This is a genomic window from Stenotrophomonas sp. P2112 (assembly GCF_041897515.1).
Lineage (GTDB): Bacteria > Pseudomonadota > Gammaproteobacteria > Xanthomonadales > Xanthomonadaceae > Stenotrophomonas > Stenotrophomonas sepilia.
This window is the reverse complement of sequence record NZ_CP169216.1, coordinates 3987861-4042511: the sequence shown is the minus strand read 5'-3', so window position 1 is coordinate 4042511 and position 54651 is coordinate 3987861. Positions and strand designations below refer to the sequence as shown.

The 54651-nt window shown below is 67.1% G+C and carries 53 protein-coding genes and 1 pseudogene (1 of these 54 cut by a window edge); 28 read left to right on the top strand and 26 right to left on the bottom strand.

Features of this window, described 5'->3' with window-relative positions; genetic code table 11:
* Positions 1-633: the 5' portion of a polyamine aminopropyltransferase gene (speE, locus tag ACEPA4_RS18610; RefSeq protein ID WP_005419974.1), read on the bottom strand. The gene continues 219 nt to the left of window position 1, outside the view; only the first 633 of its 852 coding nucleotides appear in the window; it begins with the start codon at positions 631-633; its stop codon lies beyond the left edge, outside the window.
* Between the two features lie 191 nt (positions 634-824).
* Here speE and speA point away from each other — a divergent pair, with 191 nt between their 5' ends.
* The gene (speA, locus tag ACEPA4_RS18605; protein WP_061480252.1) at positions 825-2714 is read left to right on the top strand and encodes an arginine decarboxylase; all 1890 of its coding nucleotides are present in this window, start codon (positions 825-827) and stop codon (positions 2712-2714) included.
* Positions 2715-2757: 43 nt separating this feature from the next.
* Complete coding sequence (locus ACEPA4_RS18600) at positions 2758-3078, top strand: DUF6122 family protein (RefSeq protein ID WP_005411369.1); 321 nt, start codon at positions 2758-2760, stop codon at positions 3076-3078.
* Positions 3079-3210: 132 nt separating this feature from the next.
* Here ACEPA4_RS18600 and ACEPA4_RS18595 read toward each other — a convergent pair whose 3' ends face one another.
* From ACEPA4_RS18595 to ACEPA4_RS18585, 3 genes are read right to left on the bottom strand one after another with little or no spacing between them, the layout of a single operon-like run.
* Positions 3211-4530, bottom strand: coding sequence for a sensor histidine kinase (locus ACEPA4_RS18595; RefSeq protein ID WP_262090106.1), 1320 nt, complete (start codon positions 4528-4530; stop codon positions 3211-3213).
* Positions 4527-5186, bottom strand: a complete 660-nt coding sequence (locus tag ACEPA4_RS18590; RefSeq protein WP_262090105.1) for a response regulator transcription factor — start codon at positions 5184-5186, stop codon at positions 4527-4529. Before ACEPA4_RS18590 ends, ACEPA4_RS18595 begins: the two co-directional genes overlap by 4 nt.
* Positions 5186-5476, bottom strand: coding sequence for a PepSY domain-containing protein (locus ACEPA4_RS18585; RefSeq protein ID WP_053497441.1), 291 nt, complete (start codon positions 5474-5476; stop codon positions 5186-5188). The genes ACEPA4_RS18590 and ACEPA4_RS18585 overlap by 1 nt, the downstream gene beginning before the upstream one ends.
* 151 nt (positions 5477-5627) lie before the next feature.
* Between ACEPA4_RS18585 and ACEPA4_RS18580 the strand changes: the two genes are divergently transcribed.
* Positions 5628-6062, top strand: coding sequence for a PepSY domain-containing protein (locus tag ACEPA4_RS18580; RefSeq protein WP_262090104.1), 435 nt, complete (start codon positions 5628-5630; stop codon positions 6060-6062).
* An 83-nt stretch (positions 6063-6145) separates the two neighbouring features.
* On the opposite strand, the gene ACEPA4_RS18575 is transcribed toward ACEPA4_RS18580, so the two are convergent.
* The 3 genes from ACEPA4_RS18575 to ACEPA4_RS18565 all read right to left on the bottom strand — a co-directional run bounded on the left by ACEPA4_RS18575 (position 6146) and on the right by ACEPA4_RS18565 (position 8470).
* Positions 6146-6628, bottom strand: coding sequence for a hypothetical protein (locus ACEPA4_RS18575; protein ID WP_019661543.1), 483 nt, complete (start codon positions 6626-6628; stop codon positions 6146-6148).
* 126 nt (positions 6629-6754) lie between these two features.
* A complete protein-coding gene (locus ACEPA4_RS18570; RefSeq protein ID WP_262090103.1) occupies positions 6755-7963 on the bottom strand; it encodes an FAD-binding oxidoreductase in 1209 nt (402 codons plus the stop codon).
* Positions 7964-7975: 12 nt separating this feature from the next.
* The gene (locus ACEPA4_RS18565) at positions 7976-8470 is read right to left on the bottom strand and encodes a lipocalin family protein (protein ID WP_005419954.1); all 495 of its coding nucleotides are present in this window, start codon (positions 8468-8470) and stop codon (positions 7976-7978) included.
* A 182-nt stretch (positions 8471-8652) separates the two neighbouring features.
* Here ACEPA4_RS18565 and ACEPA4_RS18560 point away from each other — a divergent pair, with 182 nt between their 5' ends.
* Both ACEPA4_RS18560 and ACEPA4_RS18555 read left to right on the top strand, forming a co-directional pair.
* Complete coding sequence (locus ACEPA4_RS18560) at positions 8653-8901, top strand: hypothetical protein (RefSeq protein WP_005419952.1); 249 nt, start codon at positions 8653-8655, stop codon at positions 8899-8901.
* A gap of 89 nt (positions 8902-8990) precedes the next feature.
* Positions 8991-11411 (top strand): DUF3772 domain-containing protein, encoded by a 2421-nt coding sequence (locus ACEPA4_RS18555; protein WP_065186534.1) that lies wholly within the window; start codon positions 8991-8993, stop codon positions 11409-11411.
* A gap of 597 nt (positions 11412-12008) precedes the next feature.
* Here the strand turns inward: ACEPA4_RS18555 and ACEPA4_RS18550 are convergent.
* Both ACEPA4_RS18550 and ACEPA4_RS18545 read right to left on the bottom strand, forming a co-directional pair.
* Positions 12009-14114, bottom strand: coding sequence for a phosphoglycerol transferase I (locus ACEPA4_RS18550; RefSeq protein WP_111129211.1), 2106 nt, complete (start codon positions 14112-14114; stop codon positions 12009-12011).
* 245 nt (positions 14115-14359) lie between these two features.
* Positions 14360-16006: pseudogene (locus ACEPA4_RS18545) on the bottom strand (ABC1 kinase family protein); the annotation flags it as partial.
* 207 nt (positions 16007-16213) lie between these two features.
* Between ACEPA4_RS18545 and ACEPA4_RS18540 the strand changes: the two are divergent.
* Positions 16214-17140: a DUF808 domain-containing protein gene (locus tag ACEPA4_RS18540; RefSeq protein WP_005419938.1), complete on the top strand. Its 927-nt coding sequence runs from the start codon at positions 16214-16216 to the stop codon at positions 17138-17140.
* 65 nt (positions 17141-17205) lie between these two features.
* Here ACEPA4_RS18540 and ACEPA4_RS18535 read toward each other — a convergent pair whose 3' ends face one another.
* Positions 17206-18744: a GGDEF domain-containing protein gene (locus ACEPA4_RS18535; RefSeq protein ID WP_005419936.1), complete on the bottom strand. Its 1539-nt coding sequence runs from the start codon at positions 18742-18744 to the stop codon at positions 17206-17208.
* Positions 18745-18849: 105 nt separating this feature from the next.
* Between ACEPA4_RS18535 and ACEPA4_RS18530 the strand changes: the two genes are divergently transcribed.
* From ACEPA4_RS18530 to ACEPA4_RS18520, 3 genes are all read left to right on the top strand, one after another.
* Positions 18850-19485: an NAD-dependent dehydratase gene (locus ACEPA4_RS18530; protein WP_065186555.1), complete on the top strand. Its 636-nt coding sequence runs from the start codon at positions 18850-18852 to the stop codon at positions 19483-19485.
* Positions 19485-20192: a YafY family protein gene (locus ACEPA4_RS18525; RefSeq protein ID WP_065186530.1), complete on the top strand. Its 708-nt coding sequence runs from the start codon at positions 19485-19487 to the stop codon at positions 20190-20192. Before ACEPA4_RS18530 ends, ACEPA4_RS18525 begins: the two co-directional genes overlap by 1 nt.
* 188 nt (positions 20193-20380) lie before the next feature.
* Entirely contained in the window at positions 20381-20767 is a 387-nt protein-coding gene (locus ACEPA4_RS18520) for a VOC family protein (RefSeq protein WP_088497360.1), read from the top strand.
* Positions 20768-20959: 192 nt separating this feature from the next.
* Here the strand turns inward: ACEPA4_RS18520 and ACEPA4_RS18515 are convergent, their stop codons facing one another.
* The 4 genes from ACEPA4_RS18515 to pdhA are packed head-to-tail and all read right to left on the bottom strand — an operon-like array spanning position 20960 to position 24848.
* The gene (locus ACEPA4_RS18515) at positions 20960-22354 is read right to left on the bottom strand and encodes a dihydrolipoamide acetyltransferase family protein (protein WP_164093398.1); all 1395 of its coding nucleotides are present in this window, start codon (positions 22352-22354) and stop codon (positions 20960-20962) included.
* Positions 22351-22704: an SH3 domain-containing protein gene (locus tag ACEPA4_RS18510; RefSeq protein ID WP_005411349.1), complete on the bottom strand. Its 354-nt coding sequence runs from the start codon at positions 22702-22704 to the stop codon at positions 22351-22353. The genes ACEPA4_RS18515 and ACEPA4_RS18510 overlap by 4 nt, the downstream gene beginning before the upstream one ends.
* Position 22705: 1 nt before the next feature.
* Positions 22706-23773, bottom strand: a complete 1068-nt coding sequence (locus tag ACEPA4_RS18505) for an alpha-ketoacid dehydrogenase subunit beta (RefSeq protein WP_005419896.1) — start codon at positions 23771-23773, stop codon at positions 22706-22708.
* Positions 23766-24848 (bottom strand): pyruvate dehydrogenase (acetyl-transferring) E1 component subunit alpha, encoded by a 1083-nt coding sequence (gene pdhA, locus ACEPA4_RS18500; RefSeq protein ID WP_065186527.1) that lies wholly within the window; start codon positions 24846-24848, stop codon positions 23766-23768. The genes ACEPA4_RS18505 and pdhA overlap by 8 nt, the downstream gene beginning before the upstream one ends.
* Positions 24849-25183: 335 nt before the next feature.
* Here pdhA and ACEPA4_RS18495 point away from each other — a divergent pair, with 335 nt between their 5' ends.
* The 4 genes from ACEPA4_RS18495 (at position 25184) to ACEPA4_RS18480 (ending at position 29737) form a co-directional block, all read left to right on the top strand.
* On the top strand, positions 25184-26059 hold the full coding sequence (locus tag ACEPA4_RS18495; RefSeq protein ID WP_005419892.1) for a tryptophan 2,3-dioxygenase: 876 nt from the start codon (positions 25184-25186) through the stop codon (positions 26057-26059).
* A gap of 181 nt (positions 26060-26240) precedes the next feature.
* Positions 26241-27740 carry a peptide MFS transporter gene (locus tag ACEPA4_RS18490; RefSeq protein WP_065178867.1) on the top strand — a complete coding sequence of 500 codons (1500 nt, stop codon included), beginning with the start codon at positions 26241-26243 and terminating at the stop codon, positions 27738-27740.
* Positions 27741-27759: 19 nt separating this feature from the next.
* Entirely contained in the window at positions 27760-28365 is a 606-nt protein-coding gene (locus tag ACEPA4_RS18485; protein WP_069138720.1) for a thioredoxin family protein, read from the top strand.
* Positions 28366-28597: 232 nt separating this feature from the next.
* Positions 28598-29737: a hypothetical protein gene (locus ACEPA4_RS18480; RefSeq protein WP_164093396.1), complete on the top strand. Its 1140-nt coding sequence runs from the start codon at positions 28598-28600 to the stop codon at positions 29735-29737.
* An 81-nt stretch (positions 29738-29818) separates the two neighbouring features.
* Here the strand turns inward: ACEPA4_RS18480 and ACEPA4_RS18475 are convergent, their stop codons facing one another.
* Positions 29819-30310, bottom strand: coding sequence for a MarR family winged helix-turn-helix transcriptional regulator (locus ACEPA4_RS18475; protein ID WP_005419884.1), 492 nt, complete (start codon positions 30308-30310; stop codon positions 29819-29821).
* Positions 30311-30439: 129 nt separating this feature from the next.
* Here ACEPA4_RS18475 and hppD point away from each other — a divergent pair, with 129 nt between their 5' ends.
* Positions 30440-31552 (top strand): 4-hydroxyphenylpyruvate dioxygenase, encoded by a 1113-nt coding sequence (hppD, locus tag ACEPA4_RS18470; RefSeq protein WP_196768686.1) that lies wholly within the window; start codon positions 30440-30442, stop codon positions 31550-31552.
* 85 nt (positions 31553-31637) lie between these two features.
* Complete coding sequence (gene hmgA / locus ACEPA4_RS18465; protein WP_065186524.1) at positions 31638-32936, top strand: homogentisate 1,2-dioxygenase; 1299 nt, start codon at positions 31638-31640, stop codon at positions 32934-32936.
* An 84-nt stretch (positions 32937-33020) separates the two neighbouring features.
* On the opposite strand, the gene ACEPA4_RS18460 is transcribed toward hmgA, so the two are convergent.
* Positions 33021-33554: a hypothetical protein gene (locus ACEPA4_RS18460; protein ID WP_069138716.1), complete on the bottom strand. Its 534-nt coding sequence runs from the start codon at positions 33552-33554 to the stop codon at positions 33021-33023.
* A 125-nt stretch (positions 33555-33679) separates the two neighbouring features.
* On the opposite strand from ACEPA4_RS18460, the gene ACEPA4_RS18455 reads away from it, so the two are divergent.
* Together ACEPA4_RS18455 and ACEPA4_RS18450 are read left to right on the top strand one after the other, a co-directional pair.
* Positions 33680-34336: a hypothetical protein gene (locus tag ACEPA4_RS18455; protein ID WP_005419872.1), complete on the top strand. Its 657-nt coding sequence runs from the start codon at positions 33680-33682 to the stop codon at positions 34334-34336.
* A 72-nt stretch (positions 34337-34408) separates the two neighbouring features.
* Positions 34409-35374 carry a sodium:calcium antiporter gene (locus tag ACEPA4_RS18450; protein ID WP_065186523.1) on the top strand — a complete coding sequence of 322 codons (966 nt, stop codon included), beginning with the start codon at positions 34409-34411 and terminating at the stop codon, positions 35372-35374.
* 87 nt (positions 35375-35461) lie between these two features.
* On the opposite strand, the gene ACEPA4_RS18445 is transcribed toward ACEPA4_RS18450, so the two are convergent.
* The 8 genes from ACEPA4_RS18445 to ACEPA4_RS18410 form a co-directional block, all read right to left on the bottom strand.
* A complete protein-coding gene (locus ACEPA4_RS18445; protein WP_005419868.1) occupies positions 35462-35851 on the bottom strand; it encodes a Na+/H+ antiporter subunit G in 390 nt (129 codons plus the stop codon).
* Entirely contained in the window at positions 35848-36132 is a 285-nt protein-coding gene (locus tag ACEPA4_RS18440) for a K+/H+ antiporter subunit F (protein ID WP_005411334.1), read from the bottom strand. The genes ACEPA4_RS18445 and ACEPA4_RS18440 overlap by 4 nt, the downstream gene beginning before the upstream one ends.
* On the bottom strand, positions 36129-36635 hold the full coding sequence (locus tag ACEPA4_RS18435) for a Na+/H+ antiporter subunit E (RefSeq protein ID WP_005419867.1): 507 nt from the start codon (positions 36633-36635) through the stop codon (positions 36129-36131). Before ACEPA4_RS18435 ends, ACEPA4_RS18440 begins: the two co-directional genes overlap by 4 nt.
* Positions 36632-38167 carry a monovalent cation/H+ antiporter subunit D gene (locus tag ACEPA4_RS18430; RefSeq protein WP_065178873.1) on the bottom strand — a complete coding sequence of 512 codons (1536 nt, stop codon included), beginning with the start codon at positions 38165-38167 and terminating at the stop codon, positions 36632-36634. The genes ACEPA4_RS18435 and ACEPA4_RS18430 overlap by 4 nt, the downstream gene beginning before the upstream one ends.
* Positions 38164-38556: a Na+/H+ antiporter subunit C gene (locus ACEPA4_RS18425; protein ID WP_111188333.1), complete on the bottom strand. Its 393-nt coding sequence runs from the start codon at positions 38554-38556 to the stop codon at positions 38164-38166. The genes ACEPA4_RS18430 and ACEPA4_RS18425 overlap by 4 nt, the downstream gene beginning before the upstream one ends.
* Entirely contained in the window at positions 38556-41384 is a 2829-nt protein-coding gene (locus ACEPA4_RS18420) for a monovalent cation/H+ antiporter subunit A (RefSeq protein WP_005419861.1), read from the bottom strand. The genes ACEPA4_RS18425 and ACEPA4_RS18420 overlap by 1 nt, the downstream gene beginning before the upstream one ends.
* A gap of 332 nt (positions 41385-41716) precedes the next feature.
* Positions 41717-42202, bottom strand: a complete 486-nt coding sequence (locus ACEPA4_RS18415) for a DUF962 domain-containing protein (protein ID WP_069138712.1) — start codon at positions 42200-42202, stop codon at positions 41717-41719.
* 135 nt (positions 42203-42337) lie between these two features.
* Positions 42338-43264, bottom strand: coding sequence for a phosphoribosylaminoimidazolesuccinocarboxamide synthase (locus ACEPA4_RS18410; RefSeq protein ID WP_032954595.1), 927 nt, complete (start codon positions 43262-43264; stop codon positions 42338-42340).
* 141 nt (positions 43265-43405) lie between these two features.
* On the opposite strand from ACEPA4_RS18410, the gene ACEPA4_RS18405 reads away from it, so the two are divergent.
* From ACEPA4_RS18405 to ACEPA4_RS18360, 10 genes are all read left to right on the top strand, one after another.
* Positions 43406-43735, top strand: a complete 330-nt coding sequence (locus tag ACEPA4_RS18405; RefSeq protein ID WP_005419845.1) for a DnaJ family molecular chaperone — start codon at positions 43406-43408, stop codon at positions 43733-43735.
* 30 nt (positions 43736-43765) lie between these two features.
* Positions 43766-44443 carry a ribulose-phosphate 3-epimerase gene (gene rpe / locus ACEPA4_RS18400; RefSeq protein WP_005419843.1) on the top strand — a complete coding sequence of 226 codons (678 nt, stop codon included), beginning with the start codon at positions 43766-43768 and terminating at the stop codon, positions 44441-44443.
* A 12-nt stretch (positions 44444-44455) separates the two neighbouring features.
* Positions 44456-44938, top strand: a complete 483-nt coding sequence (locus tag ACEPA4_RS18395) for a GNAT family N-acetyltransferase (protein WP_065178874.1) — start codon at positions 44456-44458, stop codon at positions 44936-44938.
* Positions 44939-45190: 252 nt separating this feature from the next.
* Positions 45191-46126 (top strand): lipid kinase YegS, encoded by a 936-nt coding sequence (yegS, locus tag ACEPA4_RS18390; RefSeq protein WP_164093394.1) that lies wholly within the window; start codon positions 45191-45193, stop codon positions 46124-46126.
* Between the two features lie 200 nt (positions 46127-46326).
* Positions 46327-47802, top strand: coding sequence for an anthranilate synthase component I (trpE, locus tag ACEPA4_RS18385; RefSeq protein WP_065178876.1), 1476 nt, complete (start codon positions 46327-46329; stop codon positions 47800-47802).
* Positions 47803-47869: 67 nt separating this feature from the next.
* Complete coding sequence (locus ACEPA4_RS18380; protein WP_065197061.1) at positions 47870-48649, top strand: SIMPL domain-containing protein; 780 nt, start codon at positions 47870-47872, stop codon at positions 48647-48649.
* A gap of 2 nt (positions 48650-48651) precedes the next feature.
* Entirely contained in the window at positions 48652-49239 is a 588-nt protein-coding gene (locus tag ACEPA4_RS18375; RefSeq protein ID WP_139727843.1) for an aminodeoxychorismate/anthranilate synthase component II, read from the top strand.
* A 16-nt stretch (positions 49240-49255) separates the two neighbouring features.
* Positions 49256-50287 carry an anthranilate phosphoribosyltransferase gene (gene trpD, locus ACEPA4_RS18370; RefSeq protein ID WP_049443905.1) on the top strand — a complete coding sequence of 344 codons (1032 nt, stop codon included), beginning with the start codon at positions 49256-49258 and terminating at the stop codon, positions 50285-50287.
* 74 nt (positions 50288-50361) lie between these two features.
* Positions 50362-51156 carry an indole-3-glycerol phosphate synthase TrpC gene (gene trpC, locus ACEPA4_RS18365; RefSeq protein WP_005419828.1) on the top strand — a complete coding sequence of 265 codons (795 nt, stop codon included), beginning with the start codon at positions 50362-50364 and terminating at the stop codon, positions 51154-51156.
* Positions 51153-51869 (top strand): haloacid dehalogenase-like hydrolase, encoded by a 717-nt coding sequence (locus ACEPA4_RS18360; protein ID WP_139727839.1) that lies wholly within the window; start codon positions 51153-51155, stop codon positions 51867-51869. Before trpC ends, ACEPA4_RS18360 begins: the two co-directional genes overlap by 4 nt.
* Before the next feature lie 141 nt (positions 51870-52010).
* Here the strand turns inward: ACEPA4_RS18360 and ACEPA4_RS18355 are convergent, their stop codons facing one another.
* Together ACEPA4_RS18355 and crp are read right to left on the bottom strand one after the other, a co-directional pair.
* Positions 52011-52772 (bottom strand): sulfite exporter TauE/SafE family protein, encoded by a 762-nt coding sequence (locus ACEPA4_RS18355; RefSeq protein ID WP_065178879.1) that lies wholly within the window; start codon positions 52770-52772, stop codon positions 52011-52013.
* 134 nt (positions 52773-52906) lie between these two features.
* Positions 52907-53596, bottom strand: coding sequence for a cAMP-activated global transcriptional regulator CRP (gene crp, locus ACEPA4_RS18350; protein ID WP_010482649.1), 690 nt, complete (start codon positions 53594-53596; stop codon positions 52907-52909).
* A 149-nt stretch (positions 53597-53745) separates the two neighbouring features.
* On the opposite strand from crp, the gene speD reads away from it, so the two are divergent.
* Positions 53746-54540 (top strand): adenosylmethionine decarboxylase, encoded by a 795-nt coding sequence (gene speD / locus ACEPA4_RS18345; protein ID WP_005411315.1) that lies wholly within the window; start codon positions 53746-53748, stop codon positions 54538-54540.
* Positions 54541-54651: the final 111 nt, after the last annotated feature.

Genomic DNA, 54651 nt, shown 5'->3' with positions numbered 1-54651 from the left:
CATCTCGGTGCGCATTTCGTTGATCAGCTCCAGCTGCATCAGCGGCGACTCGGACTGCTGCACCAGGATGCCGTCGTCCTTCAGGGCCTTGAAGCAGCTCTCGTAGAAGGCCTTGTTGAACAGGCCTTCACCCGGGCCGACCGGGTCGGTCGAGTCCACGATCACCACGTCCACGCTGCCGGCCGGGCAGTTGGCCATGTAGGCCACGCCGTCGTCGAACAGCAGCTCGGCGCGGGCGTCGTCGTTGGAGTCGCACAGTTCCGGGAAGTGCTTGCGCGCCATCACGGTGACCTGCTCGTCGATATCGCACTGGGTCACGCTCTCAACGCTGGTGTGCTTGAGCACTTCGCGCAGGGTGCCGCAGTCGCCGCCACCGATGATCACCACGCGCTTGGGCGCGGCGTGGGTGAACAGCACCGGGTGGCTGATCATCTCGTGGTAGAAGAAGTTGTCCTTGCTGGTCAGCATGATGGCCCCGTCGATGGTCATCAGGTTGCCCCAGTCGGTGGTCTGGAAGATCTCGATCTTCTGGAACGGCGACTGCACCTCGTCCAGCTTGCCGGTGATGCGGTAGCCGATGGCCGAGCCGGTGCGCTCGAAGTGTTCGATGTACCAGTTGTTGCTGTCAGTCATTGGAAAACAGTCCTGTTCGGAGGGGTGGAGCCGGGCTGGCGGGCGGGGCCGCGTGGCACAGATGCCACATCCGGACGGATCGGCCCGTTCAGGTTGGAACCTGTCACGGGCGCGGGCGCGCATGATAACGAACCTGTGGGCACATAGGCGTTATCATGCCCCCCCTTTTATTGCCAACAAGGCCGACTGAAATGACCGATTGGTCCCTCGACCAAGCCCGCAAGACCTACTCGATCCCGCATTGGGCGGACGGTTACTTCGACGTGGATCAGGCCGGGCACATGGTGGTGAGACCGACCGGGGCGGACGGCCCGGTGGTGTCGCTGCCCAAGGTGGTCGATGCGGCGCGCGCGGCGGGCGCCAAGCTGCCGCTGCTGGTGCGCTTCCCGGACATCCTCGGCCAGCGCCTGGGCAAGCTGCAGGCGGCCTTCGCCCAGGCCCAGCAGGACTGGGAGTACAGCGGCGGCTACACCGCCGTGTACCCGATCAAGGTCAATCAGACCCGCGGCGTGGCCGGCACCCTGGCCAGCCACCACGGCGAGGGCTTCGGCCTGGAAGCGGGCAGCAAGCCCGAGCTGATGGCCGTGCTGGCGCTGTCGCGCCCGGGCGGGCTGATCGTCTGCAACGGCTACAAGGACCGCGAGTACATCCGCCTGGCCCTGATCGGCCGCAAGCTGGGCCTGCAGACCTTCATCGTCATCGAGAAGCCGTCCGAGCTGAAGCTGGTGCTGGAAGAGTCCAAGGCGCTGGACGTGAAGCCGGGCCTGGGTGTGCGCATGCGCCTGGCCTCGCTGGGCGCCGGCAAGTGGCAGAACAGCGGTGGCGACAAGGCCAAGTTCGGCCTGTCGCCGCGCCAGCTGCTGGACCTGTGGAAGTCGCTGCGTGACACCGAGTATGCCGACTGCCTGAACCTGCTGCACTTCCACATGGGCTCGCAGATCTCCAACGTGCGCGACATCGCCAACGGCATGCGCGAAGCCACCCGCTACTTCGTGGAGCTGTCGCGCCTGGGCGCGAAGATCACCCACGTCGACGTGGGCGGTGGCCTGGGCGTGGATTATGAAGGCACCCGTTCGCGCAGCTTCTGCTCGATCAACTACGGCCTGCATTCCTACGCCAGCAACATCGTGCAGCCGCTGGCCAATGCCTGCGAAGAATTCGGCCTGACCCCGCCGCGCATCGTCACCGAGTGCGGCCGCGCGATGACCGCACACCACGCGGTGCTGATCGCCAATGTGTCGGAAGTGGAAGAGGCGCAGGAAGGCCGCGTGCCGGACCAGCACGACGACGAGCCGGCGGCGATCCGCCACCTGCGCGAGATCCATGACGAGCTGGACGTGCGCCCGGCGGTGGAACTGTTCCAGGAAGCCCAGCATTTCCATGCCGAAGGCCTGGCCAGCTACGCGCTGGGCCAGATCGACCTGCCGCAGCGTGCGCGCATCGACGATCTGTTCTACGCCATCGCCCACGGCGTGCGTGCGCGCCTGAGCTATGACGAGAAGAGCCACCGCCCGGTGCTGGACGAACTGAACGAGCGCCTGGTCGACAAGTACTTCGTCAACTTCAGCGTGTTCGAATCGATCCCGGACGTGTGGGCGATCGACCAGGTGTTCCCGATCGTGCCGATCGAGCGCCTGGACGAGACCCCGGACCGCCGCGGCATCATCGCTGACATGACCTGCGACTCGGACGGCATGGTGGAAACCTATGTCGAGAACGAGAGCCTGGACAGCTCGCTGCCGCTGCACAAGATGAAGCCGGGCGAGAGCTACCGCATCGGCTTCTTCATGGTCGGCGCGTACCAGGAAATCCTGGGCGACATCCATAACCTGTTCGGCGATACCGACGCGGTGGAAGTGCTGGCCGATGCCGATGGCTATGCCATTACCCAGCAGCGCCGCGGCGACACCACCGACGTGATGCTGGATTACGTGGGTTACCGCCTGGACGAACTGCGGGCGACCTATGCGCAGCGCGTGGCTGCAGCGCAGCTGTCGCCGGAACGCGCGCAGGAACTGTCGGACGCGCTGGAAGCCGGCCTGACCGGTTATACCTACCTCTCCGACGAGCCGTTGGTCTGAGGTAAACGGGAACGCCGGGCATGGCCCGGCGCTACCGGTCACCATGAGCGCGCGCGCGATCTTCCACCTGTTCCTGCATGCCGCCGTGCCAGCGTTGCTGGCATGGTTGTTCTGGCGCAAGCGCTTCGCCTCGGCGTGGCTGCTGATGCTGCTGGGCTGGATCATCGACCTGGACCATCTGCTGGCCGACCCGATCTATGCACCGAACCGCTGCAGCATTGGTTTCCATCCGCTGCACACCGCACCGGCCATTGCGGTCTATGCCGGGCTGTGCGTGCCGAAGAAAACGCGGTTGTTCGGCATCGGTCTGATCATCCACATCGTGCTGGACGCAATTGATTGCTGGTGGATGCACCACCGTTGATGCTTGATGCACGGCGACCGGTCGGATTGGCGCTTGGTAGAGCCGGCCGCTGGCCGGCTTCCGCAGGGTGTTCCTGGTGACCACGTGGTTGCCGGCCAGCGGCCGGCACTACCCACCGTCAGGTTGGTCGCTTCACGCCACCGGCAACCACAACGTTGCGCGCAGGCCGGGCTGCGCATTTTCCAGCACCACGCGCCCGCCGTAGCTGGCGGCGATATCGCCCACGATCGCCAACCCCAATCCACTGCTGCCCACGCGCTCATCCAGCCGCACGCCACGCTGGGTGACCCGTTCCAGCGCGTCTGCAGCCAGGCCGGGGCCGTCGTCGCGGACCCCAATGCGCAACTGGCCGTCGTCGGCCTCCGCGCTGACCTGGACCTGCCGTTGTGCCCAGCGCCCGGCATTGTCCAGCAGGTTGCCCAGCATCTCCTCCAGATCCGCGCTGGCACCGGCGAACTGCAGCGTCGGGTCGATGCCCGCCGCCGTGAACGCGATGCCACGTTCGCCATGCACGCGTGCCATCAGCCGGCACATCGCCTGTGCGACGGCCGCCACGTCGGTGCGCTGGCGATGGTCGGCGGCCAGTCCTGCAGCCAGGTAACGGTCGACACTGGCCTGCATGCGCGCACTCTGCTCGCGCACGGTGGCCCGCCAGTCCGCGCCATCGCCGTCAGCTTCGGTGGCCAGCACGCTCAGCGGGGTTTTCATCGCATGCGCCAGATCCTGTGCACTGGTGCGCGCACGCGCGACCATGCGTTGCTGGTGGTCCAGCAGTGCATTGAGTTCTTCCCCCAGCGGTGCGACCTCCGCGCCCAGTTCCTGCGTGTCGATGCGCAGCACATCACCGCGGCGTACCCGTTCCAGCTGCGCACCGAGGCGATGCAGTGGGCGCAGGCCGAAGTGCACCTGGCTGGACAGCACCGCCAGCCACGCCGCAACCAGTACGCCCAGGGCGATGGCGGTGCGGTTGCGGAACGCGGCAACATCCGCATCCAGTGTGCTGCGATCGGTGGCGACCACGGCTACGAACGGTTCGCTGGCGCGTGGCAGGCGCACCTGCTGCACGCGTGCGCGCAGGGATTGCTGCAGCGGCCCGGCCAGGTTGCGGGTGGCCGGCCCGGCAACCGGCGCCGGCAGGGTTTCATCCCACAGCGAGCGCGACTGCAGCAACACGCGGCCATCGGCCCCGGCGATCTGCCAGTAGGCACCGGAGAACACGCGCTGGAAGCGTGCGTCATTGGGTTCCTGGCGCAGGCGCAGCTGTCCGTCCGCATCCACTTCGGCCTGCGCCAGCAGGGTCAGCATGTCCTGCTGCAGTTCGTGGTCGAGGCGGTCACGCGCACTGCGCTTGAACAGCTCGCCCAGCAGCGCGCTGGCCAGCAGCGAGACCAGCAGCAGGCCGACGCCGCCGGCCAGCAGCAGGCGCCGTCGCAGCGATGGTTGCCGGCTCACGGCGCGGCCAGCCGCCAGCCCTGGCCGCGCACGGTCTGGATCAGGTCGATGCCGAGCTTGCGGCGCACGCGTCCGAGCAGCACGTCCAGTGCGTTGGAGTCTGGGTCGTGGCCACCGTCGAACACCTGTTCGCCGAGGCGATCACGGCCGATCACCTGGCCGCTGTGATGGATGAAGTAGCTGAGCAGCCGGAACTCCTGCGGACTGAGCGGCAACGGCTTGCCGTCCAGCTCGAAACGACCGACGTTGACGTCCAGCTGCAGCGGGCCGCAGTGCAGGCGGGGGCTTGCGTGGCCGTGGCTGCGGCGGATCAAGGCGCGCAGCCGCAGCACCAGTTCGTCGGCCTGGAACGGTTTGGTCAGGTAGTCGTCGGCACCGGCATCGAAGCCAGCCAGCTTGTCGTGCCAGCGCCCGCGCGCGGTCAGCACCAGCACCGGAAAGCTGCGGCCATTGCCGCGCCAGCGCTCGATCACGCTCAGTCCATCCAGTCCGGGCAGGCCGAGGTCGACGATGGCGGCCTGCAGGTCCTCGATCTGGCCGATCTCCTCGGCCTGGCGACCGTCGGCGACCACCGCCACCACATAGCCGGCCTGTTCCAGCAGGGGCACCAGGCGCTGTGCCAGTGCGGCATCGTCTTCGGCCAACAGGATGCGCATCAGTCGTCGAGCTCCGTCTTCAGCAGCTTTCCGCTGCGCGCATCATAGTCCAGCTCCACCACCACGCCGTCGCCGCGCAGGATCTCCACTTCGTAGACGCCGTCGTCCAGCTCCACTTCCAGCAGTTGGCCGGGGTAGCGCTTGAGTGCATCACGCACCACGCTTTCCAATGGCACGTAGCGGCCCTGCTGCACGGCGCGGCGCGCGACCTGCTGCGCCGGGTCCTGTACGTGCGCGGCGGCGATCGGGGCGTTGGCCAGGGCCAGCAGCAGGGGCAGGGTGGCGAGCATGCGGGTGCAGAAAGAATGAGGGGTTCAGGCGCGAGTGTGCCGGGGATGACTAACAGCCGGCTAACAGCCACGGCTAAGGCGCTGTTAGCCGAGGCATGCATCGTGGCGTTGCCGGGATGGTCCGGCTACGAACACGAACAGGAGACCCCCCATGTTGAAGTCGCTCACCCTCGCCACTGTTGCCCTGCTGGCCATCGCACCGGCCGCACAGGCCGCACCGCTGGGTATGGCCCATGTCGAACAGACCCTGCGCAAGGCCGGTTATACCCAGATCCACGAAATCGAACGCGATGATGGCCTGTGGGAGGCCGACGTGAGCCGCGCCGATGGCCGCTTCAGCGAGGTCTACGTGGACCCGAAGACCGGCGAGATCTTCGACGAGCACAACGGGCGCGCGCTGTTGACCACCGAGCAGGTGCTGGCACGGGCGCAGTCGCATGGCCTGCGCGAGATCCATTCGCTGGAACGCGATGGTGCGACCTGGTCGCTGGAAGCCCGCAATGCCCGCAACCAGAAGGTGGAGGCGCGCCTGAGCGGTTACGACGGCCGTATCCTGCACAGCGAGCGCGATGGCTGGCTGGATTGACGTTGGCCCATGTAGAGCCGAGCCCATGCTCGGCTTTGCGGCCAACCGTAGCCGAGCATGGGCTCGGCTCTACAGGAGCTGGCTTACCAGCCGTACGGCGGCGGGTAGTCCCAATAGCCCGGGCCGCGGCCGTAATAGCCGCCATACGGACCGAAGAAGCCCGGTCCCTTGCCTTCGCTCACGTGGATGTTGACGTTGACCCCGTGGGTCTTGCCCTCATCGGTGGTGTAGTTCTTGCTCAGGTTCAGCGTGGCCGCGTTGTAGTGGCTGTTGCCACCGTTCTTGGAATAGCCGATGCCGGTGGTGAAGCTGCCCGACACCTTGACCTTGTCGTCGGTGACGTCGGCGATCTTCGCGTCGTCGTGCACGCGCGGGCCGCTCTTGTCACCGTAATAGGTGCCGGGCGGGTCCTGCTGCAGGGCCGGGTCGTTGAGATAGCGCATCGGCGCCTGCGGCAGCGTCAGGTCCAGGCCGGCAGCCTGCGGCGCGGTGGCGCCGGCGGCGGACTGGGCCAGCACGGTTCCCGGCAGGGCCAGGCACAGCAGCAGGGTCAGGGGGCGGATCATGACGGCGCTCCAGCGGACAGGTGGCCACGCAACACGCGGCGGTACAGGCCGACGCTAGCAGGGGTTGCTTGAATGATGCCTGTCGGCGCCCGCTTGCGGTAGAGCCAGGCCATGCCTGGCTGCACGCTACAACCGTTCGAACCCGAACAGCCCTTCCAGCGCATGCTTGCGCCGCTCGATCCGGGCGCGCAGCAGTTGGGCGCCGATCATTGAATAAGTGATGCCGTTGCCGCCGTAGGCCATGGCGAAATGGACCCGCGGCCCCCACTGCGCGTGCGGGCCGAAGAAGGGCAGGCCGTCGGCGGTTTCGGCGAAGGTGCCGGCCCAGGAAAAAGCGGGCACCGGGTCCAGCTGCGGGAACCAGTGCAGCAGCTGACCCATCAGCTTTTCGGCCTTGCGCTGCACGCGCCGGTCGCGCCGCGCCGGGATATCGATGGCGTCGTCCAGCCCACCCACCAGCAGGCGGCGGTCGCCGGTGGCGCGCAGGTACAGGTACGGGCGTGCGCTCTCCCACACCATCGTGCGCTGCAGCCGGCCCAGCGTGTCCGCATCGATCGGGTCGGTGATGAAGGCGTAGCTGCTGCGGTTGCGCGCGACCCGCTGTTCAAGCCAACGCTGGTTGGCGTAGCCCATGGCCAGGACCACGTGGCGGGCACGGACCGTGGCGCCGGCCTCGGTCATCGCGGTTACGCCCTGCGCGCCAGGCCTGAGCGTGTGCAGCACGGTGCGGTCGTGCACATGGCCGCCGCGACGGCGCACTCGTTTGAGCAGGCCGTAGGTGAGGCAGTAGGGATCGATCCGCGCCGCCTGGCGGGTCAACAGGGCGCCGCCGGCATCCACGTCGAAGCGTTCGCGCAGGGCTTCGCGGTCCAGCCAACGCGCGTCCAGTCCAATATCACGGCGTGCAGCTCCTTCGGCCATCAGGCGCGGCACGTCGCGCCGCCGGCTGGCCAGGTACAGGCTGTCCATCTGCCGGAAGTCCACCTCCTTCAGCCCGCGTGCCACTTCAGCCAGTGTCGGGATCGCGTCGGCACAGGCAAGGTAGGCCAGGGCGGCGGCATCCTTGCCATAGCGCTCGGCCAGTTCCAGCAGATGGGTATCGATCTCATACTGCAACAGCGCGGTGCTGGCCGCCGTGCTGCCCCAGCCGATGTCGCGCTGCTCGATCACCGCCACCTCATGGCCGTGGGCGGACAGTTCGTCGGCGATCAGCGCACCGGTGATGCCGCCACCGACCACCAGCACGTCGCAGCGCAGATCCTGCTCCAGCGGGGGAAAGGCCTGCAGCAGTCCGTTGCGCACTGCCCACCAGGGGTAGCCACTTTTCAGGTCCATGCGTGGTCGTGCTCAGGCGGTGGGGTGGCCGGTATGCGGGGTCTGGATCAGTTCGGACAGATCGAAGCCCTGCAGGCGGGCCGCGGCCAGATAATGGTCCTGCACGGTCGCGTCCAGGCGTGGCTCGCGCGCCAGCAGCCACAGGTACTTGCGATCCGGGCTGCCGACCAGCGAGACGCTGTAGTCCGGGGCGACCTGGATCACCCAATAGTCGCCCTTGGCGAACGGCAGCCAGCGCAGGCCCTTGGGCAGGAAACTGACTTCCAGGCGCGCGCTGTCGTTGTCGACGGCGCAGGCCTCGCCGGTGGCTTCTTCGATCTCGCCGTCCATGCGGCAGCGGTTGGTGACGCCGACATTGCCGTTGTCGAGCAGGGTGTAGTGCGCCGACACATCGGTGCAGCCTTCCGGCTCGTGGCGCATCGGTAGGCGCGCGATCTCGTACCAGGTGCCCAGGTAGCGCGGCAGCTTGAGGTCGGCGACGGTCTTCAGCGGCGGGTGCTCGGTCATCGGTCATCGTGGCAGGGGCGGGCCTCCACGATGCCGATGGGCTCGCCATGGGCGGGTGAAGCCGGGGCGATGGCCGTGTCCAGAACGATCCGTCGCCGCTGCGACGTGCCTGTTGTCACCGGCATGGCGGTATCCTGCCGCCAGCGCCGTGTTTTCCTGATCCAACCAAGGTGGAGGTGCCGATGTACCAGGTGATCCTGTTGAAGAGTGAATCCGCGTTCGCACGCGAACAGTGGCCGCAGGTCGATGATCTGGTCGACTACGAGGGCGTCAGCTACAGCCTGCGAGCCGGCCCGCGCCAGCCACTGCCGACCGACCACGAGTGGCACCCGGTGGCGGTATATGCGCCCGATGAGATCACCGAGGAAGAGTTCCAGGACTGGTACGCGCTGCAGCAGCCGACCGTGGAAGAGCTGCGCCTCAAGTACTGATACTGCTGCGCGTCCCCCATCCGTCCTTTACCGCCTCTGCCGTATAGTCGCGCCCAGGCGCGGTGGTCCGCGCGAACCGGTGTGGCTGCGTGTCTTCTTTCCTGCGATCGATCCGTGCACGAGGGCCCTGGTGGGCCCTGCTGCTGTGCACTGCCTTCCTGCTGTCCGCGCCGGTGCTGGCGCAGGAGGAGGACCCCACGCCCAAGCAACAGCTGGCGGACATCGATTCGCGGTTGAAGGATGTCGAGCGCAAGCGTGGCGATGCGGAAGCCACCGAGACGCTGGCGATGCTGTCCGAGAATGCCTCGCAGGCACGGCGTGACGCCGAGGCACTGGAAAAGGCACTGCAGCCCCAGCTGGATCGCATCAACGAGCAGCTGGCGCAGCTGGGGACGCCTGCCGAGGGCACCACGGAGCCGCCGGAGCTGGCAGCGCAGCGACGGGCCATAACCAGGCAGCGCGACGCCCTGGCCGCGTCGGTAGCGCAGGCCAAGGCCAGTGCCGTGCGTGCACAGCAGCTGGCGGCGGACATCGAGCAGCAGCGCACCGCACAACGTACGGAAGAACTGGGCCAGAAGGTCGCCTCGCCGCTGTCGCCTGCGTTGTGGAGCAAGGTGGCCGAGCGCCTGCCGATCGATATCGCGCGCGTTGCGCCGTTGGCCGAGCAGGGGCGTGACGCGCTGGTGGCCGGCATCCGCACCCATGGCTGGGGCACGCCGTTGCTGGGCCTGCTGGCCGCGCTGGTGATGATGTTCCCGCTGCGGTTGTGGCTGCGCAGGCTGGGGCGGCAGTTCGCCGCGTCCGAGCGCGCACCTGATGGACGACTGCGCCGGTCTGGCCTGGCGATGTGGCTGCTGCTGGTGGGCACGCTGCTGCCCGGTTATGCCGTGGTGGTACTGATGGCGGCGCTGGATGCGATCGATGCCATCGCGCCGCGCTTGCAGGTCGTGGCCGACGGCCTGGAGACCGCCACCTTCCGTGCGGCCTTCATTGCCGCGCTCAGCGCCTGCCTGCTGGTGCCCAAGCGCCCGTCATGGCGGCTGTTGAACCTGGACGACACCGCCGCGCTGAAGCTGCGCAAATATGCCTGGGGCGCGGCGGCGCTGGCCTGGCTGAGCACGGTGCTGGTGGCCCTCGACCAGGCTACGCGCACCAGCGACGTCACCACGGTGGCGTTGGACGGCCTGATTGCCCTGACCTACCTCGGCCTGATCATGGCCATGCTGGTGACCCTGGCGCGCCTGCATCGCCGGCAGACCGCCGAGGCCGAGGCCAAGCTGGAAGCACAGGCCGATGGCGTGGGGGCAACCACGCCCGTGCGCCGCAGCAGCTGGCTGGTACTGGCCCGGGTAGCGGGCAATATCGCGGTGGTGGCGGCCATCGTTGCCACGTTGCTGGGCTACCTGAATTTCGCCAAGTTCGTGAACCAGCAGCTGATCGGCGGCAGCATCGTCGTGCTGGCCGCAACCCTGCTGTTCAAGTTCGTCGATGACCTGAGCACCTGGATGCTCAACGCCGACAGCAAGGTCGGCCAGACCATCCTGCTCAGCACCGGCCTGAGCGTATCGCGGCTGGAACAGGCGGGCGTGCTGCTGTCGGCGGCGTTGCGCACCATCGTCGTACTGATCGCGCTGCTGGCGCTGGTGGCACCGTTCGGCAACATCGGCGCGGTGGTGGAGCGCTTCTCCTCGCTGTTCACCTCTGGATTCGACATTGGCGGAACCAAGCTGGAGCCGGTGCGCATCGTGCTGGCGGTGCTGGTGCTGCTGGCTGGCCTGGCCGTTACCCAGCTGGTACAGCGCTGGCTGACCGACACCTACCTGCCCAAGACCGAGCTGGATCTGGGCGCGCGCAATTCGGTGAGTACCGTTGCCCGCTATGTGGGCATCATCATCGCGGTGATCTGGGCGCTGTCGGCGATGGGCCTGCAGCTGAGCAAGCTGGCATTGCTGGTCAGCGCGCTGTCGGTGGGTATCGGTTTCGGCCTGCAGGTGATCACCCAGAACTTTGTTTCCGGCCTGATCCTGCTGGCCGAGCGGCCGGTGAAGATCGGCGACTGGGTGAAGCTGGGCGACCAGGAGGGCGACATCCGCCGCATCAGCCTGCGATCGACCGAGATCCAGGTGGGCGACAAGTCGACGTTGATCGTGCCCAACTCCGAGCTGGTCACCAAGACCGTGCGCAACATGACGATGGGCAACAACCAGGGCCGCATCCAGATCCAGTTCGCGGTGCCGCCCAGCACGGATGTCGGCAATCTGCGGCAGGCGCTGCTGGATGCGTACACCGCGCACACCAACGTGCTGAAACAGCCGGCACCGACGGTCTACATCGACAGCATTGCCGGTGGCCAGATCACCATCAACAGCTTCGCTTACGTGGCCAGCCCGCGGCAGGTGTACGCCACCCGCAGCGACCTGTACTTCAGCCTGTTGCAGATCCTGGCCGAGCGGAACATTCCGCTGTCGACCCCGACCGACATCCACATCATCCGCGATCCGCAGGAGTAGGGGTTTCTTTGCAGGGCTGCGCCCTGCACCCGCTACAAGCCGGAGCTACGGCAACGGCAACGACAAAAGCTGGTTTCCTGTGGGATGGCGGGGTGGGTCCGGTTGCGGGGGCCGCTGCAGGTACCCCTCCGGGGCCCGGCCCAGCCGCTGGCGGCTGCGCGTTCGGGCGGTTGCGAAGCAGTGCTTCGCAAGCGAAGCGCCCTCACCCATGTAAGCTCGGTCGCCGCATCCATGCGGCTCACGCCCCCGCAACCGGACCCACCCCGCCTTCGACAGTTTTCCGCGATCTTTTGGAATTGCTTTTGGGGTCAGATCCGTTTTCCTCCGGAAAACGGATCTGACCCCAGATTGATTTCGATATCTCACAAAAGTGTCGACCAAGGTCTGCACCTACCGACAGCCGCAGGACTCTGTCAGAGGTGGGGCGGTGTCGGAGTGCGGGGTGTCAGCCGCATGGATGCGGCTGCCAACCTCCAGGGACGGATTTACGGCGTCCCCGCACTCCGACACCGCCCCGCCCAACCACGGAATGCACGCTGTTGCTGTTGCCGTTGCTCCGGTTTGTAGCGGGTGCAGGGCGCAGCCCTGCAAATAGCCCTACCCCCGCGGTCGGCTGCGCGAGGGCACCAGTGCGAACGTATCCACCGCCAGCTTCTCGGCGTGGTTCAACCACGCGCGGATCTCCAGATCGTCCACTTCGTGATCCAACCCGAACGACACGTTGATCTTGCCGTTGGCATCGGGCTGTACCCACTGCTGGGCCAGTACCACCTTGCGCTGCGAGGACACCGCTTCGATCCAGAAACCGCGGTCCGGGCGCGTGCTCGCCACCAGTTGCAGCATGTACTGGCCGGCACGCGTACGGCGTCCCTTCTGGGTGATCATGTGTGCCTGGCGCACGCTCGGGCGCGGGCCCTGGAGCGTATCCAGCGGTGCATCCACCGCGATGCCACCGCGCAGGTCGTTGTCGCGGTACAGCTTGAAGCCGTTGTCGCGGTTGACGAGCAGGGCGCACCAGTCACCATCGGCCGAGCCGTCCTCGAACGCGGTGCAACGGTCGACGTAGGCCAGGGTGTTGTCCGGGTTGGCATCATCGAACTGGCGCGAGGTGTTTTCCAGGTACACCGACTTCAAGCCCCACTCCTTGTCGTACTCCAGCAGCACCGGCGGCTGCACGTGCTGCAGGCCAACGACCACCTGGTCATCGCCATCGATCTTCAGTTCGCGGGTCGGCTGGCCCAGCCACAGCGAACGGGCGAAGGCCAGGTACTGCGGGTAGTCGCGGCCATCATCGCGCCGCGCGGCCACGCTGGCACTGGGCGCGCGCTGCGGGTCGATCAGCGAGCGGCCAAAGCCCATCGTCTTCAGGTTCGGGTCCAGCAGGCTGAGCAGGGTCGCACCGGAATCCAGGGTGGTGCCAGCGTCGGCACTGAGCTGCTGCGGGGCAATGCCGTCGCCGAGGAACAGCAGCAGGTTCTCGCGCTTCTGCTTGGCCAGCACGTGGCTGAGGTCGTTGGGCATCGCCAGGTGGTCGGAGGCGATCACGATCAGCGTGTCCTTCCCATACGGGCTGGCCTGGATACGCTCGACCAGCTGTGAGATCAGGCGGTCGGTGCACTTGAGTGCATTGAGCAGGCCGATGTTGCCGTACCCGCTCCGGTAGCGCTCGCCCTTGCACGACACCGGCAGGTGGCCCGCCGGGTGGTGGGTGTCCATGGTCAGCGTGGTCAGCATGAACGGTGAACCGGCGCGTGAGAGCTGCTCGAAGCGCTGGTAGGCGGTGTCCAGCAGCACGTCGTCGTGCACGCCCCAGGCCGAGTAGTGGATGCGGCCGATCTTCTTCTGCTGCTTGAACCATGCCAGGTCATGCACTTCGTCAAAGCCATGGCTGGCCAGGAACTGGCCCTTGCCGGCGAACTGGCCGTTGGCGCCGCCCAGGTAATGGTTGGTGTAGCCCTGCTGCTTCAGGTAGTCGCCCAGGCACACCGCCTTGGGCAGGAAACTGCCCATGCGGTCCATGCTGTTCTCGTCGCCCTGCGAGGTGGTCAGCGGCACGCCACACATTGACGACACCAGGCCGGCGATGGTCCAACCGCTGCCTTCGGCCGAGGCCAGGCCACGTACGTCCAGCGACTCGGATGCCAGGCGGTTGAGGTTGGGCATCAGGCCGGGAAACACGGCCTCGTCCAGATAGGTGCGTTCCAGGCTCTCGCCGTAGATCCATACGATGTTGCGCGGGCGCTGCAACGGCTGCGTCGGCACTTGGTACTCGGGGGCGATGCGGGCGAAATCGACCGGGCGCAGCTGCTGGTAGAGGCGTTGGCCGTCACGGGCCAGCGGACTGATCAGGATCGTGGCCACCCACACGGTCGCGAAACCGGCGAACAGCGCACCACCGTGGCCGGGCCGGCGCCAGCGCTTCACCCGCGTGGCAAACAGCGGCAGCAGCGAGACCAGCGCCAGCACGATGAAGCCGGCGATGTAGCCCTTGAAGTCGGAGACACCAGCGCCTTCCATGTCGGCGCCGAGGTGATAAAGCGTGGCGGCGTTGAGCCCATCCCCGGACAGCTTGTCGATCAGCCACCACGCGCTGAGCATCAGCAGTAGCAGCGAGAATGCACCGGCCTTCCACCACACCCACTTGTCGGACGCGAGGAACAGCCAGCACAGCAGCAACAACGACAGCAGCAGTATCCAGAGCATAGGCAGCTTCGGCAGTGACGGGGTGGTGGTGATGGACGTCGTACCGACGCGTGTCCATCCGACCGGCGCTGCTGCAAGCACATCCACATGACAGGCCGATGACCCGATAGTGCATGCACGAACCTGACTGAAATGTTTGTTGGAATGACGCGCGCGCGATCACGCCGCGAAGGTAAAACGAGCGTGAAAGGCTTCGTTGGATTGCATTAAAAACCGCATGAATACGCGGCTTTTTCGCCAATGCATCAGCGGTGCCCGCGTTCCTCGCGTGCCCGCGCGCGGCGATCGAACAGCAATGCACTGGTGACGATGCCCAGTCCCAGCACCACGCCGATCAGCAGCAGTATCAGTGCGATCAGGGGATAGCCGAACAGGTGCCAGCCGGTGTCGATCTTCATCATCATTGCCGCAGCCATGATCAACGCGGCGCTGATGATGCCGGCCGCCACGCGGTTGGCGATCTTCTGCAGGTTCTCCATCAACCGCGATTCTTCCAGCCCGGTCACCTTCATCTGCAGGCGGTTCTCGGCCAGCAGCGCCATGATGTCCGACAGCTTGCGCGGCCCATCGCGCAGCAGCTGCTGCAGCTCCATCGCCTCGCTGGCGATGTTGGCCGCCGACAGGGATTTCTTCAGGCGCGCGCGCATCACGTGCTGCAGCTGGCGCTCGACGATGCGGCGCGTGTCCAGCTCCGGTGCCAGCAGCCGGCACACGGTTTCCAGGTTGAGCAGGGCCTTGCCCAGCAGGCTCAGTTCCGGCGGCGTGCGCAGGCCGCAGGCGGTGGCGATGCGCACCATGTCCAGCACCACGCGGCCTTCCGAGAAGCTGCCACTGGCGGCGTAGCGCGCGATCAGCTGGCCGGTCTCACGCAGGTAGCGCTCTTCGTCGAAGGCCTCCAGCCGCGTGCTGATGCTGATCAGATCGTCGGCCACCTCTTCGCCGCGGCCATCGACGGCGGCGAACAGGATCTTCAGCAGCCGCTCGCGCAGGCGCGGCGGCATGTGCGCGACCATGCCCAGGTCGAAGATCGCCAGCCGGCCATCGGGCATCACCCGCAGGTTGCCCGGGTGCGGGTCGGCATGGATCTCGCCATGCACGAAGATCTGGTCCAGATAGCCGCGGATGAGCGCCGCTGCCAGCGGATCCATGTCCTGCTCGGTGCGGCGCACGCCAGAGATCGCATCCACGCGCACGCCGGTGGCGAGCTCCATGGTCAGCACGCGCTGGCTGCTGTAGTCCCAGATCGGCTGCGGCACCCACAGGCGGCGGAAGGGCCGCAGATGCCGTCCGAAGCGGGCCAGATTCTCGGCCTCGGCGTGGTAGTCCAGCTCCTGCATCAGGGTCTTGGCGAACTCGTTGAGCCAATCGCGCAGGCGCACGCGGCGGCCCACCTGGGTCAGGTGATCGGCGGCCAGCGCAAAGCTGCGCAGCGCTTCCAGGTCCGAGCGCAGCTGCGCGGCCACCTCAGGCTTCTGCACTTTCACCGCCACGTGGCGGCCATCATGCAGCACCGCGCGATGCACCTGCGCGATCGACGCACAGCCCAACGGCTCGGGATCGAACGAGGCAAACAGCTTGCTAACCCCCACGCCCAGCTCCTGCTCGATGATGGCGTGGATGCGCTCGACCGGGATCGGCGCCACCTTTTCCTGCATGCGTTCCAGGGCGGTGGCGAACTCCACCGGTACCATGTCCGGGCGGGTGGACAGCATCTGGCCCAGCTTGACGAAGGTCGGCCCCAAGGCCTCCAGGTCACTGACGAACTGCTCCGGGTTGCCATCGGCGGGCACGTCGGCCTGGTTGCTGGCGACGTCCAGGTTCATGCCCGAGAAAACGCCCGAATGGCGGTAGCGCATCAGCAGGCGCAGGATCTGGCTGCGCCGGTTCATGCCTTTGACCAGCGGGGGATTGCCATTGGCGGTGGGCGGATTGCTCAAGCGTAACTCCCATGCGGCAAGGACGGTAGTGCCGGGCGCTGGCCGGCAATGTCCGGATTCGGCAGTGTCGCCGGGGGAAGGTGGGCATGCGGTGAACCCCGCGGCTATCGCAGAGACCGGCGGATCGGTCAGAATCGGCGCATTCCCTCTCTTGGACGCCCCATGGCCGGTGCCAGCCTGTTCGCCCTGCTCGACGATATCGCCTCCCTGCTCGACGATGTCTCGGTGCTGACCAAGGTCGCCGCGAAGAAGACCGCCGGTGTGCTGGGCGACGATCTGGCGCTGAACGCGCAGCAGGTGACCGGGGTCAACGCCAACCGCGAGCTGCCAGTGGTGTGGGCGGTGGCCAAGGGCTCGCTGGTCAACAAGGTGATCCTGGTGCCGGCGGCCCTGGCGATCAGTGCGTTGGAAGCCTGGCTGCGCAGCCGCGGCTGGAACGTGCCGCTGATCGTGCCGCTGATGATGATCGGCGGTGCCTTCCTGTGCTTCGAAGGCGTGGAGAAGCTGGCGCACCGCTTCCTGCATTCCTCCGACGACGATGCCGAACGCCAGGCCGAACGCCGCAAGGCGCTGGCTGACGCGCAGGTGGACATGGTCGCGTGGGAGAAGGACAAGGTGAAGGGCGCGATCCGCACCGACTTCATCCTTTCGGCCGAGATCATCGTGCTCACCCTGGGCGTGGTCGCCACTGCGTCGTTCACCAACCAGATCCTCACGCTGAGCGTGGTCGCACTGGCGATGACCGTGTTCGTCTACGGACTGGTGGCAGGCATCGTCAAGCTCGATGACGTTGGGCTGTACCTGTCGCGCAAGGGCGGTGCCATTGCCGCCTTCGGTCGCGGGCTGGTGGCGTCGGCGCCGTGGCTGATGAAGTTCCTGTCGGTGGCCGGCACCATCGCCATGTTCCTGGTCGGCGGCGGCATCCTGGTGCACAACGTGCCGGCCCTGCACCACGCGGTGCAGGCGCTGGGCGGCGAAGGGCAGTGGGGCTGGCTGGTGAGCGCGGTGGGCAACATGGTGGTCGGCATCATCGCCGGCGCCATCGTGCTGGCAGCGGTGACCGGGTTGCAGAAGCTGCGCGGTAAATAAGCCCGTAGACCCTCGGGGTCAGATCCCTTTTCCCGTTGGAAAAGGGATCTGACCCCATTCCACGATCACCCCGCCTGCACGCGGTTCTTGCCCTGCCGCTTGGCCGCATACAGCGCGTCATCGGCGCGCCGCAGCAGGGTCTCGGTATCGTCGCCGGGCTGCCATTGCGCCAGCCCGGCGCTGAAATGCACCGGCACGCGCTGGTCCTGCACGGTCAGCACGCGATGGGCCAGCGAGCGCTGCAGGCGCTGCACGGTGGCCATGCTGTCGGCGCCCTGGGTTTCCGGCAGCACCAGCACGAACTCGTCGCCGCCCAGCCGTGCGATGCCGTCGGTGGCGCGCAGCAGCAGCTTGCACACGGCCACCAGGTGCTGCAGCAACGCATCGCCACCGGCATGCCCATGCGCGTCGTTGGTCTGGTGGAAATCATCCAGGTCGATCACCGCTACGCCCAGCGGTGAGTTGTTGCGTGCGGCGCGGGCCAGCTCGCGCTCCAGCAGTTCGTCCAGGCCACGGCGGTTCAGCGCCTGGGTCAGTGGATCGATGCGTGCCAGGTCACCAGCGGCGCGCAGTTCCTGCTCCAGCTCGGCAATGCGCTGCTCTGCGCGCTCCACTTCCTGCCGCGCATTGGCCAGGTGATCGCGGGCCTGTGCGGCCTGCTGCTGCACTTTGCCTGTATCGCGCATCACCTCCTGCAGCAGCTGGTTGAGGTCGGCGATGCTGCGCGCCTCGCGCAGCTGCAACGCGTAGCTGCCGATGCGGTCGTGGTATTCGCCGGTGCTGGTGGCCATGCCATCCATGCGCTCGATGAACTCGCCCATCAACCCGCGCATCGCCGCCTTCGAATCGTCGATGCCCTGGCGCAGCAGCCCCTGCTTGTAGATCACTTCGCGCAGTTCGGCCCGGGTGCGCTCGACCGCTTCCGCTTCCAACGGACCGTCCAGCAACTGGCGTACCGCCGCGATCTGGCCCTGCAGCCAGCTGCGGTCATCCAGCAGTTCGCTGACGTTCTCCAGCAGCAGCGCGAACAGCTCCAGCAGCAGCGCCTGCTGCTCCTGCCAGCTTTCGGCACGCACGCCGACCTGGTGGCCAAGTTCGCGCACGCCCTGTTCGATGGGTTCCAGGGCCGTGCCCGGCTGCCATTGGCGCAGGCGCAGGGCCAGCGCCTGCGCTTGCTCGCGCAGGTCCGGGTCGTGCTGCAGCAGGGCCACCACCGCACCGCCCAGCAGCAGCCGCAGCTGCTCGGACAGGCGCAGGCTTTCCGGCTGCCCGTCCGGCGAATGCTGCTCGATGGTGCGGATGTACTTGTCGATCAGCTGCCGCATCGCGCGCCCATAGCGCGGCCAATCGGCGCTGGCCTGTGCGGACTGCAGGCGGTCGCCCATGTCGCCCAGTTCGCCGGGCAGGGTGGCCATTCCGTTGGCGAACGCCGCCAGCAGCGGTTCCGGCGCATCGGCGCCTGCGAACAGCTGCTGCAGCGCCACGCCACCGCCGCCCTGCAGCACTACGCGGTCACCCCGCCCATCGTCCACCACCGCGCGCACGCGTGCCGGCGGCCCAAGGGCGGTACCGGGGGCAGGGCGGTGGTCGGGCTGGTCCGTCATGGAGCGAATCCTGGGGCTGGCAGGGACTGGTTCCAGCATATCGGCGCGGCCGCCGAGGGCTTGAACGGCTAGGATGGGCGACAGGATGCCGCAGTGGAGGTGGTGATGCGCGTGATGTTGCTGGGGGCGACCGGCCTGGTCGGTGGGCTGACCCTGCGCAGGCTGCTGGACGACCCGCGCTGCAGCGCCGTGGTTGCCCCGACCCGCCGCCCCCTGGCGTTGACTCACGGGAAGCTGGAGAACCCGGTGCTGGCATTCGACGCGTTGCCCACTTCGCCAGAATGGGCGCGCGTTGACGCGGTCATCTGCGCGCTGGGCAGCACCATCGCCCAGGCCGGCAGCCGCGAGGCCTTCCACCGTATCGACCACGACTATCCGCTGGCGTTCGCCCGCCTGGCGCAGGCGCAGGGTGCGCAGGCCTTTGTGCTGAACTCCGCAGCCGGCGCCAATCCACAGTCGTCGATCTTCTACAGCCGGGTGAAGGGCGAGCTGGAGCGTGACCTGCGCGCGCTGGGATTCAACTCGTTGACCCTGGTCCGCCCAGGGCTGATCGGGGGCGAGCGCAACGAGGTGCGTCGCGGCGAACGCCTGGCACTGACGGTGCTGGGTGCTTTGGGACCGGTGTTGCCGCGTGCGTGGCGGATCAATCCGGCCACCGAGATTGCCAGGGCGCTGGTCGAGGCTGCGTTGGCCCCGCAGCCGGGCGAGCACGTGGTGGCGTCGAGCACGCTGGTCGGCTGATGTCGCGAGCGCTGCGCCTGACCCAGCTGCTGCAGCTGCTGCGCCGTCATCGACGGCCGGTGGCCGGGCAGGCGCTGGCCGAAGCGCTGGGCATCAGCCTGCGCACGCTGTACCGCGATATCGAGACCCTGCGCGAGCAGGGCGCCGACCTGCGTGGCGAGGCCGGCGTCGGCTACCAGCTGGCACCCAGCGATACCTTGCCTCCCATGACCCTGCCACCGGCCGAGATCGACGCGCTGGTGCTGGGCCTGCGCTGGGTCGCCGCGCGCACCGAGCCGGCGCTGGCCGAGGCCGCACGTGATGCCCTGGCGCGTATCGCCCATGTGTTGCCTGCGGCACGCCGCGAGGCATTGCGTGACAGTGGCCTGCGCGTTGGCCCTTCGCGCGCGGGGAGCAAGGTTCCCCCCGCGCGTCTGCAGGCCGTGCGCGAAGCCGTGGGATCGCAGCAGCGCCTGAAGTTCGCTTACGAGGATGCGCACGGCCAGCGCAGCGCGCGCGTCGTCTGGCCGTTCGCGCTGGGCTACTTCGATGAGGTGCCGATGCTGGCGGCGTGGTGCGAGCACCGCGAGGATTTCCGCCATTTCCGGCTGGATCGCATCCGCCAGGTGCGTGTGCTGGAGGACTGCTACCGCGTGCCGCGCGCCACCCTGCTGCGGCGCTGGCAGAAGGCCCAGGGCATTGCACCCGACTGGCTGGATCGCTCATAGCCACAGCAACAGCGGGGAGCGGGGGGAGAGTCGACTGTTAGTCGACTATCGCGCGCAGCGCGGGGTTTCAAGCAGGCTGAAGGAAGAGCAGTCGACTAACAGTCGACTCTACCGACAGACAAATCTGCTGACAGAATCTGTCAGCAGGCCCGTACCACCATGAACGCTCCCAACAACGGAGCTTCCCCATGTTCACACCCAGCACCCTGCTGCAGTACGTGCACGACGTCGCCACCAGCGCAACCTTCTACAGTGGCATCCTCGGCAAACCACCGGTTGAACAGTCGCCCGGCTTTGCGCTGTTCCTGCTCGGTGATGGTGCCGCACTCGGCCTGTGGCAGCGCGATGACGTGCAGCCTCCGGTGTCCGCGCAGGCCGGTGCCGCCGAACTGGCGATGGTGGTCGCCAACCCCGACGCCGTGCAGCAGATGCACGATGCGTGGCGCGCGTTGGGCGTGCAGATCCTGCAGGCACCAACAACGCTGGAATTCGGCCACACCTTCGTCGGCGCCGATCCGGATGGCCATCGCCTGCGTGTGTACAGCCGTGCCGAGGGTATGGTCGCGCGCGATTGATCGCAGGCGATCTGTAGCCGAGCCCATGCTCGGCTTGCTTCTTGCCTTCATCCACGCATGACGTGGATACATTGCAAGGCAGCCGAGCAGGGCTCGGCTCTACAATAGAGCGGCACAAAAAAACGCCGGGCAGTGCCCGGCGTTTCTCCAATTCATGTGCCAACTAAGGTTGGCACCCACCGATCAGCTGGATCAGCTGGCCAGCGCCAGGTCGTCCATCATCGCGCGCAGGAAGCGGGCGGCTTCACCACCCGTAGCCGCGCGGTGGTCGAAGGTGACCGACAGCGGGATTACCTTGTGCGCTTCCACGCCGCCCATCACCGGGGTCATCTGGTGGCGGGCACGGCCGGCACCGACGATGGCCACGCACGGCGGCACCACGACCGGGGTCGCGTAGCGGCCGGCGAACATGCCGAAGTTGGACAGCGAGATGGTGTAGCCGCTCAGTTCCGAGGCGGCGATCGAACGCGATTCCACCTGCTCACGCAGGCGGTTGACGCCTTCGCGGATGCCGCGTGCATCGAGCATGTCGGCATTGCGCAGGGCCGGCACGAACAGGCCGTCGTCGGTGTCCACGGCGATGCCGATGTCCACCTGGGCGTGCAGGGTGCGGGTCAGCGCTTCACCGTCGAACCAGGCGTTCATGGCCGGCACCTTCTGTGCGGCAATGACGATGGCGCGAACCAGGCGGGCGGTGACGTCGTTGCCCGGCAGCCAGGCGTGGATGTCGGCGTCGTCGTTCAGCGTGGTCGGCACGACCTTGCTGTGCGCATCGGCCATGACGCGGGCCATGTTGCGGCGCACGCCCTTCAGCGGTTCCGGCTGGCCCTTGGCGACCACGCCCGGCGGCTGGGTGCGCATCGGCTTGCCGGCCGCAGACAGCGGGGTGCGGGCTTCGCTCTGCACCGGGGCAGACACCTGCGCCGGGGTGGGCGCGGCATACGCGGCGGCAACCGGTGCCGGGGCGGCGCCGAGTTTGGCGGTGCCGTTGGCGGCGGCCTGCTTGACGTCGGCCATGGTCACCGCACCATCGGTGCCGGTAGCGGCCACGCGGCTCAGGTCCACGCCCAGCTTGCGCGCCATCGCACGCACGGCCGGCACGGCCTTGACGCCACCGACGGCCAGCGCCTGCTCGGCGTGCACGGCATTGGAGCTCTGCATCGCGCCGACCACGGTACCGGCGTCGTCACGCTCGGCCGCGGCAGGCTTGGCGTCCTCGGCGGCAACCGGAGCGGCCGCAGCCGGCAGCGGCGGCGGGGTCGGTGCGGCAGCCGGCGCCGCCGGTGCGGCGTGACCATGGCTGTGGCCGGTGTCCTGGCCATCGGCGCGCTGCGGCAGGTTCGGGTCCAGTTCGAAGCTGGCCAGCACCGAACCGGTCGGGATGATGTCGCCGGCAGCGCCGGACAGCTTCAGCACCTTGCCGGAGAACGGCGAGGGCACTTCCACCACGGCCTTGGCGGTCTCCATCGACACCAGCGGCTCGTCCAGCTTGATCACATCGCCTTCCTTGACGAACCACTCGACGATGGTCGCGTCCGGCAGGCCTTCGCCCAGGTCGGGCAGGTTGAAGTTCTTGGTCTGGCTCATTTGCAGTTCTCTTCCAGCAGTTCCAGTTCGCGGGCCGGCAGCCAACCCGTCGCGCCATTGGCGCGCTCGGACCACCACCACCCGCCGTGTTCGTGATGAAGCTTCACCATCTCGCCGCTTTCCACATCCAGCTCGCGGGCGTCGTAGTCGCACAGGGCTTCGGCGCGACCCTCGTCCAGCAGCTGCAACCAGGCGATGGGCGCCCATCCAGCGCGCCCATCGTTGGTGCGTACCCAGGCAAACGCCGGCCATTCCTCGTCACGTACACCTACTTCGACGATCTGGCCGGTGTGGAACCGGAGCGGGTTGGGATACTGGCTGCGGTAAGCCCCCAGAAGGCGGGCCCGCATGTCAGCCGGCCGCCACCGCGCGCTTGGCCGCCGCCACGATCCGCTCAACGCTCGGCAGGTACTTCATTTCCAGGCGGAACAGCGGAATGTGGGTGTCGTAGCCAGTGACGCGCTCGACCGGGGCCAGCAGGTCGTAGATCGATTCCTCGGCCAGGCGCGCGGCGATCTCGGCGCCGAAGCCCGCGGTCTTCGGGGCCTCCTGCACGATCACGCAGCGGCCGGTCTTGGCCACCGATTCGGCGATGGTGGCGAAGTCCAGCGGGCGCAGCGTGGCCACGTCGATGACTTCGGCACTGATGCCTTCCCCGGCCAGCTTGTCGGCCGCTTCCAGGGCTTCCTTCACCTGCGCGCCCCAAGTCACCAGGGTCACGTCGGTGCCGTCGCGCAGCACGAAGCAGACGTCCAGCGGCAAGGCTTCGCCGTCGTTGACGACCACTTCCTTGTACTGGCGGTAGATGCGCTTGGGCTCCATGTAGATCACCGGATCCGGCTCGCGGATCGCGGCCAGCAGCAGGCCGTAGGCACGCTGCGGCGACGACGGCAGCACCACGCGCAGGCCCGGCACGTTGGTGAAGATCGCCTCGTTGGCTTCGCTGTGGTGTTCCGGCGCGCGGATGCCACCGCCCCACGGCACGCGCAGCACCATCGGGCAGTGCAGGCGGCCACGCGTGCGGTAACGCAGGCGTGCGGCGTGGCAGACGATATGGTCGACCATCGGGTACATGAAGCCATCGAACTGGGCTTCGGCCACCGGCTTCATGCCTTGTGCGGCCAGGCCGATGGTCAGGCCGGCGATGGTGGTTTCGTCCAGCGGGGTGTCGAGGATGCGGTCCGAGCCGAAGCGCTGCTGCAGGCCGGCAGTGGCGCGGAACACGCCGCCGTTGACGCCCACGTCCTCGCCCAGCACCAGCACCGACGGATCGTGTTCCAGCTCCCAGGCCAGCGCCTGGGTGATGGCTTCGATGAGGGTGATCGGGGTGGTGGTCATGCTGTCATCTCCGCGCGCGACTGCAGCGCTGTCGGCGGCGTTGGTGTGCGCGCCGGGCGCGCCGTTCTTGATCTCATCCATGGCGCTTCTCCAGGGCGATCGCCTGGGCACGCTGGGCCAGCAGGTCCGGCGGCGGATCGGCATACAGGAAGTCGAACATCGCCTCGACCGGCTGCACCGGCGTGTTGAGGTACAGGTTCACTTCCTCGTCCACGCGCGCGCCGCACTCGGCGGTCCAGGCGGCTTCTTCTTCCTCGCTCCACACCCCGGCGTTGATCAGGTACTTGCGCAGGCGCAGCATCGGCTCGCGCTGCCAGGCATCCTTCACTTCGGCATCGTCGCGGTAGCGGCGCGCGTCATCAGCGGTGGTGTGGTCGGACAGGCGGTAGGTCATCAGTTCCAGCACGGTGCCACCGTCGCCGGCCAGCGCACGTTCGCGCGCCTGTTCCATTGCCGCCAGCACCGCGATCAGGTCGTTGCCGTCCACCTGCAGGCAGTGCAGGCCGCCCGCCAGGCCCTTCTGCGCCAGCGTTTCGGCACCGGTCTGGGCCGAACGCGGCACCGAGATGGCCCAGCCGTTGTTGACGATGCACAGGATCAGCGGCAGCTTGTAGGCGCCGGCCGAGTTCAGTGCCGCGTAGAAGTCGGTCTTGGAGCTGCCACCGTCGCCGCACACGGCCACGGCGATCTGCGGTTCCTTGTTGAGCTTGAACTTCAGCGCGGCACCTGCCGCATGCAGGCACTGGGTGGAAATCGGCACGCAGAACGGGAAGTCCCTGGCCGCGTTGCCGCCGTAATCGTTGCCGCGTTCGTCGCCGCCCCAGTACATCAGCACGTCGTGCGGGCGCACGCCACGCATGAACATCGCGCCATACTCGCGGTACGAAGGCGCGAACACGTCGTCCTTCTGCATCGCCGCGCCGATACCCACGTGCGCGGCTTCATGGCCCAGGCAGGCGGCATAGGTGCCGAGCTTGCCGGTGCGCTGCAGCGCGATGGATTTGCTGTCGAACGTGCGTACGAACAGCATCTGCTTGAACAGCGGTACCAGGACCTTGGGGTCGCGCAGCGACACGGGCAGGTCGTCACGGACGAGCGTGCCGTCCGTGTCCAGGTACTGCAGGTATTCGATCTTGAATTCAGCGGCAACCGTCATTGCGTACTGCACCTTCGACAGAGAAGTTACAAATGATATGAATCGCCATGTTAAGGAACGCGTACGGAATAGCCTTCCTGCGCCGCAACACGGAGATTCCCCGTTTTACCCCTGCCGGCGGGTGGGGGGCCAATAACAACAACGTATTCAGTCGTTGCTGCAAAGCATCAGAATACGCCTCTGGCTGACTGCCGGTACAACGGCGCGGACGGTTCCACGCGCAGGCCGGTGGTCGGCCGATGCTCCACGGCCAGCCGCACGCCCCGGTATGGACCGGGCGGCTGCCAGCGCGGCGGCAACGCGCTACCCTTGCCGCCCCCGATCTGGTCCCGCCCATGTCCGTCGACAACAACCAACGCGATCTCGAAGCCGGCATCCACACCGACCTGCAGGGACGCCTGACCTACGGCGGCTACCTGCGGCTGGACCAGCTGCTCAGCGCGCAGCAGCCGCTGTCCAGCCCGCCGCACCATGACGAGATGCTCTTCATCATCCAGCACCAGACCTCGGAGCTGTGGCTGAAGCTGCTGGGCCATGAGCTGCGTGCCGCAATCGGCTTCCTGCAGCGCGATGAAGTCTGGCAGTGCCGCAAGGTGCTGGCGCGCAGCAAGCAGGTGCTGCGCCAGCTGACCGAGCAATGGTCGGTGCTGGAAACGCTGACCCCGTCCGAGTACATGGGCTTCCGCGACGTGCTGGGCCCGTCGTCGGGCTTCCAGTCGCTGCAGTACCGCTACATCGAATTCCTGCTGGGCAACAAGAACGCGCAGATGCTGCAGGTGTTCGAGCATGACCCGGCCGGGCAGGCGCAGCTGCGCACCGTGCTGGAGGCGCCCAGCCTGTACGAGGAATTCCTGAAGTACCTGGCCCGCTTCGGCCATGCCGTGCCGGCGGTCTACGAGGCCCACGACTGGACCCAGCCACACGTGGCCGACGACGCATTGCAGCCGGTCTTCGAGCGCATCTACCAGGACACCGACCGCTACTGGCGCGAGTATGCGCTGTGCGAGGACCTGGTGGACCTGGAGACGGCTTTCCAGCTGTGGCGATTCCGACACATGCGCACCGTGATGCGGGTGATCGGCTTCAAGCGTGGCACCGGCGGTTCGTCCGGCGTGGGCTTCCTGGCCAAGGCGCTGGAACTGACCTTCTTCCCCGAGCTGTTCCAGGTGCGCACCAGCCTGCAGGCCGCGCCCCCGGCAGCGCTGGGCTGATCCCCATTCAGCTTGGTTCCCGGCCCGCGGCTGGATCGTTTCAGATGCAAGTTCAGGGAGCAGGATGCCACCTGCCTCAAACGGCGTGTATTTGACGTGAACGCCAGAAGTCGGTGATCCTCGCGCGTTGCTCCAACTGCACAGCGGACGTGCTCGTCATCCACCGAACCAGGAAATCCGCATGAGCGTAAACGCCACTGCGAACACCCCAGAGCCGGCACTGCCGGACTTCAAGACCACGCTGGGCCACCCGCGCCCGTTGTGGATGCTGTTCATGACCGAGTTCTGGGAACGCTTTGCGTTCTACGGCATCCGCTGGGCGTTGGTGCTCTACATCGTTGCCCAGTTCTACAACGGCAGCGCTGCCGGTGAAGGCGACGCCAGCCGCATCTATGGCGCCTACCTGGCCCTGGTGTACGCCGCGGCCATCTTCGGCGGCTACGTGGCCGACCGGGTACTGGGCTACCAGCGCTCGATCCTGACCGGCGCGATCATCATGGCCGCCGGCCTGTTCATGATCTCGCTTCCGCAGGAGCACATCTTCAAGCTCGGCCTGGCCACGATCATCGTCGGCAACGGTCTGTTCAAGCCCAACATCTCGACCATGGTCGGCAAGCTGTACGGCCTGAAGGACGAGCGCCGCGATTCGGGCTTCACCATCTTCTACATGGGCATCAACATCGGCGCGATGATCGCCCCGGTGCTGACCGAGTACCTGGCCCGCAAGGTGTTCGGTACCGATGCGATGCCGTCCTACAAGGTCGTGTTCATCGCCTCGGGCGTGGGCATGCTGATCTCGCTGGTGTGGTTCTACATCGGTCGTGCCGGCCTGAAGGGCATCGGCGCACCGCCGGCCGGCGCGGAAGGTTTCGGCCGCATCATCATGGTGCTGGCCGGTGCCGTGGTCGCCATCCCGGTCGCGTACTTCCTGCTGGCCACCGGCGCCACCGCGCTGGCCTGGATCCTCGGCGCGATGTTCACCGCGCTGGCCATCCTGCTGCTGGTCGAGGGCATCCGCGAAGGCAAGGTGCAGCGCGACCGCGTGATCGCCATGCTGATCATCTTCGCCTTCAACGTGATGTTCTGGATGTTCTTCGAGCAGGCCGGCAGCTCGTTCACCTTCCTGGCCGAGAACATCGTCAACCGCCAGTTCGGCAGCTGGACCTTCCCGACCGCGTGGTTCCAGTCGGTCAACTCGGTGGCGATCATCACCCTGGCCCCGGTCATCGCCTGGATCTGGGTGGCGATGGGCCGCGCCAATCCGTCCATCCCGCGCAAGTTCGGCCTGGGCCTGCTGTTCAACGGCGCCGCCTTCGCGCTGCTGATGTTCGCCCTGTCGCAGATGGTGGTGGACGGCAAGATCCCGTTCTGGACCCTGTTCATGGTCTACGTCATCCAGTCGGTGGGTGAGCTGTGCCTGTCGCCTATCGGCCTGTCGATGGTGACCAAGCTGGCCCCGGTGCGCTTGGTCGGCTTCGGCATGGGCGGCTGGTTCCTGTCCACCGGCATCGGCAACAACCTGTCGGGCATCTTCGCTGGTGTGGTCAGTGGTGAAGGCGGCATGACGGTCGAGTCGGCCCTGAAGGGGTATACCTTCGGGTTCTGGGCCCTGATCGGCTCCGGCGTGGTGCTGTTCCTGATCGCCCCGCTGATCAACAAGCTGATGCACGGCGTCAAGTAATGAAGCGAGGGTAGAAGGCATGCGCAGCAAGCTCGGTGGTGCAATGGTGGTGGTCTGTGCGGCGCTGATCGGCGCCTGTTCCCAACCGCAACCGCCTGCCACCGCCGAGCCCACGCAGCCCCTGGATACCCGGCCCACCGAGCCGCCGGTCGCTGACCCCAGCGAACCGGTGGCCTCGGGCAACACCCCGGTGGCGGCGGACATTGCCGCCATCGCCGGGCTCGGCGCGCAGTTCGACCCGGCCCGCGACCCCGCCGATGACCTGGCCACCGCCAAGGTGGAAGCCCAGCGCGGCAAGAAGCGCATCCTGCTCGAGATCGGCAACGCCGCCTGCGATCGCTGCCGGGCGCTGGACGAAATGGTCGAGGGCAACGGCGACCTGCGCCGCTTCCGCGACGCCCACTACGTGTGGGTGAAGGTCAACGCCAGCGACGAACAGCCCAACACCGCCTTCTTCGCCCAGTTCCCGGTGATGGAGCGCGACTACCCGCACCTGCTGGTACTGGACGCCGATGGCAGCCTGCTGGTCTCGCAGGCCACCGGCGAACTGCGCAGGGGCGAAGCCTTCCAGCCTGCGCGGGTGAGCGCGTTCCTCAAGCAGTGGGCACCTGATAAACCGGAGTAGGGTAGTGCCGGCCGCTGGCCGGCAGCTGTGGTGGGGGCCGACCGCTGGCCGCCTACCCCGGTGGGTGCCGACCGTTGGTCGGCACTGACGTCGGGTCGCATCCACGCATGGCGTGGCTCTACTGCGCGCGCCGTCACACTCCCTGAATCGGCATCTCAACTTCGCAACGCGCTCGCCGTTACCGGCAAGGACTTCAGTCGACGCCCCGTCGACGCAACCTACCGGAACGCCCATGCACAGCGACCACGCCGAACGATTGCCCGAACCTGCCAGCCACCTGGCCGAGGGTGGGGCAGGCGAAGGCGTGACCCTGCCGGCGCAGGAAACCCTGTTGGACGACGCCGGCACCGGCGAGGACACCGTCGAACTGGCACCACCACGCCACCGCCTGCCGCAGATCGCGCTGCCCGACAACGTGGTGCTGAAGGGCGCGGTGCAGAATCTGGTCGAGCAGAAGGCGCGGCTTGATGCGCTGGCGGCCGAGGGCCAGCTGGCCGGGCTGCTGCCGCCGGAATGGCAGGGCCATGGCGCGCGCGCGATCGAGCTGTCCACCTTCATCCAGGGCGTGCTGCCGTTCCTGCAGACCGGGGAGCGTGGCGAAACTGCGCCTGCCCGCCTGCCGGTGCGGCACGTGCTGGGGGATGACAGCCGATGGGGCCTGGAGGATGTCGCCGAGCCGAAGTCGTTGGCGTGGTACCTGGCCAGTGATGAGCGCGCCACTGCGGGCAGCAAGGACGCGGCGGAGGCGTACCTGGTGGGTGCGCTGGGCCTGGCGTGGATGCAGGAAGGGCGCAGCCGCCCGGGCTTCCTGCGTGCGATGGGCCAGGACAGTCTGGCGGCGCGGGTGACCATGCTGGGTTATCCGCCCGCCAACGAACTGGCGCTGTACAACGTCACCGCGCATGGACAGCCGCAGATCTGGTGCGTGCATGGCCGCCGCCGCATGCGCCCGCTGGTGGCGCCGTGGCTGAGCGTGCCGCTGCTGACCGCTTACGGCGTGCCGGCCCCGGTGGCGTGGCCGTCCAGCTTCCCACCGGTGGAGGCCGTGGCCGAACTGCTGGCGACCGTCCGCCCGGGGCGCGCGCTGCCGGAAGTGGATCTGGGCAAGGTAGTGGCGAAGATCGCCGAGGATGCCGCGTCCGACGCCTGGCAACCGGTCAGCCTGCTGCAGCTCAATACATGGTCACCGCGCTGGCATTTCTTCCTGGGCACCTTCGTCGGCCTGCCGTCGCTGCTGCTGGTGGCTGCGGCGCTGGCGCTGCCCGGGGCCGTCGAAGCCGCCACGGTTGCCGCCTCGCTGGGCTTCGCCGGCGGCGCCATCGCAGCACTGGCCGTGCCGTGGATCCACGCACGGCGCAAGCACCTGAGCTGAAAAAAGGGGACGGAGGGGATTAAGTCGTTTCAGGCACACCTGTGCTCGTTACGACTTAATCCCCTCCGTCCCCTTTTTCTTTCAGACCCCTTCGCCCATCCGCTCCAGGCCTTCGCCGGCCAGGCGCAGGATCAGCTTTTCCAGCACCTGCTCTTCCTCCTCGCTCAGCACCGACATCAGCTTGCGGGTGATCTCGATCACCATCGGCGCGATGGTCTCGTACACCTCGAAACCGGCGGCCGACAGCGCCAGTACCGAGCGGCGGCGGTCGTCGCCATGCGTCTCGCGCTTGATGAAGCCGCGCTCCAGCAGGCGGGCCACGGCGCGGCTGACCGCCACCTTGTCCATCGCCGTGCGGTCGGAGACCTCGCTGGCCGAGGAGCCCGGGTACAGCGCCAGGATGGTGATCACCCGCCACTCGGGGATCGCCAGACCGTAACGATCGCCGTACAGCTTGGCGATGTTGCCGCTGACCCGGTTTGACAGCACGCTCAGCCGATACGGCAGGAACTGTTCCAGGTCGAGCAGGACGTGCGAGGCACGCAGGCGGGTCGAGGCGGGATCGGGGCTCATGTTGCGGTGCACCTTGCTGGTGGTTTCAAGTGTAACTATAAGGGGTAGGTCCAGACCCTGCATTCTCGCCGGGTCCCTACCTGCCCGCACCTGGTTTGTACCGATGCGGTACCGATTCGGAGCCACGCCATGAATACCGCAGTCCCGACCGCCTCGCACCCCAACCCCGGCATGCAGGTCACCACCTTCGAGAACCCGATGGGCATCGACGGTTTCGAGTTCGTCGAATTCGCCGCCCCGGCCGGCCGCGGCCAGGAGCTGCACGAGTACTTCCGGAAGATGGGCTTCAGCGCGGTGCTCAAGCACAAGCAGCGTCCGATTACCGTCTATCGCCAGGGCGACGTCAACTTCCTGGTCAATGAAGATCCCGATTCGTTCGCTTCGGACTTCGCCGAAAAGCACGGTCCGTGCGCCTGCGGCTTCGCCATCCGCTTCAAGAAGCCGGGCCAGGAGGTCTACCAGGCCGCGCTGGGCAACGGCGCCGAAGCCATCGCCTTCAAGCCGGACAGCAAGGCGGTCAGCGCGCCGGTCATCAAGGGCATCGGCGACTGCATGCTGTACCTGGTCGACCGCTACGGCGCGGCCGGCAGCGTCTACGACGGCGACTACGAGCCGATCGCCGGTGCCGACCTGCACCCGGTGGGCTTCGGCCTGACCTTCATCGACCACCTGACCCACAACCTGTACTTCGGCAACATGCAGCAGTGGTCGGACTACTACGAGCGCCTGTTCAACTTCCGCGAGATCCGCTACTTCGACATCAAGGGCCTGAAGACCGGCCTGGTGTCCAAGGCGATGACCGCGCCGGACGGCATCGTGCGCATCCCGCTGAACGAATCGTCCGACCCGAAGAGCCAGATCAACGAGTACCTGGACGCGTACAAGGGCGAGGGCATCCAGCATATCGCCTGCTTCACCGAGAACATCTATGAGACCGTTGAAGCGATGCGCGCGCAGGGCGTGGACTTCCTCGACACGCCGGAAACCTACTTCGACGTGATCGACCAGCGCGTGCCGAACCACGGTGAAGACGTACCGCGCCTGGCCAGGAACAAGATCCTGATCGATGCCGATCCGGAAACCCACCAGCGCAAGCTGCTGCAGATCTTCACCCAGAACTGCATCGGCCCGATCTTCTTCGAGATCATCCAGCGCAAGGGCAACGAGGGCTTCGGCGAAGGCAACTTCACCGCGCTGTTCGAGAGCATCGAGCGCGACCAGATCCGCCGCGGCGTGCTGTAAGGTCTGCAGGCAATGTCGGCTTCCGGTCGACATTGCCTGTCCGAATGGTAGTGCCGGCCGCTGGCCGGCCATCTCTGGAGTTCCCATGTCCCCCGCCATCATCGCCCGCGGCTACCAGTCCGGCTTTGGCAACGAGTTCGCCACCGAGGCCGTCGCCGGCGCGCTGCCGGTCGGGCAGAACTCGCCGCAGAAGGTGGCCCACGGCCTGTACGCCGAACAGTTGACCGGCACCGCCTTCACCGCGCCGCGCGGCAGCAATCGCCGCAGCTGGCTGTACCGGATCCGTCCGGCGGTGACCCATGGCGAGTTCACCCCGTTCGCGCAGTCGCAGCTGCAATGTGATTTCGGCGCACAGCCGGCCTCGCCGAACCAGCTGCGCTGGAGTCCGCTGCCGCTGCCGGAGCTGCCGACCGACTTCGTCGAAGGCCTGTACACGATGGGGGGCAACGGTTCGCCCGATGCGCATGCTGGCGTGGGCATCCACCTCTACGCTGCCAACCGCGACATGGTCGGCCGCTACTTCTACGATGCCGACGGTGAGCTGCTGATCGTGCCGCAGCTGGGCGCGCTGCGCCTGCTGACCGAGCTGGGCGTGATCGAGATCGAGCCGCAGCAGATCGCGGTGATCCCGCGCGGCGTGCGGTTCCGCGTTGAACTGCCCGATGGCCCGAGCCGCGGCTACATCTGCGAGAACTACGGTGCGCTGCTGAAGCTGCCTGACCTTGGCCCGATCGGTTCCAACGGCCTGGCCAATCCGCGCGACTTCGAAACCCCGCACGCGGCGTTCGAGGATGTCGATGGCGATTTCGAGCTGATCGCCAAATTCGAGGGCCGCCTGTGGCGTGCGCCGATCGACCATTCGCCGCTGGACGTGGTGGCCTGGCACGGCAACTACGCGCCGTACCGCTACGACCTGCGCCGCTTCAACACCATTGGCTCGATCAGCTACGACCACCCGGATCCGTCGATCTTCCTGGTGCTGCATTCGCCCAGCGACACGCCGGGAACCAGCAACATGGATTTTGCGATCTTCCCGCCGCGCTGGCTGGTGGCGCAGAACACGTTCCGCCCGCCGTGGTTCCACCGCAACATCGCCAGCGAATTCATGGGCCTGGTGCACGGTGCCTACGATGCCAAGGCCGAAGGCTTCGTGCCGGGCGGCGCATCGCTGCACAACTGCATGAGCGGCCACGGCCCGGACGCGCCGACCTTCGACAAGGCATCCAATGCCGATCTGTCCAAGGCGGACGTGATCAAGGACACGATGGCCTTCATGTTCGAGACCCGCGCGGTGATCCGCCCGACCGCACAGGCCCTGGCCGCCGGCCACCGTCAGGGCGACTACCAGCAGTGCTGGAACGGCCTGCGCAACAACTTCCGCTGACCCGAAAAAGGGGACGGAGGGGATTAAGCCGCAATCAGCACACGTGTGCTTGAAACGACTTAATCCCCTCCGTCCCCTTTTTCTTCAGGCCACCTCGGCGAACGCGTCGCAGTGCTCCAACGGCAGCGCTTCCAGCAGGCGTTGGCGTACACGCTGGCAATAGCCTTCCGAAGTCAGCCCGGGCAGCATTCGCATCGCCGAGTGCAGCACCTGCAGTACTTCACTTTCGGCGCGTGCCTGCTGCAGGTCGCGGAACAGCGCCGCCGCCTGCGGGTGGCGCTGCATTTCCAGGATGCCCAGCACATAGATGCGCGCGGACACCAGCGAGCGGCGGCGTTCGACCGCTGTGGCAGCAGCTGCGGCAGGTGTCGCGGGCTGCGGCTCTACCGTGGCTGCCGGCGGCGGTGGCGGGGCTGCGGCACCGGTGCCGGTGCTCAGGTAGCCGGCCTGCACCAGCTGGATGACCATCGCGGGCGCATCCTGGCCGAGCAGACCGGTCAGGTCGGTGATGCTGCGTTGGCCGTCGCACAGGATCAGCAACCGGCGCTGGCGCATGTCCAGCGGCGCGCGATGGGCCTGCAGCGCGGTTCGGGCGAGTTCGGTCTTGCGCGGTTGCATGGAAGGGACAGCCAGGTCGGTGCATGCCGAGCCTGAACGAGGGCGATGAAACCGCGATGACAATGCAGCCTCTGCACGCGCGCTGCGCTAGCGTGCAGCTACCTTCGTGCCAGGGAACCGCACCGATGAAGCACCTCCCGATTGCTGGTCTGTTGCTCCTTTCGCTCGCCGCATGCAGTGGCGGCCCCGACAAGCAGGGCGCCGCCGGCAGCGGCAGCGATACCCCGGCGGAAACCGCCTCGGCGACCGGTCCGGCCCAGTCGACGGATCCTGATCTGGCGGCCCGCCCGGCGAACGACCTCCGCAAGGACAGTCCGGCCCGCCTGGACGGCTTCGCGGGTGCGAAGCTGGGCACCGGCATCGCCGAAGTCCGCAGTGGTTTTGGCACGCCACTGCAGGGGCTGGGCACCGATGCCGCCGGCAAGCCGCTGTCCGCCGACGACGGCAACGACGGCTGCTACTTCCTTCGCCCGCAGGATGCCGAGGACCCGCGGCTGATGATCGAAGGCCGCAAGCTGGTGCGCTACGACGTGCGCAGCGCCGCCATCACCGCACCGGGCGGCGGCAAGGTCGGCATGACCCTGGGCGAGCTGCAGGTGCTGTATCCCGAGCGCGCAGACGTCGGTCCCGACAAGTACGACGAGAAGGCCCAGCACCTGCGCGTGCGGCCGGCGCAGGAGGGCGGGGCAGTGATCGACTTCGCGCTCGGTGCCGATGGCCGGGTGGGGGCCTGGCGGGTCGGGCAGACCCCGCAGGTCGACTATGCGGAAGGCTGTGGCTGATCCTTGATCCATCGCCCAGCCATGCGCTCGGGCCAAGCGTAGAATCGCGCCACCACTGCTGGGGAGTGCTCGATGATCGCCATTGCCATTGCCTGGTTCCTGCTCGGCCTGCTGCTGCTGGCACTGGGCGGGGACTCCATCGTGAAGGCCGTCTCTGGCCTGGCCCAGCGCTTCGGGGCCAGCCCGTTCACTGCCGGGCTGCTGCTGCTCGGCGTGACCACCTCGTTGCCGGAACTGGCGGTCAACGCACGTGCGCTGGCGGTCGGCCAACCGGAGCTGGCACTGGGCAATGCAGTGGGCAGCAGCATCGTCAATCTGGGCTTGACCCTGGCGGTGGCCGCCGTCGCCGCCCCCCTGCTGCTGCGCGCGCGCCTGCAGGCGGTGCTGTGGTGGTCGCTGCTGGCGGCCGCCGTGCTGCTGATCCTGTTCGGCCTGGATGGTCACCTGGTGCGCTGGGAAGGCGGCGTGCTGGTGGCGGGCTTCATCGTCGTGCAGGTGCTGCTGCTGCGCCGCGGCCGCGTCGAGAGCGCCGAGGTGCAGGTAGCCATCGCCGAATCCGCGCTGAGCCGCACCAGCCTGCCGTTGAACGTGCTGCGCGTGTTGATCGCCGCACTGACCCTGTACTGGGGCGCGCGCCTGGTGGTGGGGGCTGCCGCCGACTTCGGTGCCGCACTGGGCTGGACGCCGTTGCTGGTCGGCCTGCTGCCGGTGGCGATCGGCACCGCACTGCCCGAGGCGGCCACCGCCATTGCCGCCTCGCGTCGCGGGCATGGCGACATGGTGCTCGGCCACGTGCTGGGTTCCAGCGTGGTCAACCTGCTGCTGGTGATCGGCGCGATGGCGATGTTGCAGCCGTTGGCCTTGCCGGCCTCGTTCGTGCGCCTGGAACTGCCTGCGCTGTTGGCGTTCGCGCTGGTGCTGTACCCGATGCTGCGCGGCGACCTGAAGATCAGTCGTGGCGAAGGCGGGATCCTGCTGGTCGCGTTCGTAGGCTGGTTCGTGCTGGAGCTGCTGCTGGTCGGCGCACCGGCGTTGTAGATCCACGCCATGCGTGGATGCAGTCGATTTCGTGCCGACCAACGGTCGGCACCCACGGGGCGTCACCCTGCCGGCCAGCGGCCGGCACTACCGGTTCTGCGTGGTTTCTTCTTCCCGCACCGGTTCCGGCGGCGGCAGCTGCTCCTCGGCGGCCGGCTCGTTGCCCGGCAGGCTGGGGCGGGTTTCCATCAGCAGCGACAACGCCGCCTTGGCCATCATGTGCGCGCTGATCGGTGCGGTGATGAACAGGAACACGGTGATCAGCAGCTCGCGTGGCTGCGGGTCCTGGCCGAGGAAGATGTGGTAGCACACCGAGCACACCAGCACGCAGCCCACGCCCAGCGTGCTGGCCTTGGTCGGTGCGTGCAGGCGCTTGAAGAAGGTGGACAGCTTCACCAGGCCCAGTGCGCCGACCAGGATGAAGAAGCAGCCGAACAGCAGCAGGATCGACAGGACGATCTGGATCGCGGTGATCATTCGACGATGTCCCGGCGCAGCACGAACTTGCTCAGCACCACGGTGCTGCCGAAGCCGAGCATGGCGATGATCAGCGCCGCCTCGAAGTAGATCGGCGAGTTGAGGTACATGCCGAACAGCATCAGCTCAGCGATCGCGGTCACCGACAGCGTGTCCAGCGCGAGGATGCGGTCGGGCACGGTCGGCCCGCGCAACAGCCGCCAGGTGGCCAGCAGCATCGCCAGGCCGACCACGTGCATGCACACCACCAGGGTGGTCTGGATGACTTCAAAACCGGTCATGGGAAGATCTCCATCAACGGCGCCTCGTAACGGCGCTTGATCGTATCGATCAGGTCCTGCGGGTCCTCCAGGTGCAGCACGTGCACCAGCAGGTACTTGCGGTCGTCGCTGAGCGCGGCCGAGACCGTGCCCGGGGTCAGCGTGATCATGCTGGTCAGCGCAGCGATGCCATGGATGTTGGCAATGTCCAGCGGCAGCCAGATGAAACCGGGGTGGATGTTCTTCTCCGGCCCCAGTACCTGCAGGGCGACACGGATGTTGGACATCAGGATGTCCCACAGGGTCACGCACAGCAGTTTCGGCAACGGGCGCAGGGTGCCGATGCGGGCGAACTCGCGGTCCAGGCGTGCGGCGAACAGCGGCACCACCACGCCCAGCAGCAGGCCCAGCACGATCTGGCCAAGGGTGAAGCTGTCGGACATCAGCAGCCAGAACGCCACCACCATGATGCTCAGCATCGGCGACGGAATCAGGCGACGGAACAGGGAGCGCTGGGCGGTCATGGCTGGCGGATCTCCGGTGCAGTCGCACGCAGCTGCTGCACGTACTCGCTGGGGTGCAGCAGCTGCGCGGCGGTGGCGTCGGTGTAGCGCATCAGCGGTGCTGCGGCCAGGGTCATGCCGATGCCGTAGGCCAGCAGGATGCAGGCCGCGTACAGCTCGACCCGGCGCAGCCGCGCCTTGCGCGGTACCGGCGCTTCCGGATCGACCGGTGGCACGCGCCAGAACAGGCGGATGCCCCCCCGGGTCAGGCCCATGATCACCAGCAGGCTGCTGACCAGAACGGCGGTCCAGACCGGGCCGGTGTACTGCGCCGGCATGCCGGCCAGCAGCGCAGCCTTGGCCAGGAAGCCGGACAGCGGCGGCAGGCCGGCCACCGACACCGCGCCGATCAGGAACAGCACGGCGGGCGTCTCCTTGCCTGGCATCGGCGCGACCACTTCCTTGCGGTCGCTGGCGCCACCGCGACGGCGGCGGATCAGGTCGGCAACCAGGAACAGCGCGGCAGCGACGAAGCTGCTGTGTGGCAGGTAGTACAGGCCAGCCGAGAGCACCTGTGGCGTGCCCACCGAGAAGGCGATGAACAGCGTAGCCGCCGACACGATCACCAGGTACGAGATCAGCACGCGCAGGCGGGTCGCGGCCAGCGCGCCGAGGCCGCCCAGCACCAGCGTCGCGACGCCGGCCCACAGCAACCAGTCGCGGCCGTAGCCGGCCATCGCGCCGGCATCGTCGCCGAACCACAGCATCTGGATGCGCAGCACCGAGTACAGGCCGACCTTGGTCATGATCGCGAACAGTGCGGCCACGGCGGCCGGCGCGCGCGAATAGGCTTCCGGCAGCCACAGGTACAGCGGCATCAACGCGGCCTTGGCGCAGAACACCAGCAGCAACAGGCCCATCGTCGCCTTCACCAGGGTCAGCTGTGCCGGCGGTACCTCGGCGATGCGCTGCGACAGCTCGGCCATGTTCAATGAGCCCAGCGAGGCATACAGCAGGCCCAGCGCGACCAGGAACAGGGTCGAGGCGGTGACGTTGAACACCACGTAATGCAGGCCGATGCGCATGCGGAGGCCGCGGCCACCACTGAGCAGCAGGCCGTAGGAGGCGATCAGCATCACTTCGAAGAACACGAACAGGTTGAAGATGTCGCCAGTCAGGAACGCACCGTTGAGGCCGACCAGCTGGAACTGGAACAGCGCATGGAAGTGCGGCGCGCGGCGGTCCCAGCCCGAGCAGGCGTGCAGCAGGCAGGGAATGGCCAGCAGCAGGGTGGTCAGCAGCATCCACGCCGACAGCCGGTCGGCCACCAGCGCGATGCCCAGCCGCGACGGCCAGTCGCCAAGCAGGTAGACGTTGATTTCACCACTGGCCGTGGTGGCAAACAGCAACCCGACCGCCAGTGCCAGCGCCGACTGCGCGGTCCAGGCCACCGCCCGCTGCACCCTGGGGCCATAGCGGCGGTGTTCGACGAACAGCGACAGCGCCGCACCCAGCAGCGGAATCAGGATCGGCAGGATCACCAGGTGGTTCATGCGCGGTCCTCGCCCTGGCGCGGTGGCACGCGCTCGTCCTGCAGGTCGTCATCCGGCTCGTGGGCATCCACGTGGTCGCTGTGGTTGTCGCTGCGGCTGCGCATGGCCAGCACAATGCTCACCGCGGTCATCGCAAAGGCGATCACGATCGCGGTCAGCACCAGCGCCTGTGGCAGCGGGTCGGTGTAGTTGCCCAGGTGGCTGTCCACGCCTTCCTGCAGCACCGGCGCCTTGCCCAGCACCACGCGGCCGCCGGCGAAGATCAGCAGGTTGGTGGCGTAGGACAGGAAGGTCATGCCGAGGATCACATCGAAGCTGCGCGCACGCAGCAGCAGGTAGATGCCGATGGCGGTCAGCATGCCGATCGCGGTAGCCAGGGCCAGTTCCATCAGTGCATCTCCCCGGTGCGTGCCGAGCGGCGTTGCAGGTCGATCTCACCCTTGCGGGCGGTGCGGGTTCGCGACGGCTTGATCGTGCCCATCATCGACAGCATCAGCATGGCGCCGCCGAACACCACCAGATAGACGCCGATGTCGAAGCCGATTGCGCTGGCCAGCGGTACGTCGCCGATCAGCGGCAGGTGCAGGTCGAGATGGCCGCTGGTCAGGAACGGCACGCCGAACAGCATCGAGGCGCTGCCGCTGAGCAGGGCGATCAGCAGGCCCATGCCGATGCAGCGGATGTAGTCGAAGCCGAAGCGCGACTCCACCGATGCAGTGCCCTGGATCACATACTGGATCAGCAGCGGCACTGCCAACACCAGGCCGGCGATGAAGCCGCCACCCGGTGCGTTGTGCCCGCGCAGGAACAGGAAAATCGACACGGTCAGGGTCAGCGGGAACATGATCTGGGCCAGGTCGGCCGGCACCGGCAGCTTGATCGGCGGGCCGGGCATGATCTGCTCCGGTGCCATCCGCGTACGCCGCAGCAGCGCATGCACCACCAGCGCGGCGATGCCGAACACGGTGATCTCGCCGAAGGTATCGAAGCCGCGGAAGTCGACCAGGATCACGTTGACCACGTTCTGGCCGTAGGCCTCGGGCAACGCGCGGGCGAGCAGCTCGCCGGCCATGGTGTTCGGCGGCAGGGTCATCGCCGAATAGGCCAGCGCGCCAAGCCCGGCACCGGCGATGATCGCGATCACCGCGTCGCGGCGCTTGCGCCAGCGCGGCCGCTCAGGCCCGGACTGCGCGGGCAGGTAATTCATGCCCAGCAGCATCAGCACCAGCGTCACCATCTCCACCAGCAGCTGGGTGAGGGCCAGGTCGGGTGCGGACAGGAACACGAAGGTCAGCGCCACCATCAGGCCGACGCCGCCGACCAGCAGCACCGCCAGCAGGCGCTGCTTGTAGATGCGCAGGGTGGCGACCGCGCAGGCCATCATCACCAGCCACAGGGCCCAGCCCAGCAGCGGAATCGGCTGCGGCGCGGTCCAGTTCGGCGAGGCTGGGTTGGCCACGAACGGCGCAGCGGCAACCACGATCGCCACCAGCACCAGGCCCAGCAGCATGCGCTGCAGGCTGCCATTGGCGATGCCATTGGTCAGGCGCATCGCCAGCGCGGACACGGCGTCCAGCTGGGCGTGGAACACATTGCGGCCCGTGCTGACATTGGTCACGGCATGCAGGTTGATCAGCCTGCGCAGGCCGAAGTACAGCGCCACGCCACCGACCACGCCGATCGCGCTCATCGCCAGCGGCAGGTTGAAGCCGTGCCACACCGCCAGGCTGTATTCGGGCATGGCGGTGCCGAGGATCGAGGCCGCAGCGGCGTGCAGCACCGGCGCGACGGTCAGTGCCGGTGCCACGCCCACCGCCACACAGATCACCACCAGCAGCTCCACCGGCACCTTCATCCAGCGCGGCGGCTCGTGGGGCACGCGGTCCAGGTCGTGCGGGCCAGCGCCAAAGAAGGTGTCGTGCACGAAGCGCAGGCTGTACGCCACGCCGAACACGCCTGCCAGCAACGCCGCGATCGACACCGCCGTGCGCATGATGCCCGGGCCGCCGGCCGTAATCGCTTCGGCGAACAGCATTTCCTTGGACAGGAAGCCGTTGAGCAGCGGGATCCCGGCCATCGCCAGCGACGCGATGATCGCCAGCGCGCTGGTGAACGGCATCAGCCTGCGCAGCCCCCCCAGCTTGCGCATGTCGCGGGTGCCGGTTTCGTGATCGATGATGCCGGCGGCCATGAACAGCGAGGCCTTGAAGGTGGCGTGGTTGAGGATGTGGAACACGCCGGCGACCACCGCCATCGGCGTGGACAGGCCGAACAGCAGGGTGATCAGGCCCAGGTGGGAAATGGTCGAGTACGCCAGCAGGCCTTTCAGGTCGTGCTGGAAGATCGCGTTCCAGGCACCGATCAGCAGGGTCAGCGCGCCGATGCCGCTGACCGTATAGAAGAACAGGTCGCTGCCGGCCAGCGCCGGATGCAGCCGCGCCAGCAGGAACACGCCGGCCTTCACCATGGTGGCCGAGTGCAGGTAGGCCGAGACCGGGGTCGGCGCTGCCATCGCGTGCGGCAGCCAGAAGTGGAACGGGAACTGCGCGCTCTTGGTGAAGATGCCGGCCAGCACCAGGAACAGGGCGTACGGGTACAGCGTGCTGGCGCGGATCTGCTCGCCGGCGGCCAGCACCACATCCAGGTCGAAGCTGCCGACGATGCGGCCGATCAGCAGCACGCCACCGAGCAGGGCCAGGCCGCCGCCGCCGGTGATCACCAACGCCATGCGCGCGCCTTCGCGTGCGTCCTGGCGGTGCGACCAGAAGCCGATCAGCAGGAACGAGCTGATGCTGGTCATCTCCCAGAAGATCATCAGCAACAGCAGGTTGCCCGACAGCACCATCCCCAGCATGGCGCCCATGAACAGCAGCAGGTAGCAGTAGAAGCGGTGCGCGTTGTCCTGCTGGTTCAGGTAGTAGCGCGCATACAGCACCACCAGGGCGCCGATGCCGAGCACCAGCCCGGCGAACATCCAGGCCAGCCCGTCCAGGCGCAGGGTGAAGTCCAGCCCGATCTGTGGAAGCCAGGGGACCAGGGTGCGGACCACCTGGCCATCGAGTACTGCCGGGGTCAGCCAGCCGAGGATGGCCAGCCCGCCCAACGGCGCCAGTGCCGCCAGCCAGGCAGCAGTCGAGCGCGAACTACGGGGGAAGGCCGCAACAGCCGCTGCCATCAGGAACGGCAGGGCCAGCAGCAGGGGCAGGCTGGGGAGCATGCAGGGAATCCATGATTCACGAGCAGGTCAGGGAGAATAACAGGCTGCGAAATGTCGCCGAAACCCATCGAACAGCGATCAATTGCATGTAACGTTCGCTGATTCATTTTTTCTGCGGCGCAACATCACGTTCCTGCGGTCCCTCCCGGGTTGCTCTTGGGGGACACCCTACGCCCACGCAGGGAGACCGCAGGCCCTGTCGCACAGGGGCTGCCGTCAACGGACGGGAAGCGGGGAGCGAGTCACCGGCGCAGGCTGGCAGGGCCGCCGTGGAGTGTGGGTGATGGAATTCGCCCGTTCAGGAAACGACGGCCGCTGTCGACCGCCCGCGATCAGTAGCGCCAGTCGAGCTTGCGATAGAACTTGGCCATCACCCAGGCCGGGCCGATCAGCAGGTAGGTCAGGTCGGTCAGGAAGCTGGGCTTGCGACCCTCGAACGTGTGGCCGATGAACTGCGCGATCCAGGCCGCCACGAACACGCCCACCGCCAGCCAGCGCAGCGCATGCAGGCCGATCTCGGCCTCCAGCAGGCGGCACAGGCAGCCAAATACGAAGAACTGGACGAGCATGCCGATGCCCAGGGGGCGCGACAGCTTGTTGTAGAAGCACCAGGCGCTGAACATCGCGAACGCCGACCAGATGCCGTACTGGAACCAGGTGATCAGCGGCGGCAGGCACCACAGCAGGGCCACCACCGACCACAGGATCGCCGGCACCGCCACCACGTGGATGCGCTGGTTGATCACGTTGCGGTGGTCGTCGGAGTAGCTGGCGAAATAGCGGTCGATCGGCCGCGCAAGCTCGGTGGATGTCTGCATGCGGCCAGCATACTCCCGCCGGGCCCGTCAGTAGAGCCAGGCCATGCCTGGCTGCAGGTGTTCGTCGACGTTGCCGGCCAGCGGCCGGCACTACCGAACGCGCCCCCCGCCTTTCCGGCCGGGGGCGCAGGCGGGTCAGTCGACGCTGATCCCGGCCAGGCGCTGCAGCGCCTCAGCGTACTTGGCGCGGGTGCGCTCGATGATGTCGGCCGGGATGTTCGGACCCGGGGCGGTCTTGCCCCAGTCCAGCGTCTCCAGGTAATCGCGCACGAACTGCTTGTCGTAGCTCGGCGGGCTGGTGCCCACTTCGTACTCGTCGGCCGGCCAGTAACGCGAGGAATCCGGCGTCAGCATCTCGTCCATGATGTACAGCCGGCCATCGGCGTCGGTACCGAACTCGAACTTGGTGTCGGCCAGGATGATGCCGCGCTCGCGGGCGTAATCGGCGGCGAACTTGTAGATGCGCAGGGTGGCGTCGCGCACCCGCTCGGCCAGTTCCGCACCGACCTGCTTCACCATCGCGTCGAAATCGATGTTCTCGTCATGGTCGCCGACCGCGGCCTTGGTCGAGGGCGTGAAGATCGGCTCGGGCAGCTGTTCGGCCTGGCGCAGGCCATCGGGCAGGTCGATGCCGCTGACCTTGCCGGTGCGCTGGTAATCCTTCCAGCCGCTGCCGATCAGGTAGCCGCGGGCGATCGCTTCCACCGGCACCGGCTTCAGCTTGCGGGTGACCACCGCGCGCTTGGCGTACAGGGCCGGGTCCACGCCTTCGGGCAGCACGCTGGCCACGTCGATGCCGGTCAGGTGGTTGGGCATCAGGTGCGCGGTCTTGGCGAACCAGAAGTTGGAGACCTGGCAGAGCATCTCGCCCTTGCCCGGGATCGGGTCGGGCAGGACCACGTCGAACGCCGACAGGCGATCGGTGGCCACCATCAGCAGGTAGTCGCCCGGCGGGGTTCCGGCTGGCAGCCGCTCGCGCGGGATATCGAACACATCACGCACCTTGCCGCGATGGCGCAAGGGCAGGCCGGGGAGATCGGATTGCAACAGCGTGGTTGGCACGGGCACTCCTGGGGCGTTGTCGATACGGCTGCCCAACGGACCCGGCGGGCCCGCTGACCAGCGGGCGGCCTAGTGTAAAGCCCTCCGGGCCCGCTGTGACGTAAAATGAGCGTCCATTTCGTCGGTCGACCCCGGAGCGCCATGCGCTGGTACGGAAAACTGCTCGGATTCATCGCCGGCGCCCTGCTGTTCCGGCCCAATCCGCTGTTCGGCGCGGTGGTCGGCCTGCTGATCGGCCATGCCTTTGATTCGGACTGGTTCCGCCTGAACAAGGAGAACCCGTACCGGGAGCTGGGGCTGACTTCCGAAGCCACCGATGCCGAGATCGAACGCGCCTACCGCAAGCTGATCTCGCAGTACCACCCCGACAAGCTTGGCGGCGCCGCCCCCGAGCTGCAGCAGCAGGCCGAGCAGAAGTCGCGGCGGATCAATGCCGCCTACGACCGCATCAAGTCCCTGCGCAAGCGCTGACCCACTTTCCCCTCGTTGCAAGGCCCGGCCATGTCCCACTGCCTCATCGCCCCCTCCATCCTGTCCGCCAACTTCGCCCGCCTCGGCGAGGAAGTCGACAACGTCCTCGCTGCCGGTGCGGACTGGGTCCACTTCGACGTGATGGACAACCACTACGTGCCGAACCTGACCATCGGCCCGATGGTCTGCCAGGCCCTGCGCAAGCACGGCGTCACCGCGCCGATCGACGTGCACCTGATGGTCGAGCCGGTGGACCGCATCATTCCGGACTTCGCCGAGGCCGGTGCCACCTACATCAGCTTCCACCCGGAGGCGAGCCGGCACGTGCACCGCACCATCCAGCTGATCCGCTCGCTGGGCTGCAAGCCGGGCATCGTGCTCAATCCGGCCACCCCGGTGGACATCCTCGATTGGGTGCTGGATGACCTGGACCTGGTGCTGCTGATGTCGGTCAACCCGGGCTTCGGCGGCCAGGCCTTCATCCCCTCGGCGCTGGACAAGCTGCGCGTGGTGCGCAAGATGATCGATGCCAGCGGCAAGGACATCCGCCTGGAGATCGACGGTGGCGTGAAGGCCGACAACATCGGTGAGATCGCTGCCGCCGGCGCCGATACCTTCGTCGCCGGCTCGGCCATCTTCAACGCCAGGACCAGCTACCAGGACGTGATCGCGCAGATGCGCGCGAACGTCGCTGCGGCACGGGGCTGAGCCATGAGTACGGTGGCCGTGTTGAACATTCGCCCGGCCACCGTGGCCGATGCTGGCCTGATCCTGCATTTCATCCGCGAGCTGGCCATCTACGAGAAGGCCGAGCATTCGGTGCAGACCGATGAGATCGGCATCGCCGAGAGCCTGTTCGGCGCCGACGCCACCGCCCGCGCGCTGATCTGCGAGGCCGACGGCGAGGCCATCGGCTATGCGGTGTACTTCTACAACTACTCCACCTGGCTGGGCCGCAAGGGCATCTACCTGGAAGACCTGTACGTCAGCCAGGAAAAGCGCGGTGCCGGTGCCGGCAAAGCGTTGCTGAAGTACATCGCACGCCAGGCCGTGGCCGAGGGTTGCGGTCGTTTCGAATGGTCGGTGCTGGACTGGAACACTCCGGCCATCGAGTTCTACACCGCTGCTGGCGCGAAACCGCAGGATGAGTGGACCGTGTACCGGCTGCAGGGGCAGGCGCTGCACGATTTCGCCAACGGGTGAGGCGTGTGGCGGGTGCGAACCGCAACCCGGTGGGTGCGAACCTTGGTTCGCTCCCTGGGTACCCACCCCCAAAAAAAAGCCACGCCAATCACTGGCGTGGCCTCGCTGCATGCGTGGGAGGCTGATCCTGCCTCCATCCGTCGTCCCTGCTATGGCCTTCCATTCTCCAGCAGCTGAATGACACCTGCGTGACATTCACTGCGGGCAAACAGTGCATTGCTAGCCTGTGCCGCCCTGACCTGGAAGTACCGCATGACCACCCCGCGCTGGCGCCTGATCCTCAACGGCAAATCGGCTGGCAACGATGAACTGCGCGACGCCGTGGGCCATTGGCGCGGGCAGGGCGTGCAGCTGGAGGTGCGGGTGACCTGGGAAGACGGTGACGCTGAACGCTACGTTGCCGAGGCCATCCATCATGGCGTGGACGTGATCGTGGCGGCCGGTGGCGATGGCACGCTCAGCGCGGTGGCCGAGACGCTGGCCCATCGTGAGGAACCGGCAGAAGCGCTGCCTTCGCTGGCGTTGATTCCGATGGGGACCGCCAACGACTTCGCCACGTCGGCAGGCATTCCCACCGAGCCCGGCGATGCCCTCGCGCTGATCGGCCAGGTGCCGGCACGGCCCATCGACCTGTTGCGCGTGGATGCCGATGGCACGCCCTGGTGGTGCGCCAACCTCGCCAGTGGTGGCTTCGGCACGCAGGTGACGGTGGAGACCGATGCCGGCTTGAAGAAGATGCTCGGTGGGCTGGCCTACGTGATCACCGGCATCGCCAAGCTGGGCCGCATCGAGCCGATCGCCGCGCGCCTGTCCGGCCCGGACTTCGCCTGGGAAGGTGACTTCATCGCGCTCGGCATCGGCAATGGCCGGCAGGCCGGCGGTGGCCAGCAGCTGTGCCCGCAGGCACTGATCGATGATGGACTGCTGGATGTGACCGTGCTTCCGGAACTGGAAGGGGAGGTCGCCGCCACCCTCGGCCAGATGCTGAAGTCCGGTACCCAGGCCGCACTGGAACAGCTGGCCACACGGGCGCGGCTGTCGTGGCTGCAGATCGATGCGCCCAAGGCGCTGACCCTGAATCTGGACGGCGAACCGGTGCAGGCCCGTCACTTTCGCGTCGAGTGCGTGCCGGGCAGGGTGCGGATGCATCTGCCGACCGGATGCCCGTTGCTGGAGGGGCAGGGGTAGAGTCATCAGTCCCCGTGGCCACTGCGGGCGTCCGGTGGTTCAGTTTCCCAGGGTTCCCCTGCCGCGCAAGCTGCGATACAGTCAAGGGGTGTCCAGCCAGACGACCCCGCATACTCTTTCTTCCGCACGCCGTTGGTGGCGATGGTGGCCCGTTGCCGTCGTCCGCCCCCATAACGCTGTGTCCCGGAAGGAAAGTCGTCTTGAACTCGCACGCTCAGTTTCAGCAGCAGGCCGCTGAAGGCCACACCCACATTCCCGTCGTCCGCGAAGTGCTGTCCGACCTGGACACGCCGCTCTCGGTCTATCTGAAGCTCGCCGACGGCCCCAATACCTACCTGTTTGAATCCGTCGAAGGCGGCGAGCGCTTTGGTCGTTACTCGATCATCGGCCTGCCGGCGCGCCGCGTGTATGCCTTCCACGGCCACACGCTGACCGTGCGCGAAGACGGCCAGGTGGTGGACACCCGCGAGGTAGCCGATCCCTTCGCCGAAGTCGAGGCGCTGCGCAGCGCCCACTCGGTGCCCAAGCTGGAAGGCCTGCCGGGCTTCACCGGCGGCCTGGTCGGCTGGTTTGGCTTCGAGTGCATCGGCTACATCGAGCCGCGCCTGGCCCCGCCGGCTGGCCGTGATGAGCTGGGCACGCCGGACATCCTGCTGCTGGACTCCAACGAGCTGGCGGTATTCGACAATCTCAAGGGCCGGCTGTACCTGATCGTGCACGCCGACCCGCGTGTCGACGGTGCCTTCGAACAGGCGCAGGCGCGCCTGGACGCACTGACGGCGAAGCTGCGTGCACCGGGCGCCGGCTATCCGGCACCGCTCAACAGCGACGTGCTGGACGAATCGGATTTCGTCTCCGGCTTCACCCGCGAAGGCTTCGTCGATGCGGTCCAGCGCAGCAAGGAATACATCCGCGCCGGTGACATCTTCCAGGTAGTGCTCAGCCAGCGCCTGAGCGTGCCGTTCAAGGCGCGCCCGGTGGATGTGTACCGCGCGCTGCGCGCGTTGAATCCCTCGCCGTACATGTATTTCCTCGATGTCGGCGACCTGCAGGTGGTCGGTTCCTCGCCGGAGATCCTGGTACGCCTTCAGGATGGCGAAGTCACCGTGCGCCCGATCGCCGGCACCCGCCCGCGTGGCGCCACGCCCGAGCTGGACCTGGCACTGGAAGCCGAGCTGCTGGCCGACCCCAAGGAACGCGCCGAGCACCTGATGCTGATCGACCTCGGCCGCAACGATGCCGGGCGCGTCTCCAGGGCCGGTACCGTGGAAGTGGGCGAGCAGTTCGTGATCGAACGCTACAGCCATGTCATGCACATCGTCAGCGAAGTCACCGGGCAGCTGCAGCCGGGCCTGAGCTATGCCGACGTGCTGCGCGCCACGTTCCCAGCCGGCACGGTCAGCGGCGCGCCAAAGATCCGCGCGCTGGAAGTGATCCGCGAACTGGAACCGATCAAGCGCAACGTCTACGCCGGCAGCATCGGCTACATCGGCTGGCACGGCGATGCCGATACCGCGATCGCGATCCGCACTGCGGTCATCAAGGATGGCCGCCTGTACGTGCAGGCCGGCGCCGGCATCGTCTACGACTCGGACCCGGACAAGGAATGGGACGAGACGATGAACAAGGGCCGTGCGCTGTTCCGCGCCGTCGCCCAGGCCGCCAAGGGCCTGTGACGCTCCCCGTGCCGTGGCCTGCGCCGCGGCATCTTCCGCTGTTCCCATTGAAGACAAGGAGTACCGCATGAAGCTGCTGAGCGCATTGCTGTGGTCGTCGCTGCTGGCCACGATGGCCCCGTCTGCGTGGGCGCAGGCCAATACCATTCCGTCGCAGCCGCACCTGCTGGTGAAGGGCGAGGCGCGTCGGGTGGTGATGCCGGACCGCTTCGGCCTGCAGTTGAACATCGAAGAGACCGACATGGACGCCGACGCCGCGCGCCGCCGCGTGCAGGACAACGTGGCGCGCGCGCTGGCGCTGTTCAAGCAGCACAAGGCGGTGGACGGCAGCGTGCGTGCGGACAACCTGCGGATCGGCCCGGCGACGCGCTATGAGCAGAACCGGCAGGTCTTCATCGGTACCCGCGTATCGCGCCAGCTGCGTGCGAGCTTCGCCAGCGTGAAGGCGATGCAGGATGTGCTGGGTGCGTTGAAGGCCGACGAGAACGTACAGGTGAGCAGCCTGGCGCCAACCTATTCGGGTGAAGTGGCGCTGCGCCGCGAACTCAAGGGTGAGGCGGCGGCCCGGACCCGCGAGTCCGCGCAGGGTCTGGCCAAGGCCTACGGCACCCGGCTGCGCGGCCTGTACAGCATTTCCGACGTAGCGCCGAACTTTGCTTATGGCATCCAGGCCGGCAGTTGGCCGAGCAGTGGGGATCTGGTGACGCCGCCTTCGCCGCCCGCGCCCGAGGCACCGATGAACAGCATCGAGACCACGGGCTCCCGCCTGCCCGAGTCGGTCGAAGCCGGCCCCATCACCTACACCGAAAACGTGTACGCCATTTTCCTGATAAGCGACGGAACCTGACCATGTTGTGGATGATCGACAACTACGACAGCTTCACCTACAACCTCGTGCAGTACCTGCAGACGCTGGGCGCTGAAGTGAAGGTGGTGCGCAACGATGCAATGAGCGTGGACGAGATCGCCGCGCAGAAGCCCGAGCGCATCGTCATTTCGCCCGGCCCGTGCACCCCCAACGAAGCGGGCGTGTCGCTGGAGCTGATCCAGCGGCTGGGCCCGACCACGCCGATCCTCGGCGTGTGCCTGGGCCACCAGGGCATCGGCCAGGTCTACGGCGGCATCGTGATCCGCGCCGGCAACATCATGCACGGCAAGACCTCGCCGATCCGCCACGAAGGCAAGGGCGTGTTCGCCGGCCTGCCGGACCGCTACCAGGCCACCCGCTACCACTCGCTGGTGGTGGACAAGAACAGTCTGCCGGACTGCCTGGAAGTGACCGCCTGGACCGAGAACGAGGACGGCTCGATCGAAGAGATCATGGGCCTGCGCCACCGCCAGTTCCCGGTGGAAGGCGTGCAGTTCCACCCCGAATCCATCCTCACCGAACACGGCCACGCCCTGCTGCGCAATTTCCTGCAGCGCCCGGCGGCCTGATCCAAGGAGCATTCCCATGAGCTTCTCCCCCCAGGAAGCCCTGCAACGCACCATCGAGCACCGCGAGATCTTCTTCGACGAGATGGTCGACCTGATGCGGCAGATCATGCGCGGCGACGTGTCGCCGATGATGACCGCCGCCATCCTCACCGGCCTGCGGGTGAAGAAGGAAACCATCGACGAGATCGCCGCCGCCGCCACGGTCATGCGCGAATTCGCGCTGGCGGTGCCGGTGGCCGACAGCACCCACCTGGTCGACATCGTCGGCACCGGTGGCGATGGCTCGCACACCTTCAACATCTCCACCTGCGCGATGTTCGTGGCGGCTGCGGCCGGTGCGCGCGTGGCCAAGCACGGCAACCGCAGCGTGTCGTCCAAGTCCGGCAGCGCCGATGCGGTGGAAGCACTGGGCGCGGCCATCGAGCTGCAGCCAGCGCAGGTGGCCGCTGCCATCGAGCAGACAGGCATCGGCTTCATGTTCGCGCCGATCCATCATCCGTCGATGAAGGTCGTCGCGCCGGTCCGCCGCGAGATGGGCGTGCGCACCATCTTCAACATCCTTGGTCCGCTGACCAACCCCGCCAGCGCGCCGTCGGTGCTGATGGGCGTGTTCCATCCTGATCTGGTGGGTATCCAGGCGCGCGTGCTGCGCGAGCTGGGCACCGAGCGCGCCATGGTGGTCTGGGGCCGCGACAACATGGATGAGATCTCGCTCGGCGCCGGCACCCTGGTGGGCGAGTTGCGCGACGGCAAGGTGCGCGAGTACGAGATCCACCCGGAGGACTTCGGCATCGCCATGTCGGCCAGCCGCAACCTGCGCGTGGACAGCCCGGAGCAGTCCATCCAGATGCTGCGCGCGGTGCTGGACAACGAGCCCGGCCCGGCGCTGGACATCGTCGCGCTCAATGCCGGCGCCGCGCTGTACGTGGCCGGCGTGGCCAGCGACATCGGTGATGGCCTGGCCCGCGCCCGTGCCGCCATCGCCAATGGCAGCGCCCGCCAGCGCCTGCAGCAGTATGTGGAGACCACCCGCGCGCTGGTTGCCTGAGCGCGCGGTTCAGCCTGACCCCGTCGATGGCCGATAATGGCCGTCCTCAGCGCCCCCGCACCGAATCGAAGACGATGAGCGACATCCTGCAGACGATCCTGGCCCGCAAGGCCGAAGAAGTAGCCCAGCGCCGCGCCCAGCGCCCGCTCGAGGAGCTGCAGGCCGCCGTGGCCAGCGCCCCGCCGGTACGTGGCTTCGTGCGCGCGTTGCAGGCGGCCGTGGCCAACGGCGACCCGGCGGTGATTGCCGAGGTGAAGAAGGCCAGCCCGTCCAAGGGCGTCATCCGCCCCGACTTCCGACCGGCTGACATCGCGGTCAGCTACGAGTTCGGTGGTGCCAGCTGCCTTTCGGTGCTGACCGACGTGGACTTCTTCCAGGGCGCCGATACCTACCTGCAGCAGGCCCGTGAAGCCTGCACGCTGCCGGTGCTGCGCAAGGACTTCGTGATCGACGCCTACCAGGTGTACGAGGCACGCGTGCTGGGCGCCGACTGCATCCTGCTGATCGTCGCCGCGCTGGACGACACCCAGCTGGCCACGCTGTCGGAACTGGCGCTGTCGCTGGGCATGGACGTGCTGGTGGAAGTGCACGACATCGACGAACTGGAGCGCGCACTGCAGGTGCCGGCGCCGATGATCGGCATCAACAACCGCAACCTGCGCACCTTCGAGGTGTCGCTGCAGACCACGCTGGATATGCAGCAGGCCGTGCCGCGTGACCGCCTGCTGGTCACCGAAAGCGGCATCCTCGGCCCGCAGGACGTGGCGCTGATGCGCGACGCCGGCATCCATGCCTTCCTGGTCGGCGAGGCCTTCATGCGCGTGGAAGAGCCGGGCGAGGGCCTGCGTCAGCTATTCTTCGCAACATGACAACGCACTATCCGACGCCGCGCGAGGATGCGCCGCTGGTGGTCTTCGACTTCGACCACACCCTCTACGACGGCGATTCGGGTACCCACCTGTTCGCCTCGCTGATCAAGCGCAACCCGCTGCGCATGCTGGCGGCGCTGCTGGTCACGCCGATCGCCGGGCCGATGGTGGCGATGCTGCCGACCCGTCGCGCGGGCATCTCGGTCTATGTGTGGATCGGCAGCTTCGGCCTGCACCGTGCGCGCGACTTCAACAAGGTGATCGACGCCTACGTGCTGCGCAACCAGGCGCAGATGCGCGCCAAGCTGCTGCCGCAGGCGCTGGAAGTGTTCGCCGCGCACCGCGCCAAAGGCGATCGCGTGGTGGTTGCCACCGGCGCGCCGCCGGAGCTGGCCCGCGCGATCCTGGCCTTCGTGGCCCATCAGGATGTGCCGGTGATCGGCACCGAGGTCGGCCCGCGGCTGGGCGGCGTCGGTCCCACCCGTCACTGCCACAACGAAGAGAAGATGCGCATGCTGCGCGAGCGCGGCTATGGCGACATCGATATCGCCTATTCCGACAGCACCGCCGACCTGCCGCTGCTGCTGGCGGCCAAGGCGCCGGTGGTGGTGAACCCGAAGCCGGGGCGGGTGGCGTTCTTCCGCCGCGTGCTGCCGACCGGCACCCGCATCCTCAACTGGGGATGCGTGGATCGCGGCGGCGACAAGGCGTAGCCCGGGGCCAGATCCCATGGGGGCTCTGACCCCATCGCACGATGACGGATCTGCCGGCCAGCGGCCGGCGCTACCCTTCTCCGTCGCGGTTGTGCCGACCCTTCTCCGTTCCGGTAGTGCCGGCCGCTGGCCGGCAAGCGCTCAGCGCCCCAGGTACCCGTGCACCGCATGCCCGATCTGGAACAGGCTGATGCCCAGTACCAGCACGCCCACGGCCACCAGCACCCAGCGCTCCTTCACCCGCTTGACCAGGATCGCCGCCACCGGCGCGGCCATCATGCCGCCGATCAGCAGGCCGGCAACGATCTGCAGATGCTGCACGCCCATCGACAACAGGAAGGTCGCTGACACCGTCAACGTGACCACGAACTCGGCTGCGTTGACTGTTCCGATGGTGGTGCGCGCCTGGCCGCCGCGGGCGAGCAGGGTGGACGTCGCGATCGGCCCCCAGCCACCGCCGCCGCTGGCGTCGAGCAGGCCGGCGAAGAAGCCCAGCACCGGTACCCGGCGGATCTCGCCCTGGGGCATCCAGCGCCCAGCGGCGCGGGCCAGGATGATGATCGCCAGCACCAGCAGGTACAGGTAGATCAGTGGCCGGATGATCTCGCCCGGGACCTGCGTGAGCACGTACGCGCCCAATGCACCGCCCACTGCGCCGGGCAGGGCCAAGCGCAGGAACAGGCGTTTATCGACATTTCCGGCTGCGAGGTGCGACACCCCCGAGGCGCCCGTGGTGAACACTTCAGCGGTGTGGATGCTGGCGCTGACCTGCGCCGGGGGCAGGCCCATGCTCAGCAGCACCGACGAGGACACCAGGCCGAACGCCATGCCCAATGCACCGTCCACCAGCTGTGCGCCGAGGCCGATGAGGATGAACCACCAGAATTCGCTGCTCAGCTCCATGCACCGAGCCTAGCCCAGCGGGCCGCGCAGGGGCCGTGTAGAGCTGAAGCCATGCGCGGCTGCCTTCGACGGACAGCAGCCGAGCGTCGGCTCGGCTCTACAGGATGGCTCGGCAGCCTTGGGTTGCCTTGCAATCAACGGGTGCCGTACAGCACCACGGTCTTGCCGCGGGCATGCAGCAGGCCGTCGGTCTGCAGTTTCTTCAGCACGCGGCCGGCCATTTCGCGCGAGCAGCCGACCAGTCGCGCCAGTTCCTGTCGCGATACGCGCAGCTGGCTGCCCTGCGGGTGGCTCATCGCCTCCGGTTCCTGCGCCAGGTCGTGCAGGGTGCGCACGATCCGGTCGGTCACGTCCAGGAATGCCAGGCGGCTGGCCTTGCGGCTGGTGTCGAGCAGGCGCTTGGAAATCTGCTGGCCCAGCGCGTACAGCAGGCGCGGGGCATCGGCCGACAGCGGGCCGAGGAACAGCTGATGCAGGCGCTCGTAGCTGATTTCAGCCAGCTCGCAGGCGGTACGGGTCCGCAGGATCACCTCCCGGCGGTCCGATTCGACGAACAGGCCCATCTCGCCGACGAACTCGCCGGCACCGAAGTAGCCCAGCACAAGCTCGCGATCGTCATCTTCCTCGGCCATGATCGAAACCGAGCCGCTGATGACGTAATACAGGGTTCCCGCCGGGTCTCCGGGCCGGAAGACGTCGGTACGGGTGGGATATCGCCGCCTGTGGCTGTGCGCCAGGAAACGATCGATTGTGGCGATATCCAGGGCCAGTGGACTGCTAGCTAGGCGCACGGTTGACACGATAGGAGCGCTCCCTCTGCGCATGAACGGATTCACGGGGTCGATAGCGGAGCTTAACCAGCGCAATTGTTAAGGGCAAACAGTGTGCCAGAACTCTTGCGTCTTCACGTTCCCCCCGGGGGCAGTTTGCCCCATAATTCCCCCTTTCCCTTCTTACACAGGAATCGACCGCCGTGGTCAAGCCGTTGCCTCGCCTGAGGCTGCAGGGTTTCAACAACCTCACCAAGGCGCTGAGCTTCAACATCTATGACGTGTGTTACGCGCGCACCGAAGAGGAGCGTCAGCGTTACATTGAATACATCGATGAAGAGTACAACGCCGACAGGCTGACTCAGATCTTGACCGATGTCGCCGAGATCATCGGCGCCAACATCCTGAACGTGGCCCGCCAGGACTACGATCCGCAGGGTGCCTCGGTGACCATCCTGATCTCCGAAGAACCGGTGATCGACAAGAAGCTGGCCGGCAAGGAGCTGATCTCCGACGCCGTGGTCGCGCACATGGACAAGAGCCACATCACGGTCCATACCTACCCGGAAACCCATCCGCAGGAAGGTATCGCCACGTTCCGCGCGGACATCGACGTGGCCACCTGTGGCGTCATTTCCCCGCTGAAGGCCCTGAACTACCTGATCGAGAGCCTCGAGTCGGACATCGTGATCATGGACTACCGCGTCCGTGGCTTCACCCGCGATGTGAAGGGCAAGAAGCACTTCATCGACCACAAGATCAACTCGATCCAGAACTTCCTGGCCAAGAACATCAAGTCGCGTTACGAGATGTTCGACGTCAACGTCTACCAGGAGAACATCTTCCACACGAAGATGCACCTGAAGGACTTCGACCTGGACCAGTACCTGTTCGAGGAAAAGGCCAAGAACCTGTCGTTCAAGGAACGCATGAAGATCGAAGCGCTGCTCAAGCGCGAGATCGAAGAGCTGTTCCACGGCCGGAACCTGTCCGAGTAAGCCCCATGTGCGATGCCCGCAGGCATCGCCACCCAGGCGGGACGACCCGCCCCGTGGAACCAGTGCCTCGCACGCGTTACAGTTCCACGGTGATGTACCGACCCACGGCCC

Excerpts from the sequence above, each read along its gene's own strand:
- speA (WP_061480252.1), top strand. The coding sequence starts at position 825 with ATGACCGATTGGTCCCTCGACCAAGCCCGCAAGACCTACTCGATCCCG.
- ACEPA4_RS18600 (WP_005411369.1), top strand. The coding sequence starts at position 2,758 with ATGAGCGCGCGCGCGATCTTCCACCTGTTCCTGCATGCCGCCGTGCCA.
- ACEPA4_RS18590 (WP_262090105.1), bottom strand. The coding sequence starts at position 5,186 with ATGCGCATCCTGTTGGCCGAAGACGATGCCGCACTGGCACAGCGCCTG.
- ACEPA4_RS18585 (WP_053497441.1), bottom strand. The coding sequence starts at position 5,476 with ATGCTCGCCACCCTGCCCCTGCTGCTGGCCCTGGCCAACGCCCCGATC.
- ACEPA4_RS18580 (WP_262090104.1), top strand. The coding sequence starts at position 5,628 with ATGTTGAAGTCGCTCACCCTCGCCACTGTTGCCCTGCTGGCCATCGCA.
- ACEPA4_RS18575 (WP_019661543.1), bottom strand. The coding sequence starts at position 6,628 with ATGATCCGCCCCCTGACCCTGCTGCTGTGCCTGGCCCTGCCGGGAACC.
- ACEPA4_RS18570 (WP_262090103.1), bottom strand. The coding sequence starts at position 7,963 with ATGGACCTGAAAAGTGGCTACCCCTGGTGGGCAGTGCGCAACGGACTG.
- ACEPA4_RS18565 (WP_005419954.1), bottom strand. The coding sequence starts at position 8,470 with ATGACCGAGCACCCGCCGCTGAAGACCGTCGCCGACCTCAAGCTGCCG.
- ACEPA4_RS18560 (WP_005419952.1), top strand. The coding sequence starts at position 8,653 with ATGTACCAGGTGATCCTGTTGAAGAGTGAATCCGCGTTCGCACGCGAA.
- ACEPA4_RS18550 (WP_111129211.1), bottom strand. The coding sequence starts at position 14,114 with ATGCTCTGGATACTGCTGCTGTCGTTGTTGCTGCTGTGCTGGCTGTTC.
- ACEPA4_RS18540 (WP_005419938.1), top strand. The coding sequence starts at position 16,214 with ATGGCCGGTGCCAGCCTGTTCGCCCTGCTCGACGATATCGCCTCCCTG.
- ACEPA4_RS18535 (WP_005419936.1), bottom strand. The coding sequence starts at position 18,744 with ATGACGGACCAGCCCGACCACCGCCCTGCCCCCGGTACCGCCCTTGGG.
- ACEPA4_RS18530 (WP_065186555.1), top strand. The coding sequence starts at position 18,850 with ATGCGCGTGATGTTGCTGGGGGCGACCGGCCTGGTCGGTGGGCTGACC.
- ACEPA4_RS18525 (WP_065186530.1), top strand. The coding sequence starts at position 19,485 with ATGTCGCGAGCGCTGCGCCTGACCCAGCTGCTGCAGCTGCTGCGCCGT.
- ACEPA4_RS18520 (WP_088497360.1), top strand. The coding sequence starts at position 20,381 with ATGTTCACACCCAGCACCCTGCTGCAGTACGTGCACGACGTCGCCACC.
- ACEPA4_RS18515 (WP_164093398.1), bottom strand. The coding sequence starts at position 22,354 with ATGAGCCAGACCAAGAACTTCAACCTGCCCGACCTGGGCGAAGGCCTG.
- ACEPA4_RS18510 (WP_005411349.1), bottom strand. The coding sequence starts at position 22,704 with ATGCGGGCCCGCCTTCTGGGGGCTTACCGCAGCCAGTATCCCAACCCG.
- ACEPA4_RS18505 (WP_005419896.1), bottom strand. The coding sequence starts at position 23,773 with ATGGATGAGATCAAGAACGGCGCGCCCGGCGCGCACACCAACGCCGCC.
- pdhA (WP_065186527.1), bottom strand. The coding sequence starts at position 24,848 with ATGACGGTTGCCGCTGAATTCAAGATCGAATACCTGCAGTACCTGGAC.
- ACEPA4_RS18495 (WP_005419892.1), top strand. The coding sequence starts at position 25,184 with ATGTCCGTCGACAACAACCAACGCGATCTCGAAGCCGGCATCCACACC.
- ACEPA4_RS18490 (WP_065178867.1), top strand. The coding sequence starts at position 26,241 with ATGAGCGTAAACGCCACTGCGAACACCCCAGAGCCGGCACTGCCGGAC.
- ACEPA4_RS18485 (WP_069138720.1), top strand. The coding sequence starts at position 27,760 with ATGCGCAGCAAGCTCGGTGGTGCAATGGTGGTGGTCTGTGCGGCGCTG.
- ACEPA4_RS18480 (WP_164093396.1), top strand. The coding sequence starts at position 28,598 with ATGCACAGCGACCACGCCGAACGATTGCCCGAACCTGCCAGCCACCTG.
- ACEPA4_RS18475 (WP_005419884.1), bottom strand. The coding sequence starts at position 30,310 with ATGAGCCCCGATCCCGCCTCGACCCGCCTGCGTGCCTCGCACGTCCTG.
- hppD (WP_196768686.1), top strand. The coding sequence starts at position 30,440 with ATGAATACCGCAGTCCCGACCGCCTCGCACCCCAACCCCGGCATGCAG.
- hmgA (WP_065186524.1), top strand. The coding sequence starts at position 31,638 with ATGTCCCCCGCCATCATCGCCCGCGGCTACCAGTCCGGCTTTGGCAAC.
- ACEPA4_RS18460 (WP_069138716.1), bottom strand. The coding sequence starts at position 33,554 with ATGCAACCGCGCAAGACCGAACTCGCCCGAACCGCGCTGCAGGCCCAT.
- ACEPA4_RS18455 (WP_005419872.1), top strand. The coding sequence starts at position 33,680 with ATGAAGCACCTCCCGATTGCTGGTCTGTTGCTCCTTTCGCTCGCCGCA.
- ACEPA4_RS18450 (WP_065186523.1), top strand. The coding sequence starts at position 34,409 with ATGATCGCCATTGCCATTGCCTGGTTCCTGCTCGGCCTGCTGCTGCTG.
- ACEPA4_RS18445 (WP_005419868.1), bottom strand. The coding sequence starts at position 35,851 with ATGATCACCGCGATCCAGATCGTCCTGTCGATCCTGCTGCTGTTCGGC.
- ACEPA4_RS18440 (WP_005411334.1), bottom strand. The coding sequence starts at position 36,132 with ATGACCGGTTTTGAAGTCATCCAGACCACCCTGGTGGTGTGCATGCAC.
- ACEPA4_RS18435 (WP_005419867.1), bottom strand. The coding sequence starts at position 36,635 with ATGACCGCCCAGCGCTCCCTGTTCCGTCGCCTGATTCCGTCGCCGATG.
- ACEPA4_RS18430 (WP_065178873.1), bottom strand. The coding sequence starts at position 38,167 with ATGAACCACCTGGTGATCCTGCCGATCCTGATTCCGCTGCTGGGTGCG.
- ACEPA4_RS18425 (WP_111188333.1), bottom strand. The coding sequence starts at position 38,556 with ATGGAACTGGCCCTGGCTACCGCGATCGGCATGCTGACCGCCATCGGC.
- ACEPA4_RS18420 (WP_005419861.1), bottom strand. The coding sequence starts at position 41,384 with ATGCTCCCCAGCCTGCCCCTGCTGCTGGCCCTGCCGTTCCTGATGGCA.
- ACEPA4_RS18415 (WP_069138712.1), bottom strand. The coding sequence starts at position 42,202 with ATGCAGACATCCACCGAGCTTGCGCGGCCGATCGACCGCTATTTCGCC.
- ACEPA4_RS18405 (WP_005419845.1), top strand. The coding sequence starts at position 43,406 with ATGCGCTGGTACGGAAAACTGCTCGGATTCATCGCCGGCGCCCTGCTG.
- rpe (WP_005419843.1), top strand. The coding sequence starts at position 43,766 with ATGTCCCACTGCCTCATCGCCCCCTCCATCCTGTCCGCCAACTTCGCC.
- yegS (WP_164093394.1), top strand. The coding sequence starts at position 45,191 with ATGACCACCCCGCGCTGGCGCCTGATCCTCAACGGCAAATCGGCTGGC.
- ACEPA4_RS18380 (WP_065197061.1), top strand. The coding sequence starts at position 47,870 with ATGAAGCTGCTGAGCGCATTGCTGTGGTCGTCGCTGCTGGCCACGATG.
- ACEPA4_RS18375 (WP_139727843.1), top strand. The coding sequence starts at position 48,652 with ATGTTGTGGATGATCGACAACTACGACAGCTTCACCTACAACCTCGTG.
- trpD (WP_049443905.1), top strand. The coding sequence starts at position 49,256 with ATGAGCTTCTCCCCCCAGGAAGCCCTGCAACGCACCATCGAGCACCGC.
- trpC (WP_005419828.1), top strand. The coding sequence starts at position 50,362 with ATGAGCGACATCCTGCAGACGATCCTGGCCCGCAAGGCCGAAGAAGTA.
- ACEPA4_RS18360 (WP_139727839.1), top strand. The coding sequence starts at position 51,153 with ATGACAACGCACTATCCGACGCCGCGCGAGGATGCGCCGCTGGTGGTC.
- ACEPA4_RS18355 (WP_065178879.1), bottom strand. The coding sequence starts at position 52,772 with ATGGAGCTGAGCAGCGAATTCTGGTGGTTCATCCTCATCGGCCTCGGC.
- crp (WP_010482649.1), bottom strand. The coding sequence starts at position 53,596 with ATGCGCAGAGGGAGCGCTCCTATCGTGTCAACCGTGCGCCTAGCTAGC.